Origin of the sequence: Staphylococcus sp. AtHG25, assembly GCF_003217445.1 — a bacterium.
Lineage (GTDB): Bacteria > Bacillota > Bacilli > Staphylococcales > Staphylococcaceae > Staphylococcus > Staphylococcus haemolyticus.
Window position 1 is genome coordinate 57,672 of record NZ_QJSN01000002.1, and the last position, 57,671, is coordinate 115,342.

Here is a 57,671-nt window from a genome sequence, read left to right on the forward strand (position 1 = left end):
TCATTAGTTATAACTTCATATTATCATTTTAAATAATAATACTCCACTTACAATGACGTTGTATATTATATTTTCATAAAAATGTAAAAAACCTTTACATGAAATCAAGCTTATTTCACATAAAGGTTATCATCCTTATTTAAGAGATTATCTAGTTATACCTAGTTTTTGTTTTCTAGCTTTTTGTGATCGTTTTTCATCAATTTTTATTTGTTTTGCGACTAACAATAGCAGACCCATTGCGATGCTTAAACTCAACATAGATGAACCACCAAAACTTATAAATGGTAGAGGTACACCAGTTAATGGAATCGTTGCTGAAATACCACCTAAATTGACAAAAGTCTGACTTCCAATATAACTAGCAACGCCTACACAAATTAATTTATAGAAATATGATGGTGTTTTAGTAGCTAATACGAAAGCACGATAAACTATGAAGAATAATAAGCAAATGACGAATAATCCACCTACTAAACCAAGTTCTTCACAAATGACTGCAAATATAAAGTCAGTATGTGCTTCTGGTAAATAACCAAGTTTCATAATTCCATTGCCTAAACCACGACCAAATAATCCACCATTTCCAATTGCCATCAATGAGTTAGTTAAATGATAACCTGTACCGGCTTCTGAACTAAATGGGTTCATTAATGTACTAAAACGCGCTTTCAAATAATGTGGCATCATTCCACTTACAATAAAGAGCAATGCAATCGCGATGAAACTTCCAGCAATAAGCAAAACCGGTCCTCTTACTAATTTTTGAACACCGATACCTGCAAAAATAAACATTGAAACAATAATAATCATGATTAACAACGTTTGCCCAATATCACCTTGCAACAATACTAAAAATAAGCATACGCCTATTAAAAAAAGTGGTGCAGCAATTACTTTAATTTTCTCTCTTACTTGCGGTAATTTTCTACTTATTACATATGAAATATATAATATGAATGCAATTTTCAATAATTCCGATGCTTGCAAGTTCATAAACCCAAGATTTATCCAACTTTTAGATCCGTTAATATTTTTACCTATAATAAGTGTTAAAAATAGTAATACGAAGATTATAATCATAATCCATTTTTGAATATTGGGTTGTTGTAATATTTTAATATTCAACATAAAAGCGATAAAAAATACGACAATAAAACTCATAATAACGTAAATGAGTTGTCTATTATAAAAATACGTGCCAGATACTTCAAGTCCACCTGTTAACGTCCCTTTAGTTGCAGCAACCATACTTGCACTATAAACCATGATTAAACCGAAAAGACATAAAACAACGTATGTAATTAATAATGGATAATCGATGAACTTAGCAGTTCTACCTATGTATCTAAATATATTTTTTAAATTACTCATAAAAATGATCATCCAATTCTAGAATTTTAAAATTATAATGGTAAATAAAATGACGTTTTAAACCAAATTTACTGTCTAAACTATTATATACTTTGTGCTCGTTGTTTAACAAATATAAACTAAATTTAAATCTAATTATTACTTTCAATATTTTTATATTTAATATGATAATAATGCTTAAAATATAAAATGACTGAAAATATTATAAACATAATATTTCAGTCACTATGGTGAGATAATTTGTATGTAATTAATATTACAAATAACTCAAATTTATAAACGAAAAGTAAATGAATAAACTTTACTTATATATTTAATCGATAGTTATTTTACATTTGTAAACGCTTCATGAAGTTTAGATAATTCTTTTTCTAAACGAAGCATTAAATTTTTGCCGTCTTCTTTATCAACTAAGCCAAGCTTAACTGCAAAATCAACTTCTTTTTGTAAACCAAACATTTGTGTGTCGAGAACTTCTTCATATAACGGGCATGAAGGTAAAGTTAAATTATCCATTTGAACTTTAATTAAATGTAAGATTCTATCAGCATCTTGATTTAATTGCTCATAAGCCACGTTACTCATCTTCGATTGCTTCGGCATCACATACTCCCCCTATCATTAAATATCTTCATATCAAAAGTTTATCTTACTACTTTTTAAAAAGCAAGTTTATTCAGTGAATACAAAAATTTAATTGTGATAAAATAATGACTAGAACGAAATTAGGGAGTGGGCAAAAAATGATTCAAATCAAAGGCTTAGTCAAGTTCCCTATCACTTTAGATAGTACAACTTGGATATTCGATGATAGAAAAGTAAAAATTGAAGACATTGAAAGTGGTGTGTTTGAGGGAACGAAACCAATTAGATTCGAAGATAATCGCGAATGGAATAGAGCGATTCTTGAAGGTCAAACGACTCCACCTACTTTAAACTCAGAGATAAAATATCGTAAGCGTTCTGTATTAGAAGATTCATTTGCAATCAATATGACACCTTTCTTTAAAATTGCAGAACCAAAAGACGATGCTACTGCGATAAAATTATTTAATGATGAGTCCTCAATTGAAGTTCCAATAGAATTATTACCTTACCTATTTTTCCAATTTGCGAAAGATGGAAAGCGTATGTATGATGATAATGCAGTAGACAGCTTTGTTTTCAATCCAGATGAAAAAGGATACTCACATGAATTTAAGTATGTTACGCATATAGAGGTGATCTAATTTGCGTGAAGTTCAGTGTATCATTTGTGATACAAAGGTTTTAATTGATGAAAATACGGTTGAAGCCAAACGACTTCGAAATAATCCTATAAGAACTTTTATGTGCGATGATTGTAAAAGTCGTTTAGATAGACCAAAACAACGTCTTAACAAACACCAACCGTTTAACTTCATTAAGAGTGAAGAATTGTAATTATTTTAGTAAATTTAATTAGGTTTTACTCAAAAAAGCCAGTAAATGAAATGACAAAATTTCATTTACTGGCTTTCAAATTTGATGTTTCAAACTATATTTTACGTTATAAACTTTAATTACTCATCTTGCATCATTTGTTTAACACGTTTAGCTTCTTTTTCACGTAATGATTTATTTAAGATTTTCTTTCTTAAACGAATACTTTGAGGAGTAACCTCTACTAGTTCATCATCATTAATATATTCTAAAGCTTCTTCAAGAGTAAGAATTCTTGGTCGGTTCATAGTTTGTGTTTGATCTTTAGTTGCTGAACGTACGTTTGTTTGATGTTTCGCTTTAGTAATATTAACAGTTAAATCATTTTCACGATTATGTTCACCAACAATCATACCTTCGTAGACTTCAGTACCTGGCTCCATGAAGTTAACACCACGATCTTCTAAATTGATGATAGCGTATGCAGTTGCTTGACCTTGGTCCATTGAGATAAGCGCACCATTACGTCTACCTCCAATTTGTGCTTTAACACGAGGTCTGAACTCTTCGAATGTATGGTTGATTATACCATATCCACGAGTCATAGACATAAATTCAGTTGTGTATCCAATCATACCACGTGCAGGTACCATAAAGATTAAACGCGTTAATCCGTTATCAGTAGTCGACATGTCTAACATTTCACCTTTACGTGCACCTAATGATTCAATTACTGAACCTGCATTTTCAGAAGGCACTTCACATTGAACACGTTCGAAAGGTTCACTTAGAACACCGTCAATTTCACGTAAAATAACTTGTGGCTTAGATACTTGAAGTTCAAAACCTTCACGTCTCATATTCTCAATTAAGATAGATAAATGTAACTCACCACGACCTGCAACTACCCATGTATCAGGAGAATCAGTTGGCGTAACTTTTAATGAAACGTCTGTTTCAAGTTGTTGATCTAGACGTTCTTGGATTTGACGTGCAGTGACATAATCACCCTCACGTCCTGCAAATGGTGAATTATTTACTTTGAATGTCATTTCAAGAGTTGGTTCATCAATACGTAATACAGGGAGAGCTTCTTGGTGATCTGTAGGTGTAACTGTTTCACCTACGTTAATATCTTCCATTCCTGAAACCGCAATTAAATCACCAGCTTTTGCTTCTTCGATCTCTTCACGTTTCAATCCAAAATAACCGAAAATCTTAGTCACACGGAAATTCTTAACTGTACCGTCTAATTTAATAAGGGACACGTTATCACCGACACGCATTTTACCTCTAAATACGCGTCCTACACCAATACGTCCTACATAATCATTATAGTCTAATAATGCTACTTGGAATTGTAATGGTTCATCATGATTATCTAATGGCGCTGGAACATAATCTATGATTGTTTCATATAATGATTGCATGTTTTCATCTTGTTTCTCTGAATCAAGACTAGCAGTACCATTGACAGCTGATGCATATACTACTGGGAAGTCTAATTGTTCATCATTCGCTTCTAATTCGATAAATAAATCTAAAACTTCATCTACTACCCCTTCAGGTCTAGCTGATGGTTTGTCAATTTTATTTACTACTACAACGGGTTTTAAATCTTGTTCTAATGCTTTTTTTAGTACGAAACGTGTTTGAGGCATTGTTCCCTCGTATGCATCTACTACAAGTACAACACCGTCAACCATTTTCATAATACGTTCAACTTCGCCACCAAAGTCAGCATGCCCAGGTGTATCTAAGATGTTAATTCTTGTGCCTTTATAGTCAATCGCAGTATTTTTAGCAAGAATTGTAATACCACGTTCTCTTTCTAAGTCATTAGAGTCCATTGCTCTTTCGTCAACATGTTCGTTCTCTCTGAAAATTCCAGATTGTTTTAGTAATTCATCTACTAAAGTCGTTTTACCATGGTCAACGTGCGCAATGATTGCAATATTACGTACATCTTCTCTTCTATTAGTCATTTTATTATTCCTTTCTCGAGTAAACTCCCACTTTTAATTACAACTTTTTTATTATATCATATTATTAGTAAAAGATAACAAAAAGGTGGGGTATGGGATGGAAAAACCTAAGTCTAAAGGTATATTTTGGGTTCTATCTATTATAGCAGTAATATTTTTAGTGCTTTTTAGTTTCAGCGTTGGAGCTGGTAGTATTCCAATGATGATTTTAACATTTATACTTTTCATTGCAACTTTTGGCGCTGGATTCACGCTTAAAAAGAAATATCGTGAAAATAACTGGCTTTAATATAGAAAAATGTCTCGGTAGTAAAATTTGGAAGAAATTCACCTTTCAAAGTTGACTGACCGAGACATTTTTTATTTTCTAAAACGTTGATGTAACTCTGTTAATACTTCATTATGAGGATTTAAATAATTTTCTAGAATCTCATTATGCGTTGCTTTATTTCCAACTAAAATAGAATTAGCACTTTCAATAGTGAGCGGTTCACCCATTAAATTACTTCCAATTCCACCAACTTCATTTAAAATAATCAAACCACCTGCAAAATCCCATGGTTGCAATCTTGGCGTGATATATGCAGCCAATTGTCCTTTAGCTACACTTATAATTTCTAATGCCGCACTTCCAAAAGCTCTACAACTTCTTGCTTGGTTTACAATTCCTGAAAAAATGGGTCCCATTTTTGGCTTAGTAACCCAGTTTGGATTAATTCCTATTAAACTTTGGTTAAGTTGCGTGTTATCAATGGTTTTTAATTCATGATTGTTTTCAAAAGCACCTTCGCCAACTTTAGCATGGTATAGTACATCCTTCATTACATCATAAACTAAACCTGCATATGGCTTGCCATCTCGATAAATACCAATGGAAATCGCAAATCCCTCTTGTTGATGAACAAAATTTAAAGTTCCATCAATTGGATCAACAACCCATACCACACCATTGACGTCTTCCATATGATGTCCATGTCCTTCCTCACCAATGACGCGATGATTAGGATAGCTTCTTAGAATTGCATCGTATATATAGTTTTCAGTTGCTTTATCAACATTTGTTACTAAGTCGTTTGGGTTCGATTTCGTTTCAATACTTAAATCTTTTTTCATCATTTTTCTAACTTTGTTGCCCGCTTCTAGTATTAAACCTTGTGCAAATTCATATAGTGACATATCATCATCTCCTGTTGTCTTCTATTATACAGAATTTCTGGCAATATAATCTATACATCATTGTATACCTTATAATTGTGAGTTTAAACGCTTGAAACCTTAATTCTGCTTTTGGAATGATTGAGTCATTCTATGCTACAATAACTTTAAATTAATTATTCTGAAAAGGAGCAATGCTAATGACACAATATACATTTAAACCTAAAGATTTCAAAGCGTTTGAAGTTGAAGGCTTAGATGCTCGAATGGAAGCATTAAATGAATATGTAAGACCTCAACTTAATCAATTAGGAGATTATTTTAGTGAATATTTCACTTCTCAAACTGGAGAAACTTTTTATGCACATGTTGCAAAACATGCTCGTAGAAGTGTAAATCCCCCTGTAGATACATGGGTAGCTTTTGCTCCAAATAAACGTGGATATAAGATGCTACCTCATTTCCAAATTGGTTTATTTAAAGACCATTTATTTTTAATGTTCGGTGTTATGCATGAAGGAAAAGATAAAGCTGAACGTGTAAAAGTGTTTGATAAGCACTTTGATGTGCTTAAACAATTGCCTGAGGACTATCAAGTGAGTTTAGATCACATGAAACCTGAAAAATCCTTCATTAAAGATTTAAGTGACGATGAGTTACATAAAGCGATTGATCGTGTTAAGAATGTTAAGAAAGGAGAGTTTTTCGTTGCACGCTCCCTCTCTCCTAAAGATGTTGAATTAAAATCTGATAAAGCCTTCCTATCTTTTGTAAAAGAAACATTTGATGAATTTTTAAAATTCTATGAATAAATAAAACATTTAATTCAATATGAGTTGTAAACTATGTTTACCTTAGTAAAAGCCTGGGCCATAATTCAATGACTCAGGCTACAAATATATATTGGCAATAGTTGACTGATTTAAAAATGCACTTGTAATAAGCTTTTTTAATTCTAGTCATCCTTGCCTGGTGGGCGGGCCCCAACAAAGAGAATTTCTCAAAGAAATTCTACAAGCTAAGCTAGTTGGGGTTCGGGGTCCTAACAAAGAGAATTTCTCAAAGAAATTCTACAAGCTAAGCAAGTTGGGGTTCGGGGCCCTAACAAAGAGAATTTCTCAAAGAAATTCTACAAGCTAAGCAAGTTGGGGTAACAACGAAATAAATTTTGGAAAATATTATTTCTGTCCCCTCTTTTTTTACGCCCAATTTTATTAGGTTGACCTAAAAATAAAGTTAGGTTATTATAAAATATATTAGTTTAAGGAGTTTTTTTATGGGTGTAATAGACAACAAAGAACAACGTAGTTTAGATGAAATTAATAGCACAATCGAATTTAATGGCTCGCAACGTACTAGTCAGAAATTTTTGGCTTTTCTAGGCCCAGGTTTACTTGTAGCTGTTGGTTATATGGATCCAGGAAATTGGATTACATCAATGCAAGGTGGCGCACAATTTGGTTATACTTTAATATTTGTAATTTTAATATCTAGCTTATCAGCAATGTTGTTACAAAGTATGACTGTTCGTTTAGGTATCGCTACTGATAAAGATTTAGCCCAAATGACTCGTCACTATTTAAACAAACCAACTGCAATTATATTTTGGGTGATTGCTGAACTTGCAATCATTGCCACTGATATTGCTGAAGTAATCGGAAGCGCGATTGCTTTGGATTTACTTTTTAATATTCCTTTAATCATAGGTGCTTTAATAACAGTTTTTGATGTATTTTTATTACTTTTTATAATGAAATTTGGTTTTAGAAAGATTGAAGCAATCGTTGGTACTTTAATCTTTACTGTACTGATGATTTTTGTATTTGAAGTTTACATTTCATCTCCAAATTTAATTGAAATACTTAACGGATTTGTTCCACATTATCAAATTATTGCTAATCATAGTATCTTGTATATTGCATTAGGTATTATTGGCGCTACAATTATGCCTCATAATTTATATTTGCACTCATCAATCGTGCAATCACGTAAGTATAATCGCCATAGCTTTACTGAAAAAGCCCAAGCGATTAAATTCGCAACAATTGATTCTAATATTCAATTAAGTATCGCATTTATTGTAAATTGCTTACTACTTGTTCTAGGGGCTGCTTTGTTTTATGGAGTCAATTCAAATAGCATAGGTGGTTTCTATGATTTATATCAAGCTTTAAGAACACAACCCGTATTAGGTGTTGTAATGGGAAGTATAATGAGTACACTATTCGCAATAGCATTATTAGCATCCGGTCAGAATTCAACAATCACTGGTACACTCGCAGGTCAAATAGTTATGGAAGGGTTCTTAAAACTTTCTATACCAAATTGGATGAGACGCTTAATCACAAGAAGTTTGGCTGTCATACCTGTTTTAATATGTCTTGTTATTTTCCGGGGCAATGAGTCTAAAATGGAACAATTGCTAGTATTTTCACAAGTGTTCTTAAGTATTGCACTACCTTTCTCATTAATACCACTGCAATTAGCCACAAGTAATGAAAAATTAATGGGTCCGTTTAAAAATAAAAAGTGGGTTAATATATGTGCTTGGAGTTTAATCATCATATTGAGCTTCCTCAATATTTATCTAATAATAGAAACCTTTAAAGAATTATAAAAAAATCTAACGATTTAGCATTATAAATACTAAGTCGTTAGATTTTAGTTTTATATTTTAATAAATATATGGATCATCTTTCTTACGTTCATTATATGATTTTTCAGTTTGCCATTCATCCATTTTTAATTTTTTTGATTTAGGTTTTTGTTTAGGTAGATTAGGATCCTTTTTAACAAATAGCATGATTGCTACAACAATCCACAATATTCCTGCAATTAAACTCATATTAAATATACCTACTAATGCTGCGACAATTAAAAGACAACCTGCTAAAATAGGACGACCTTTAATGATTAACATACCAATAATGCCTAACAACGTTGAAAAGATTAATGTTCCCATAGAAAAAGCCATAGCAAAGTTGACCATTTCAGGTGTAACTTTAACATCTTGATTTCCAAATTGTTTTAGCATTTGTTGATATTGTTCAGTATTATTGTTATTCCTAACCATAAAGTAAGATAGTGATGACATAATTAAATAAAAAATACTTAAACCACAAGCAATCCATCCAAGAATTAACTCTACTTTTCTACTCACTTTCTTAGCCTCCATTATTAAAGTATTTAATTAAATCATACTAAAATTGTAATCTGTTTGCGACTAACTTCATGAATTAAATTGTGGATATTGACACAAAAACGGTTAAGCCATATATGACTTAACCGTTTTAAGTGTATATTAGTTTTTATTATCTTCTTCTTGGTTGTTGACGTCTTTCTCTGATTCGATGTCATCTTTATTCAAGATTTGTTTACGTTCTTCATAGTTCATACGACGTTGACTAGCAGCACTTGGTTGATTTTTACGACGCTCTTTCATACGTTGATTATAAGCTTTGCGCTTTTCTTTTTTCTTAGCTTTAATTTCAGCTTTTTCTCTCTTACGTTGTGCTTTTTCTTCTCTTTTATCAACTTTTGGCTCAGTATCTACTATATTTTCAGCAAAATCGTAAGACTCTTCATCACTAGTGTTATCAAATTGTGATTTTTTATTCGCCTTTTTGTTGTATTTAGCCTGTCTAGAGAGTACTCCCGTTGCTTCAACATCATCAGCATCCGATTGATACTCTCCAGTAATTGCACGTTTTGGATATTGATTATATTTATCTTCCTCAGTATCAGTTGCTAAATCTTGCTCTTCATCATTACGAATCGTTGTTTCATCGTAGTTGTTATCTCGATAATTACTATCGATATCATCATTGTAATAAGGTTTTTTACGACGTGCACGACGTTCAGATTTTTTGGTTTTACGTGGTGATTCAACATAGTCTTCATCATAATCATTATATTGATTATGATCGTCGTAATCATAGTCATCATTAATATTTCTATTAGATCCATAATAACGATCATCATATTCATCTCTAGGATAATATTGATTTTCGTAGCCGTGTGATGGACCATACATAGGCACTGTCTCGACCTTGCTCTTCCTTGCAAACATCATGATTGCAATAATAAAGAAGAAAATAGGAATAATTAATGTTACGAATAATAATACTAATGGCAATGTAATAATTGAGGCAATTAAAAATAAGAATCCAGAAAGTATTCTCATATTCATAGATATAAGTGCTAAAAATGAAATAAGCAAACACACTATGAAATAAACGATAATTGCCCACACACCATTTTGTAACCAAATTACAAATTGTGTTGTATTTAAACTATTATTTGTTAAAATTTGCTGAATTAGTTCATTACTATTCATTGAGTTTTCAAGATTTTGAATTGATGTATCATTACTAAATGACACGAGTGCAATAAACATTGTAATAACCGTCAATATAAGTAAGAAAATCCAACTAAACCAACCTAAAAGTTTTTCAGTCAGACGACTCACAGGCCGTTTGATTTGCGTGTAACGTTCTCCTGACATGTATTACAACTCCTTATTTTACTTATCAAATAATTATATCTAATTCATTATAAAATAACTACTATTTATAGTCTATTTTAAAGACATTTTAAAGTTTAAGAAACTTTCGTTATATTCTCCTAAAGTTTTAGGACCTAAATCTTTGTAGACTTCTAATCGTGATTGCTCTTTTTGAGTAGGATAGAAACGATGATCATCTCTAACTTCTTTAGGTAACAACTGACGAGCCACTTTATTTGGTGTAGCATATCCGACCCATTCTGTATTTTGTTTATTATTTTTAGCATCAAGAAGGAAATTCATAAATTTATAAGCCCCTTCTTTATTCTGAGTGGTTTTAGGAATAACCATATTATCAAACCATAGGTTAGATCCTTCTTTTGGAATAACATAATTATATTTGTCACTATCTTGCACTAAAGGAGCTGCAACACCACTCCATACTACTGCAATATTCCCCTCATTTTGTTCAAGCATCATTGTGACTTCGTCTCCAACAACGCCACGAACTTGTGGTGTAAGGTGATTTAAATCTTTCTCTGCTTCTTTTAAATGACTTGGATTTGTATCATTTAAACTATATCCTAATTTGTTCAAAGCTAATCCCATAATTTCTCGCGCACCATCAACTAATAAAATATCGTTTTTATATTTAGGTTGATATAATGCTTGCCAACTACTAAAGTCTCCATTTGGGTAAACCTCTTTATTATATAAGATGCCTACAGTACCAAAGAAATAAGGTAGTGAATACTTATTATGTCTATCATATGACATGTTCATGTAATCAGAATCTAAATTTTTTATATTTGGAATTTTACTATGATCTAGTGGTTCCAATAAATTTTCATGCTCCAATTTCTGAACGGTATATTCACTAGGAAAAGCCACATCATAATGGGTTCCACCATTTCTAATTTTAGCTTCCATGGCCTCATTAGAATCAAACGTTTCATATATAACTTGAATACCTGTTTCTTTCTCAAATTGTTTAATTAAAGCGGGGTCTATATACTCTCCCCAATTATACACGTATATCTTTTCACCAGTACTAGTATTATCCTGCGATTTAAACCAGTGACTTATACCTAAGCATATTAATCCAACGACAATTGCACCTAATATTAACTGTAAAAATCGCTTCACTGATTTACACCTCGCTTAGTTAATTGTCGTCTCTTAACTGTATGTTGTATTGCATAATAACCGATAATTCCTAATACAATAGCTGCAAATAAAATAGTTGAAATTGCATTTATTTCCATACTAATACCTTTACGTGCCATAGCGTAAACTTCTACAGATAATACACTAAAGCCATTACCGGTTACAAAGAAACTTACTGTAAAATCATCTAATGAGTATGTTAGCGCCATAAAGAATCCACCTATAATTGAAGGCATTAAATTAGGTATTAATACATGTCCAAGTATTTGTGATTCCGTAGCACCTAAATCACGTGCAGCATTTAGAATATTATTATTCATTTCATATAACTGTGGTAACACTACGATAACTACGATAGGAATGCAAAATGCAATATGCGACGCTAACACTGTTCCAAAACCTAGTCCTAAACCAGTTAAATGCCCTATTGCTGTAAACATAATTAAAAATGAGGCACCAATAACTACATCAGACGAAACCATTAGCACATTATTAAGCGTTAATAATGTTACTTTAAATTTTTTATTTCTTAAATAATATAATGAAATGGCACCAAATGTTCCTATTATGGTAGAAATTGCAGCTGCTAATAACGCAACTGATATCGTATTAAAAATTACAGACATCAAACGATCATTCTGAAATAGACTTTGGTAATGTTCCAAAGTAAAATGCTCAAAATGAATCATATTTCCCGCTGAATTAAATGAATAAAACATAAGGAAAAATATCGGAATATATAATATAGCTAATAAAATGCCAATATATAATTTTCCATACCACTTCATTTAATTCACCTTCTTTCGTCCGTGGATTTCGATTTAGTAATGATTAAGATAAATGCCATAAATACAATCAAGAATATGGCGATTGTAGAACCCATACCGTAATTCTGAATAACTAGAAATTGTTCTTCAATCGATGTACCAATATTGATGACTTTATTACCTGCAATTAATCTTGTAATCATGAATAGCGATAATGCTGGAATAAATGTTACTTGAATGCCTGTCATGACACCTTCTTTAGTTAAAGGTACGATAACTTTTCTAAATGTAGTAAATGGACTAGCCCCTAAGTCACTAGAAGCTTGTAACAAATTATTCGGGATAGCTTTCATACTATTAAATATAGGTAGAATCATAAATGGTATATAAATATAGCTTGCTACTAATAAAAATGCCCCCGGTGTAAATAATAGATTAGCCGAAGGTAAATGAATAAAATTTAGAAATCTATTTATTAAACCCTCATGGCTTAGTAAACCAATAAAAGCATATGTTTTAAGTAATAGATTTATCCACGTCGGAATAATTAAAATGAGCAACCACATATTTTGATTTTTTGACGAACGAATAAAATAAGCAGCAGGGTAGCTAATTAATAGAGTGATTATAGTAATTAATGCTGCATAAAAAATCGAATCCCACATCATTTTTAAATATTTCATTGATAATATTTGTTCATAGTTTGTAAAACTAAAATGACCATTTAAATCAGTGAATGAGAAATATACAAGTAAAATAACCGGCACTATTATGAATAACACCATCCATAATAAATATGGAATGATTAGCACTTTATTTATATTACGCATTGTCAAACTCCTCATAACTTTCAATACGTTTATCAAATTCCTCTTCTGTTTCACCTGGAACCATGATGTGTATTGCCTCAGGGTCAAAATAGAGTCCTACTTCGCTTCCAACTTCTGCTTTTTTAGTTGTCTGTATGACCCATTCATATCCTTTTCTATCAATGCAACAAAATTCATAATGAACGCCTCTAAATAGCATTGAATAAACAGTAGCTTTAAATAGCCCTTTGTCTGCTTCTATTAATGAAATATCTTCAGGTCTAATGACGACTTCGACATTTTTGCCTGAAGGTATACCAGCATCTACACATTCAAAATCTTGACCATATATATTTACTACGAAATCCTCAACCATTTTACCCTCAACAATATTGGATTCGCCTATAAAATCAGCTACAAAGCGATTGACCGGTTCATCATAAATATCTGTAGGTGTACCAAATTGTTGAATTTTACCGTCTTTCATAACAAATATGTAATCGCTGAGTGCTAATGCTTCTTCTTGATCGTGAGTAACAAAGATGAAAGTAATTCCTAAACGTTTTTGTAATTCACGCAATTCATACTGCATTTCAGTTCTTAATTTTAAATCCAAAGCAGATAGAGATTCATCTAACAATAAAATTTCCGGCTCATTAACTATTGCTCTTGCGATAGCAACGCGTTGCTTTTGACCGCCACTCATTTCATTAATATTTCGTTGTTCATACCCTGATAATTTCACTAGTTTTAAAGCATTTATTACTTTTTCATCAATATCTTTTTTGGAATGCTTTTTCAACTTTAAACCAAAAGCAATATTGTCATAAACATTCAAATGCGGAAATAAAGCATAATCTTGGAAAACAGTGTTTACCTTTCTTTTATTTGCAGGCAAATCACCTATTGATTTATTTAAATATATAATATCTCCATCATCTGGTTGTTCGAATCCAGCTATAAGTTTTAAGATTGTGGTTTTACCACAACCTGAAGGACCTAGTAATGTATAAAAATGTCCTGACTCAATCTCTAAATCCATTTTGTTTAATATCATTACATCATCAAAACCTTTTGTCACACCTTTAAAAGATAACAATGGCTCCATTACTATACTCCTCCTTTATAAATATGATGCTGTCGCAACAATTAAAATTTCAATTTCATCGGTTGTTTCATTATGTAATTGATGTATTTCATTAGCCCTAAAATATAAAACATCTTGTTCATTTGCCTGATATCGTGAATTTCCTAATGTAAGTGTTACACAACCTTTTAAGCAATAAATGAATGTATCTGACTCAGATGGATCAAAGTGTTTATAAGACGCACCTGGTTTTAATGATAATATGAGCGGTTCCATTTCAAATTCATTAGATTTCATTACCAACCAATTAAGGACATAACCTCTATCATATTCATCGTAAATAGTTCGTTCATTTTTAGTGTATAGCACTTTTTCTTTTGATTTCTCTTTAAAAAAATCACTAGGAGAAGTACCTAACACTTCTAGAATATTTAAAAATGTTTCCATACTAGGAGAAGCATGTTGACTCTCAATTTGAGATATGTACCCTTTTGATAAATCTGTTCGTTCTGCCAGCTCTTCTTGCGTTAAATTCTTTTGACGTCTTAAATTACGTAATTTATTTCCAATTTGCATCGCTAATCACCTTAAAAAAGCTATACTTTGTTTAGTAATATTAAACATTTTGTTTAATGCTTAATAAAAGTAACAAAATATAGCTTTAACTTCAATACTTTTTTGAAATTAATTAAAATTAATGATGCAGATATTATGATTTTTAATAATTAACGTTAAATCGTTATAAGTTATTTTGCACTGAATGATGTTAATTCGGGATTGTTCTTTACTTCTTGTACAACTTTATAACTATTATAATTACTTTTTTCTTCAAATTCTTTAAATAGTTGCTTTTCTTCTGCTTTGCCGGGAACAATTTCTTTGAATCGTTTATAATGATTCATTAAGTCTTGACCGTTAACCGAGTTTTCATAATAATTTTCAATTTTATTAAAGAAAGCAATTACATCAACCATTTCTTCATTAGACCAATCTAAGTCTAGTGGATATTGGTATTCCATTTTATTCCTCCATTCATTGTGTTAGCCATTAGTAATCTATTACCCTTTTTTGGTTAAATAATTATAAAAAAGGGGTGAAACCAAGTTCAAACATGAACTTGAGTTGCACCCCTCTTGGATGTCAAATAACCTCAATCAAATCTAATTAAAGTTATTCGATCTATATAGTTAGTCAGTTTGACTAAAAATTACATTGTGTGGATTGGCATTCCAATTGCTTTTTCAGCAGCTTCCATAGACATTTCACCTAATGTTGGGTGAGCATGTACTGTTAATGCGATATCTTCAGCATTCATACCAGCTTCGATAGCTAGACCTAATTCAGAAATGATATCTGAAGCGCCATTACCAGCAATTTGTGCACCGATAACAGTATCGTCTTCTTTAAGTGTGATAAGTTTAACGAAACCAGTTGTATCATCTAATGATAAAGCACGGCCGTTACCAGCATAAGGGAACTTAGAAGCTTTGTAGTCTAAACCTTCTTCTTTAGCTTGTGCTTCTGTGTAACCTACTTGAGCTAATTCTGGTTCAGTGAAACATACAGCTGGCATACCGATGTAGTCTACTTCTGATGCTTGACCAGAGATAGCTTCAGCAGCTACTTTAGCTTCATAACTTGCTTTATGAGCAAGTGGTAAACCAGGAACGATATCACCAATTGCATAAATATTGTCGATAGAAGTACGGCTTTGTTTATCTACTTCTAATAATCCACGATCTGCGAATTTAAGTCCTAATTCTTCTAAACCTAATTCGTCTGTGTTTGGACGACGACCAACAGTTACTAATACATAATCAGCTTCGATAGTTTTTTCTTCACCTTTAGCTTCATAAGTAACTTTAACGCCATTTTCAGTTTCTTCAGCATTTTTAGCCATTGCTTCAGTAATGATTTCAACGCCTTTTTCTTTCATGCCTTTTTTAACTGGTTGAACCATTTGTTTTTCGAATCCGCCAAGAATTTCTTTAGCGCCTTCTAAAATTGTAACATCTGACCCAAAGTTAGCAAATGCAGTACCAAGTTCTGAACCAATGTAACCGCCACCTACAACGACTAATTTACCTGGAACTTCTTGTAAGTTTAATGCACCTGTTGAATCGATAACACGTTTACCAAATTCAAAGTTAGGAATTTCAATTGGTCTAGAACCTGTTGCGATAATAGCGTGTTTGAAATTGTAAGTTTGTGCACTTTTTTCATCCATAACACGTAAGCTGTTATTATCAACGAAATAAGCTTCACCTTTTACAATCTCAACTTTATTACCTTTTAATAAGCCTTCAACACCACCAGTTAATTTGTTTACAACTGATTTTTTGAATTCTTGAACTTTGTCGAATTTAAGTGATACGCTTTCAGCGATAACACCTAAGTTTTCAGAGTGTTGAGCTTCTACAAAGCGATGTGAAGCGTGTAATAATGCTTTTGATGGAATACAACCAACGTTTAAGCATACACCACCTAAGTTACCTTTCTCAACGATAGTAACTTTTTGTCCTAATTGTGCTGCGCGAATTGCTGCTACGTATCCACCAGGACCTGCTCCGATTACAATAGTATCTGTTTCAATTGGGAAATCTCCAACTACCATGTTTTACCCCTCCATTAATAATAATTCTGGATTATTTAATAAGCGTTTGATGTGATTCATAGCATTTTGTCCAGTTGCACCATCAATTTGTCTGTGGTCAAAGCTTAATGATAAAGCTAATACTGGAGCTGCCACGATTTCACCATCTTTAACGATAGGTTTTTGAGCAATACGGCCAATACCTAAGATAGCTACTTCTGGGTGGTTGATAACTGGAGTGAACCATTGTCCACCAGCTGAACCGATATTACTGATTGTGCATGTTGCACCTTTCATTTCATCAGATGTTAATTTACCATCACGAGCTTTAACTGCTAATTCGTTGATTTCATCTGAAATTTGGAAGATTGATTTACGGTCTGCATTTTTAACTACAGGAACTAATAAGCCTCTGTCAGTATCAGCAGCGATACCAATATTCCAATAATGTTTGTGTACAATTTCGCCAGCTTCTTCATTGAATGAAGTGTTAAGTGCTGGGTATTTTTTAAGTGCAGAAACTAATGCTTTAACAACATAAGGTAAGAAAGTTAATTTAGTACCTTGTTCAGCTGCAACTTCTTTGAATTTTTTACGGTGATCCCATAAATCTTGAACATCAATTTCATCCATTAATGTTACGTGAGGAGCAGTGTGTTTTGAGTTAACCATTGCTTTTGCAATTGCTCTACGCATTGCTGGGATTTTTTCAGTAGTTTCAGGGAAGTCTCCTTCAGGTACTGATTGAGTTTGAACTGCAGAAGTATCTTCTGATGTTGATGCAGCTGCACTTTCATTTGAAGCTGTTGCTGCTTGAGCACCACCACCATTTAAGTGGTTATCAATATCTTCTTTAGTAATACGACCATTTTTACCTGAACCAGCTACTGCTTTGATGTTAACGCCTTTTTCACGTGCATATTTACGAACAGATGGCATAGCTTTGATTTGTCTATTTTCATCTACTTCTTCATCTTGTGAAGCTGATGCTGCTGGTGCTTCTTCAGTTTTAGCTTCTTCTTGAGTTGGTGTTTCTTCAGATGAAGCATCGTCATCGTGACCACCTTTAAATTGCATATCTTCTGCATCAGGTGCATCGATTTTGACAATAACATCACCTACAACTGCTACAGTACCTTCGTCAACTACAACTTCTTCAACAGTACCGCTAACAGGAGATGGGATTTCAACTACAGATTTGTCATTTTGAACCTCTGCTAATACATCATCTTCTTCAATTGTATCTCCGGCTTTAACAAACCATTTTACAATTTCACCTTCGTGGATACCTTCACCAATGTCGGGTAATCTAAATTCAAATGCCACGTTCTTGTCCTCCTAGATTTCTTATTCATCATTTAATAAATTTATAACATAGAGCAAGGACAGAATAATTTGAAAGCCTAAACACAAACTATTTTGCCCTAATTCTCTAGTTTACACTTACTTATTCACACATAGAGTAAAAAGTAAACATTTTGCTTACTTCCTATAAGTCTGCTTGCTAGCTAATTGATAAGCTAAAATATTAGAATTCTAAAGTTGCTTTAGCTTTTTCAATGATGTCGTTTTTGTTTGGTAACCAAACATTTTCAGCTTGTGTAAATGGATATACTGTATCAGCAGCAGCCACACGAGCGATTGGTGCTTCTAATGAAAGAATAGCACGTTCAGCTAATTCAGCAGCTACAGTAGCACCAACACCAGCTTGACGTTGAGCTTCTTGAACTACTACAGCACGGCCAGTTTTTTCAACTGATGCAACTAAAGTATCGATATCGATAGGTTGTACAGTACGTAAGTCAATAACTTCAACTGAGTAACCTTCTTTTTCTAATTCTTCAGCAGCTTTTTCAGATTCTTGAACCATTGCACCGTAAGCGATTAATGTGATGTCGTTACCTTCTTTTTTCACATTAGCTTTACCGATGTCAATTGTATATTCTTCTTCAGGAACTTCTTCACGGAATGAACGATATAATTTCATATGTTCTAAATATACAACTGGGTCATTAGATCTGATTGATGAAAGTAATAAACCTTTAGCATCATATGGACCTGAAGGAATAACTACTTTAATACCAGGTGATTGAGCTAAAATACCTTCTAAGTTATCTGCGTGAAGTTCAGGAGTATGAACACCACCGCCGAATGGTGCACGGATTGTAACAGGTGCTACTTTTGAACCACCTGAACGGAAACGTGTACGAGCAATTTGACCTGCAACTTCGTCAAATACTTCAAATACGAAACCAAGGAATTGGATTTCCATTACAGGACGGAAACCTTCAACAGTTAAACCAAGAGCTAAACCACCGATACCTGATTCAGCTAATGGTGTATCGAATACACGGTCTTCACCGAATTCTTTTTGTAAACCTTCAGTTACACGGAATACACCGCCGTTAACACCAACGTCTTCACCGAAAACTAATACGTTTTCGTCATTTTGCAATTCAGTTTTAAGCGCATTATTAATCGCTTGAACCATTGTCATTTGTGCCATGGCTTATTTCGACTCCTTCTCTTTGTAAATTTCATATTGTTCAGCTAAGTTTTGAGGCATATCTTCGTACATGATATCCATTAAGTCAATAACTGTTTGTTTTGGAGTATTGTCAGCCTCTTTGATAGCTTTCTTGATGTCGTCTTTAGCACGTTCAATAACTTCATTTTCTTTTTCTTCGTTCCATAATCCTTTGTTTTCAAGGAATTTTCTGAAACGAACTAATGGATCTTTTTTCTCCCAATCTGCATCTTCATCTGAAGTTCTATAACGAGTTGGGTCATCTCCAGCCATTGTATGTGGACCATAACGGTAAGTCATAGTTTCAATTAATGTTGGACCTTCACCATTAATAGCACGATCACGAGCTTCTTTAGTAGCTTGATATACAGCTAATGCATCCATACCATCAACTTGGATACCTGGGATACCTACTGCAATAGCTTTTTGAGCTAATGAAGTTGCTGCTGTTTGTTTACTACGTGGTGTAGAAATAGCATAGTTATTGTTTTGGATAACAAAAATTGCTGGTGCTTTATAAGCAGAAGCAAAGTTGATACCTTCATAGAAGTCACCTTGTGAAGAACCGCCGTCACCAGTGTATGTGATAGCAACTGCTTTTTTACCACGTTTTTTAATACCGAATGCTACACCAGCGGTTTGAATATATTGAGCACCGATAATGATTTGTGGACTGAATGCATTAACACCTTCAGGGAATTGATTTCCTTTGAAGTGTCCTCTTGAGAATAAGAAAGCTTCAGTTAATGGTAAACCATGCCAAATGATTTGTGGCACATCACGGTAACCAGGTAAGATGAAGTCCTCTTTTTCTAAAGCATATTGTGAAGCTAATTGAGAAGCTTCTTGTCCAGCTGTAGGCGCATAGAAACCTAGACGTCCTTGTCTGTTTAATGAAATAGAACGTTGGTCAAGAATACGTGTCCATACCATTCTTTCCATTAATTCTACTAGTTGTTCATCAGTTAAATCAGGTACTAAGTCTTCATTTACGACATTACCATCTACATCCAAAATTTGAACCATTTCAAATTTCGACTGAGTATCATTTAATACTTTTACTGCATCGAATTGGGCTTGTAACTTAGGAGCCATTCAATTCACCATACCTTTCCCATATAATAGAAATTCATTTTATCCTCTCATAGTGTACCACAATTTATTTATACTGTTAAATATTTTAGTAAAGTTCTGTATTACTAAAAAAGATACAGTTTTTTACAACTGTATCATTCCAATCAACTAATCTGTACTAATGCTTATATTGCTACAGATTATCAACATCTTGTTTTTCTTTATTTACTGTGTTCATAGCTTTTGAATAATCTTTAAATTTATTTTGGAAATTCTTCTGAGCTTTATTCAATGCATCATTTTTTTCATCAACTTGTGTTTGAGTTACACCATCTTGTTTAATAAGTTCGAACAAGTCTTTTTCTTTTTCCAAGACATTTTTATACGCACTTGCATATTCATCATGTACTTTATATTTATTTTTTACAGCATCGTCTAATTGCTTAACTTCTTTTTTCTTATCATCACTTTTAATTTCATCAATATGTGACTCGCCTTTTTTAAACTGTTTTTCAGAATCATTTAAAGTTGATACTTCTTTATCAAATGTTTCTTGTCTCTGTTTGATATTTTCAAGAATATCATCAGCAGCTTTCTTACGAGTATCCTCATTATCACTATTAGCTTTTTTATATAAACCTTGCTTCTTTTCCTCAAGTGAGTTTAATTTTTTGCTAATGCTATTAATTGATTGCTCTTTATCAAAAGCTTTTTGAATATTTTCATTATACGCTTTAACTTCTTTTTTATCTGTTGTACAGCCTGCTAATAAAATAGTTGATGCTGCTACTACCGCAACTGTTTTACGTAGTTTCATTGAGTGTAAACCTCCTAGTAGTCATTCGACTGTAATAATATAGAATTATACTTTATAAATCAAATGAAATAAGATAATGTACTTATTATTCATTTTTCTGTTATATTTTATTGTAAGGAAGGTGTATGACATGTTAACAATGAAAGATATTATAAGAGATGGTCATCCTACGTTACGTGCTAAAGCTGAAGACGTAAGTTTGCCTCTTTCTGATGAAGATAAAAATACATTAAAAGAAATGCGTCAATTTTTAATTAATAGTCAAGATGATGACATTGCAAAAAAATATGGTTTACGTTCTGGTGTAGGTCTAGCCGCCCCACAAATTAATGTTTCAAAACGAATGATTGCTGTCTATTTACCTGATGATGGAAATGGAAAAGCTTATGACTATATGCTAGTTAATCCTAAAATTATGAGTCACAGTGTTCAACGTGCTTATTTACCTACTGGAGAAGGTTGCTTAAGTGTGGATGAAAATATCCCTGGTTTAGTTCATAGACACTTCAGAGTAACAATTAAAGCGTTAGACATTGATGGTAACGAAGTTAAATTGAGATTAAAAGGTTACCCAGCAATTATATTCCAACATGAGATTGATCATTTAAATGGTGTTATGTTCTATGACTATATTGATCAAGATAATCCATTAACTCCACTACCTGATTCTGTTGAAGTATAACTTTTATCAATTTTATTTTGCTCAAACTATTTTCAATGATGGAACTAGTTTGAGTTTTTTATTTGTATTATGGTTGTTAAATTAAATTTATTCCTTTTAATAATTTTTAAAAATATATAACGTTTATGAAGTAATGAAGAGATATAAACTGCTTTATTTATTTATATACATAATGTAAAATGAGTAGTAACTGAAATCTTAGTGTAACGCTAATTTTCAAATAATGAACGACATTAACAATTACCTTAGTGAAAGCTTGAGACTCAAATTTACAAGATATTTATATGAATGTATATCATTAGGTCGACAATCATCAAGTGACTTTAAAATCATTATTTATACAGATAAATTTATCTTTTTATTTATGATTTATGAAGCAATTCCTATTGTCGTAATCAACTAGATTTGAAGTATCAAGTTAATAAATTAGGGTTCAGATTAATATAATCAATTTAGATGTTTAAATTTAGGAGGAACTATCCAATATGGCAGTATTTAAAGTATTTTTCCAACATAATAAAGATGAAGTAATCGTTCGTGAAAACACAAATACGATTTATGTTGAAGGTGAAACAGAAGAACAAGTAAGACGTTATTTAAAAGACCGCAATTACAATATCGAATTCATTACTAAATTAGAGGGCGCACATTTAGAATATGAAAAGGAACATTCTGATCATTTTAACGTGGAGAATGCTCAATAATGAAGCAATTACATGCTAACGAAGTAGGTGTATATGCTTTAGGTGGCTTAGGTGAAGTCGGTAAAAACACTTATGCTATCGAATATAAAAATGAAATTGTTATCATTGATGCCGGAATAAAATTCCCTGATGATAATTTATTAGGGATTGATTATGTTATTCCTGATTACACTTACCTCGAACAAAATCAAGACAAAATTGTCGGTCTATTCATTACACATGGACATGAAGACCATATAGGTGGTGTGCCCTACCTATTAAAGCAAATTAATGTACCTATCTATGGCGGTCCATTAGCATTAGGATTAATTCGCAACAAGTTAGATGAACACAACTTATTACGTAATGCTTCATTAAATGAGATTACAGAAGATAGTGTTATTAAGTCTAAACACTTTGAAATATCATTTTACCTAACTACACATAGTATTCCTGAAGCTTATGGTGTAATAATTGATACACCTGAAGGTAAGATTGTTCATACAGGTGACTTTAAATTTGATTTCACTCCTGTAGGCGAACCTGCGAATATTGCTAAAATGGCAGAATTAGGTAAGGAAGACGTATTATGTCTATTATCTGACTCAACAAATGCATTAGTACCTGATTTCACATTAAGTGAACGTGAAGTAGGTCAAAATGTAGATAAAATTTTCCGTAGCTGTAAAGGACGTATCATATTTGCTACATTTGCTTCTAACATTTACCGTGTACAACAAGCGGTTGAGGCTGCTATTAAATACAATCGTAAAATAGTAACATTTGGTCGTTCCATGGAAAATAATATTAAAATTGGTATGGAATTAGGCTATATTAAAGCACCGCCAGAAACTTTTGTTGAACCAAATAAGATTAACAATATTCCAAAACATGAATTACTAATTTTATGTACAGGATCTCAAGGTGAACCGATGGCGGCTTTATCAAGAATTGCAAATGGAACTCATAAGCAAATTAAAATTATACCTGATGATACTGTTGTATTTAGTTCATCACCTATTCCAGGTAACACTAAGAGTATCAATCGCACGATTAATGCATTATACAAAGCGGGTGCTGATGTTATCCACAGTAAAATTTCAAATATCCATACATCAGGTCACGGTTCTCAAGGCGATCAACAACTTATGCTTCGCTTGATTCAACCGAAATATTTCTTACCAATACACGGTGAATATCGTATGCTTAAAGCGCATGGACAAACTGGTGTCGACTGTGGTGTTAAAGAAGAGAACGTCTTTATCTTTGATATCGGTGATGTACTCGCATTAACACATGACTCTGCTCGTAAAGCCGGGCGCATACCTTCTGGTAATGTGTTAGTAGATGGTAGTGGAATTGGTGATATAGGTAACGTTGTTATTCGTGATCGTAAATTATTATCTGAAGAAGGATTAGTCATTGTAGTGGTTAGTATTGATTTCAACACTAATAAATTACTTTCAGGTCCAGACATCATTTCTCGTGGTTTTGTGTACATGCGTGAATCAGGTCAATTAATTTATGACGCTCAACGCAAAATTAAAACCGACGTAATTTCTAAATTAAATGCTAATCCAAACATTCAATGGCATCAAATTAAATCTTCAATCATTGAGACATTACAACCTTATCTATACGATAAAACTGCTCGTCGCCCAATGATTTTACCTGTGATTATGAAAGTAAACGAAGATTAAATATAATGATGTACTTCACATAGAGAAATCCGTAAATGAATTATAATATTCATTTACGGATTTTTTATGGAATTTCACCTATGAATCTTTTTCTTGATTAAAATTTGCTGGCAACGTTTTAACAAATGTAAATAATACAATTGTTTGAATCACAACCATTATCATTAATCCAATTCGAATATATAAGTTTGAAATCATAAAAATAGAAAAACCAACTACTATATATAAACTTATAAGTATTCTTATTTTTTCTTTCATAGTATACCCTTTGTATTTTTTTAAATTTTCAACATAATTTTTATAAATTTGAATGCTTTCAAGCCATATTTTGAATTTCCGAGAACTATTAGTAAAACAAATCGCTGCTAAAATTAGAAAAGGTGTCGTAGGTAGTAATGGTAATACTGCCCCTGTAAACGCGATTACAGTAAATACTATTCCTAATGCTATTAATACATATCTCATGTAGTAGAATCATCACTCCATCATCTTATTCTCAAAAAATTGTTGCTGATTTTTAAATTCTTCTAACTGTTTATAAAAACATCACAAATATCAATGTTACTAAATATGAAATCAATAGATTTTTATTTAGTAGTCATTAAATAGTTGTGATGCAACATTTATCTTACAATTTTCTTTTCAAAACGATTTAAATCATTATCGTGTCCGATCATAATCAATATATCTCCAAATTCTATATTCATAGACGGGTCTGGTGATACAACAATTTCCTTGCCTCGTTTAATTGCTATTATATTAATTCCAAATTGCGCACGAATATCCAAATCAATAATTGATTGGCCTGTCATTTTTTCGCTTGCTTTTAATTCAACTAGTGAATGCTCATCTGCTAATTCAAGGTAATCTAAAACACTAGCACTTGCGACATTATGAGCGATTCGTCGTCCCATATCTCTTTCAGGATGGACAACTGTATCCGCACCAATTTTATTTAAAATTTTAGCATGATAATCATTTTGAGCTTTAGCTGTAACTTTCTTAACTCCTAACTCTTTGAGAATTAGCGTAGTTAATGTACTAGATTGAATATTTTCACCAATCGCTACTATAACATGATCAAAGTTACGTATCCCTAAACTTTTCATCACTGCTTCATCAGTAGTATCAGCTACTACAGCATGCGTTGCAATATCACTATATTCATTGACGCGTGCCTCATCCCTATCAATTGCCATAACATCCATATCTAATGCATTTAATTCTCTTACAATACTTCCACCAAATCGACCTAACCCAATAACAACATATTCTTTCTCCATTTAATGACTACCCCTATCTATAAAAAAATAAGGAAAAAGCTGAAACAATCGACATCATGTAGATCACTATTAACCAAGTTAATGTACATAGATGTTAATTATTTCAGCCCCCTTTTATTATTATAATTATTTTTTACCCTCAACATATTCTTTATCGAATACAAATAATCTTAATAATAATATTAACGATGGAACTAATAAAAGTAAACCTAAAATAAATACAATCACTAGTGCTAAGCCCATTGAAGCATTAACACCTGAATCACTCACTTTGATGTATGGATATAACAAGTAAGGTAATTTACTTATTCCGTATCCATAAAAAGCGAATGCCATTTGTAATATAACCATAATAAATGCTAGACCATGATATTTCTTGATGAAGTTTAAAATTCCGGCTACTACAAAACAAATGAAACTTAATGCGAACATCCACCAATAATTTTGAACTGCATTATTAAAATGATCTGCATTTTGAATTCTTAGAGATAAGAAAACAAATAGAGAAATAATAATCATTGGAGGTCCCCAGAAAATAAACCATTGTCGCATATATTTATAAGCTACTTCGTCTTTAGCTTTCGAAGCGTAATATGTTAAAAATCCAGAAGAAATATATAATACACTTATGATTGCTAGAAAGACGACTGACCATGCAAATGGACTTAGTAATAATTGGAACCAATCTAAATCAAAATGAGAACCACGTTCAGTAATATAGCCACCTTCAGATATAGTTAATACCGTTGCCAATGATGCTGGTATTAACAAACCTGTAAGTCCATACATGATAATCCATGGTAATTTAGTATCCTGACCATAATGTTCAAACGCGTAAAAGCTTCCTCTAATAGAAATTAAAATCAACGCAATTGAACCAGGAACTAATAGCACAGTACCAAAGTATAACGCTGAATCAGGGAAAAACCCTACGAATCCGACAAAGAAGAAAACAAAGAAAACATTAGTAACTTCCCAAACAGGATTTAAGTAACGCTCTACTAAGTGATTTATCTTTCTCTCTTCCCCAGTTAATTTAGTGTGTAAGGTAAAGAAACCTGCACCAAAGTCAATTGAAGCAACAATGATATATAAGAATAAGAAAGTCCAAAGTACGGTAATACCTATAGTTGTGTAATCCATTAAGCATGACCTCCTTTTTCAATGACTTTATCTACATCATTTTGAGCAGGCTTGTCTTTGAACATGCGAATTAAAACATATGCAGATGTAAAAAGTAATACTAGATAAAGTAGTCCGAATAGAATTGTTACAAGTGTTATTCCTCCTGCCTGAGTAGCAGCTTCACTTACTCGCATATAACCTCTAACAATCCATGGCTGACGACCTACCTCAGTTAAAAACCATCCAAATTCGATTGCTAACATTGCAGCTGGTCCTGTAAGAAGAACTGCATATAGCATACCTTTATGCGTAACGTATTTACGCAGTTTTTTAATCATTAAAGTTAAAATAAAGGCTCCTGAAATAACAAAACATAACACACCCATAGTTACCATTAAGTCAAAGAAATAATGAACGATTAATGGAGGTAATTCATTTTTAGGGAAGTCATTAAGACCCTCTACTTTAGTATTTACATTGTTGTCTGCCAAGAAACTAAGCATACCTGGAATCTTGATTGCACCTTCAACTTCTTGAGTCTTTTCATTTAGAACTCCGAAAAATACTAAATCAGCCTTAGATTGTGTATCAAAATGCCATTCGTAAGCTGCAAGTTTTTCTGGTTGAACTTGATGTAAGAATTTAGCAGATAAGTCTCCAGCTAACATTGACAATAATGTTGATATGAAACCAACAATCATAGTCATCTTTAAGGCCTTTTTATGATATTCTGCATCTTTGTTGTATTTATTTTTCAATAATTTAAAAGCTGCAATAGATGCAAGAATAAACGCCATTGTCATACCTGCTGTAGCTACTACATGAAACGCCCTAACTAGGAATGATGAATTGAACATTGCTTCAAGTGGTTGTACATTAACCATTTTGCCATCTTTCATTTCAAAACCTGCAGGTGTATTCATAAATGAGTTTACAGAAGTAATAAAGAACGCGGAGAATGAACCACCAATGATGACTGGTATACTAATAATGAAGTGTGTCCATTTATTTTTAAAGCGATCCCATGTGTATAAATAAATACTAAGGAAAATAGCTTCAAAGAAGAATGCAAAAGTCTCCATAAATAAAGGTAAAGCAATCACGTGCCCACCCATTTTCATAAATGTTGGCCAAATTAATGATAATTGTAAACCGATAATCGTACCAGTTACAACACCAACAGCCACAGTAATGGTATAACCTTTCGACCAACGCTTAGCTAGTGCTATATATTTAGGATCCTTGTTTTTAATTCCTAAAAATTCTGCGATTGCGAACATTAAAGGCATACCAACACCGACAGTCGCAAAGATAATATGTACTGCTAGAGTCATACCTGTTAGGAAACGACTAATTTCAACGGAATCCATAATTTTATCACCTTTTCTATATCTAATTTTTAAAAAGCAATTAATTTAAATTATATTATGTTCTAATTTCTAACTAAATCCTTTTGCTTAAATTTAAGAAAGATTTTTAATATGTAATTCACATAATTTTCACAGTTTGCAATTGGATCAAAAATTTTATATAGTAATTTTCATGATAACAACCAAATTGGGAGTGAACTAAATTGACGGAATTAGTTATTTATACACAAAATGATTGCCCGCCTTGTACATTTGTAAAAAATTATCTTACAGAACACAAGGTAGATTACATTGAAAAAAATATCTCGAATAATGAATACCGTTCTGAGATGATTGATTACGATGCATTTGCTACACCTTTTATACTTTTAGATGGTGAACCAATGTATCAAGTTGATTTGGATAAAATCAACACTAAGTGTCACATTAAATCATAAAGTCATCGCAGTAATAACCTAACACTAAAAAGGAACTATTTAGTTGTTAGGTTTTTTATTTTGTAATACAAAAACACCTCAACTTAAGTTAAGGTGTTCCGAATACATCATTATTTAGAAATGTTATTAACTAAATCTTTTACTTCTTCTTGAGTAGCACAATTAATTGCACGATTTGCTAATTCAGACATTTCATTTTTACTTAAACCATTAATTTGTCTTCTAGCTTTTAAGATAGATGTCGCACTCATTGAGAATTCATCTAATCCTAAACCTAATAATAATGGGATAGCTGTTTCGTCTCCAGCCATTTCACCACACATACCAGTCCATTTACCTTCTTTATGAGAAGCTTCAATGACTTGTTTAACCAAGCGTAAAATAGCTGGGTTATAAGGTTGGTATAAGTATGAAACGCGTTCTGACATACGGTCAGCTGCCATAGTATATTGAATTAAATCATTAGTACCGATACTGAAGAAATCCACTTCTTTAGCAAAGATATCAGCTAAAGCAGCTGTAGATGGAATCTCAACCATGATACCTAACTCAATTTCATCAGATACGTCATGACCATCATTTTTAAGATTTTCTTTTTCTTCTAAAAGAATGGCTTTAGCATCACGGAATTCATTGATTGTAGCTACCATTGGGAACATAATGTTTAATTTACCGTAAGCTGACGCGCGTAATAATGCACGTAATTGTGTTCTGAAGATATCTTGCTGATCTAAGCATAGACGAATTGCTCTGTAACCTAAGAATGGGTTCATCTCTTTAGGTAGATTTAAATAAGGTAATTCTTTATCGCCACCAATATCTAATGTACGAACTACAACTCGTTTGTCTTTCATTGTTTCTAGCACTTTTTTATAGGCTTCAAATTGCTCATCTTCAGTTGGCATTTGATCTCTACCCATATATAAGAATTCAGTTCTATATAAACCGATTCCTTCAGCACCATTTTCCATTACACCGTATAAATCATCAGGTGTACCGATATTAGCAGCTAATTCAGCATGTTCACCGTCGATTGTTACCGTTTCAGCATCACGTAATTTTTGTAATTCTTTTTTATCTTCAAAGAAACGTTCACGTTTGTTTTGATAAGCAATTAACTCATCTTCTGTAGGGTCAACAATAACGTCACCTGTGATTCCGTCAACGATAACCATATCGCCTTGTTTAACTTCTTTAGTAACTGATTTTGTACCAACAACTGCAGCAATTTCTAATGATCGACTCATAATTGCTGAATGGCTCGTACGACCACCAATATTTGTTACGAAACCTTGAACAAATTCTTTATTTAATTGTGCAGTATCTGAAGGCGTTAAGTCGTTACCAACGATAACAACACTTTCATCAATCATACTTGGGTTTGGTAATTTAACACCTAAAAGATGTGCTAGCACACGTTTAGATACGTCTCTAATATCTGCTGCACGCTCTCTCATGTATTCATTATCCATAGATTCGAAGATTGTAATAAATTGTGAAGTTACTTCATCAAGCGCTTCTGGGGCACTCACTTTTTCGTTCGCAATTTTGTCTTCGATTGGTTGAATCAACTCTGGATCATCAAGTACTAATAAATGCGCATCAAAGATTGCGGCTTTATCAGGACCTAATTGTTTTTCAGCATTATTTCTGATTTTAGTTAATTCAATTTTAGAAGCTTCTAACGCATTTCTGAATTTTTGGATTTCAGCATCAGTATCAGTGACTTTTTCATTAGTGAATGATAAATCAGGTTCTACTAATAAATAAGCTTTAGCAATTGCGACACCGTCTGATGCCGCAATACCATTAATTAATTTTGACATAATTATTCAGTTAAACCTTCTTTAGATAAGACATCACTGATAGCTTGAATTGCGTCTGCTTCATCGCTTCCATCAGCATAGATAGTGATTTCAGCATCTTTACCTACACCTAAACTCATAACGCCCATGATTGATTTTAAGTTAACTTTTTTACCGTTATATTCTAATTGAATATCTGAATCAAATTTTGATGCAGTTTGAACTAACATAGTTGCAGGACGTGCATGAATACCAGTTTCATCAATAATTACATAAGATTTTTGTTCCATAATCTATTTCTCCTTCGCAAAGTTAGAATATTCAAATTTGTCATAATCTAACATAATTTTATACCATAACACTACCAAAATATAATACTAAATTCAATTCTAATAGGATTGAAAAACTATTATAATCGGTTTTTATAGAAATAAACAAGTGTTTCAAATTGTATAAATTAGATTCTAATCTTCAATATTTTTCACTTACTTATAATATGCACAAAACACTAATTAAAATCCCTATAACAACTTCGGTTTAAATGATATTTTAAGACAAATTTGTATGATAATTATTTTAGCTTTATCACTAAGCTCACTTCAATTATACTACAACATTTTCAATTTAAATAATATCATGAAGCACTTTTTCACATTTTTCGATATGTTCACGTCCAAGTTTATTCATGAAATAATAGCTTATTGATGCTGAGACAACTTGTCCCACAACTGGGAACCATTTAGTTTGTTTTGCTGCCGCACGTTTTGCCATATCTCTAATAATCACTTTAAGTACTGCACTAGACACTTTTCTACCAATAAGTGAACTACCTTGTATAGCAGCTGCTGCAAGAATTCGTTCTTTCACATCATCGCCAAGTGTATTAACTTGTTTGTGATCTAAACCATAAATTTTATTAATATCTTCAATAATATCTCTCATTAATTTAATATCTACACCGAAATCTAATCCTGGAATTGGTACAACACTCATACCTGAAGATAAAAGTGACTTTTTCTTCACAATTGTTTCTGCTTTAGCTCTGCGCTCAGCTATTTCTTCTTTCGTTGTTGGTAAAATACTTTTTTCTTTAATTTCTTCAATGTTTAGAACTTTATTACCAACTTTGTTTGTAACTCCACTTGAAAATCTATTCATAATGCCCATTAATAGACACACCTTTCATAATTCATTCATTAAACATTTATACCCACTTTTTATCATTTAATGCTTGATATTAATGAATACAGCTTTTAAATATTTTGAGGGTTTATAGTGTGGATGTGTTTTAAAGTCCTTAGGTAAGCCCATTACTTCCTCAATTTCGTAAGTTACACCCGCTTCGTTAAGTGCTGTTTTAATAACATTTTTAAATGCTTTTAATGAGAAAGCACTTGAATTTGTACATAATAATAACGAGCCATTTGGAGCAAGTATACTTAATGCACCATTAATTAAATCATCATAATTCTTTTGTACTGAGAATGTTTTCTTCTTATTTCTTGCAAAACTTGGTGGGTCAATAACTATTGTTTCGTAAACTTTGCCATGTCGTGCAGCATAATTGTAAAAATCAAATGTATCCATAACATATATATATTGACTTTTAGGGTCAATACCATTTAAACCAAAGTTTTCTTCAGTTAAACTACGTGAACGGTTGGCTAAATCTACGCTTGTCGTTGATTTAGCATTTTGAGCAGCTACTACAGAAAACGCACCTGTATAACTAAATAAATTTAGTATATCTTTCTCTTTTGCAAAATGATCACGTAATTTCTTACGTACTTCTTTTTGATCTAAGAATATACCTGTCATCAAACCATCATCTAAGTCTACATTGTAAAATGTAAAATTCTCCTCTATAACTATTGGAAAATCAGGTGTTTCACCGAGTACATGTCCACCGGTGTATTCAGAGTCTTTAAAACGCATTTTTTCATAAATTGACTTAAATGGAAATACTTGTTGAATGGCTTCAATGACATTATAGCGAAACTTATATATCCCCTTTGAATACCATTGAATCAATAAGTGACCATCGTAATTATCGATTGTTAAACCTCCGACACCATCGCCTTCAGCGTTAAATAGTCTAAACGCATTGGTTCCTTCAATGTGATAGTAATAATCACGCTCTTGTAATGCAATTTGAAATTGTTTTTCGAAAAAAGAAGTATTAATGGCTTCGTTTTGATCATAACTCAATACCCAGCCTAAACCTTTATGTTGACGTCCTACATATGCAGTCGCAATGTACTGTTCTTGACCGTTCATAAGATAAAATAGATCGCCTTCTTTTAAATGATCATTGTTATAAATATCATCTTCATCCACAAGTGGATATTGATTTAAATACTTTGATTCCTTACCTCTATTTAAAGTTGCTATTTTCATTTGTTAACGCTCCTAATTTGAATGCTTTTGTAGTTTAAAGTTTATAAAAGTTTCTAAATATTATTCGTTATTATTTTAACAAATATGAATTTGTCATTACACAAAATAACATAAACAAAAAAGGTGGATCGCGAAGTCTATTTTGTCACCATAGATTTGACGCTTCCACCTAAGTAAAATTTGAAATAATTAAGGTCTTTCTCTCAATTGTAACGTAAATGCGATAATAACCGCCATCAACATTAAGATTAGAGTTGGAGTAATAAAAATCGATAATAATAATCCATGAATCATAATGTTTACGAATTCAGTTAACAATTTAAAGAATAGAATACTAATCATAAATAATTGTAAATAATAATGTTTACCTCTTAAGAAATGTGTAAATGTAGTTGCAATGTATGTAATGATTACAAACATTAACAATAACAATGTTACCCATTCAACAACATATTGCGTTTGAGATAGTTCCCATTCACCAGAAACAAACAATGCGTTTCTGTTATTAAATTCGATAAATGTAAATAAGAATAGAATGAAACCACAGAATATTTCTACATATGCTGGTTTAATCCATTTAGGACGTCTCATCCAATTTGGTATATCATCTTCTTCAATATTAAATACATTTTTGAATTTATTTTTAAATTTATCACGTTTTGATCTGATTTTATCTAAATCGACACTTCTTCTCGTCTTTCGTGCATATTCTGATGTTTTATCTTGAAGTTGTTTAAAATGAACTTTAGACTGATTCGAAACATTTCCCTTACTTGTTCTTGATAATTCAGGTTCTTCTTCCCCCAATTCTTCTTTAGTTAATGGTAAAGCTCTTCTTAAGAATAGGGAATTCCATATTGAAGCTTGCGCTAATAACCACATAACTAAGAAAAATGTATTTACACTTAAGATATCTATTGGTGCAATTTCATTGGCATCAATTTTACCGTATAGAGAAATTTGAGTAATTAAATAACTTATTCCGTATGAAAAGATAATCCATAGATAATGGCTTTTTCTATTAGCAACATTAAGTTCATCTTTATATACAATATAGCCTGTGTGAATTATAAAAGGAATAATAAAGATAATTGCCCAAAAACTGTACACTTGAGTCATTAAAGTAATTGAAATGAGGAAGTATAAAATCCCAATAATTAAAAAGAAAATTGAGATGTCGTAATCATATTTCGTAGTTCTAAATAATGCGTATCCAATAAGCATTACAAGAACACCAAACAGAATAATTATGACTGCACTAATAATAGGAAAGTTGCCTATGAACCTACTCATCACTCTAATTATTTCACTGAAGAATGCATTAAGAAAATCCCATAAATTATGAATTTTCAATTCAACTTTTTCTTTATCTTTTAATTGATTGATTAAAGGTAAGTTTATTAATATTATGAGACCCGTGAAGAGTGAAACGATACCGATAATATAACTAAAAATTATCTCGGTGTGTTTCTTAAGAAAAGACATACTGTTCACCTCAAATTTCATTATATAGTAAGATGTTCATCTTGTCTTTATTAAACAATAAAATACATCTCGAGACCTATATAAGTTTATCCTACTTTTATATGGGTAAACTTAAATTGTAATCATTAATCTATCAAGGAGTGTTAATTATGACAAACGAAGATGCTAAAAAAGCAAAAGAAGTTGAAGAAAAATTAAAAGAACAAAATGAAGAAAAATCAGATGATATTGAGCAAACTAAAAAAGATATTCAAGACACTTTAGATTAATTATTAAGAAATCTCAATTCGCTGAAGTTGAGAACAATAAAATATTTAAACGCTACACTGCTAAAAAGTAGTAGTTAACTAAAACTGAGAGAACGCTCTTTTCGAGCTTCTCCCAGTTTTTTTTACTACAAGGTTTAAATATTCTAGAGATTTCACATGCTAAATGTATTAAGAAACAGCGTGTTCAAAGTAAAATCAAATCTAACCCTCCTTTTTATTTGTAACTTAGCAAAATCATCTTGACATTAAATCTTAAAAGTCATACATTTAAAATAAATTAAATATAAAACGCACTAGGGGTGTGTATACTGAGATGAGGTTTAACCTCGAACCCTTTGAACCTGAACTAGTTAAAACTAGCGTAGGAAAGTTTTGCTAATATAAATAATTGTGGTAAATACATATAGCATTTTATTTAAATTCACGCACAACTTTTCTACGGATGGTTGTGCGTTTTTTTAGGAGGTAATAACATGTCAAAAGGTTTAAAGCTTTCAGAAATATTAGTAACTGTTCTGATTGCAGTAGTATTTGCAATTATTTATAATTTATGGTGGTTTGCATATAATGTGGCCCAAGTTGCCGGTGTTCACATTGAGCAATTAACTTATGGCGTTTGGTTTATGGCAGCTATCGTTGCGTATTTAATAATTCCTAAGCCTGGTATTGCACTAATTGCAGAATTTGCTGCAGGCGCTGGTGAAACAATCGTTATGGGTAAATTTGATATTCCTACAATTGTATATGCTATTCTTCAAGGTTTAGCTTGTGAAATTATTTTTGCTATTTTCAAATATAAATCTAGATCATTAATGGTTGCTATATTAGCAGGATTAGCAACTGCTTTAATATCATTCCCAGTTGATTATTATTATGGCTATTTAGCTGAAGTAGCAGGATGGAACCTCCTTTTATTCATTATCTTCCGTTCTATTAGTGGTATAGTAATCGCAGGTTTATTATCTTATCTGATTGTTAAAGCATTAGATCAGACAGGCGTAACGAAATTATTCCGCCCTGCATTTCAAAAAGACTACGACAACCTATAAGGGGAAATTAAATTGTTAAAAGCGAAAAATTTACGTCTAAAATATCCTAACGGCGAACGTAAAATCTTTGATAATTTAAATATTGAAATTAAAGATAAAGAAAAAGTGCTTTTACTAGGTCCTTCTGGATCTGGTAAGAGCACATTGCTTAATGTTTTAAGTGGTATCGTTCCAAATCTAATTGAATTACCGATGAAATATGATGAGCTTGAAATTGACCCACACTCCGGCGTTATTTTTCAAGATCCAGATACTCAATTTTGTATGCCTAAAGTGTATGAGGAACTTGCATTCGTTCTTGAAAACAAACAAGTGCCACGAAGTCAAATGGATCCACTCATTGAAGAAGCTCTTGCTTCTGTTGATTTAAATGTTACTGATAATACTTTTGTCAATCATTTAAGTGGTGGCATGAAACAAAAACTCGCTATTGTAGAAACTATTTTACAAGAAGCTAATACATTATTCTTAGATGAACCAACTGCCATGTTAGATGTAGATGCTACAGCTGATTTATGGCATAGACTTATTCAACTATGGTCTGATCAAACTGTACTTATAGTAGAACATAAAGTTGAACACATTTGGGAACACGTGGATAGAGTCATTTTAATGAATTATGATGGTCAAATCATAGCAGATGGAACACCAGATTATGTGTTGAAAAATTGCGAAAGTTTACTCACAGAATTTGGTGTATGGCATCCACAAGCTTGGGACCATGCCCCAGAATCATCTAAATTTTCACATAGTACAGATGATACGCTATTTGCCTATAAAAATGGTAATATTATTCGAGGAAAAAAACATTTGTTCCAAGTACCCGAATTAACTGTTCGTTCTGGAGAATGGATTACTATTACAGGGAAAAATGGTACAGGTAAAACAACATTATTAGAATCTATGATGCAACTAATAAAGTATGAAGGCGTTATGTCATATAAAAATACTACGTTAAAGAAAATTAAAGACGCAGCTCAACATATGTATTTAGTTTATCAAAACCCAGAATTACAATTCATAACAAATTCAGTTTATGAAGAGATATATATTCATTATAATCATCAAGAACCATCAATCGCTGAAAAAGAAACGATGAAACTATTAAAGTTATTACATTTAGAAGCTGTTAAAAATCAACATCCTTTTGAATTATCTATGGGACAAAAACGACGACTTAGTGTGGCCACTGCACTTAGTTCACGAGCAGAAATCATCTTACTTGATGAACCTACATTTGGACTGGATAGCCATAATACTTTTCAATTAATTGAACTATTCCAGGAAAGAGTTTCTAATGGACAAACCATTATTATGGTTACTCACGATCCTGAAATCATACATCGTTATCCAACACGTCGTTTAATAGCTGAAGACAACCAACTCATCGAGAAGGAAGGTGAATCAAATGTTTGAACGTTGGAAGAAACATTATTCCTTTGTAGATGACGTTAATATCATTACAAAACTTTTACTTGGTGTATCATTATTTATTTTCATTATTTTCGTTCACAATTTTGATTATATGATTTATATAACAATAATTATGTTTATTTTTTTAATGGCATTTAATGGGACTCAATTTAAAATCACCGGTGCATTTATTTTAGCCTCTGTCTTGTTTGCCTTATTATCATCATTATTTATGATTCTTTATGGTGATGGTACGCATATGTTATTTAAATGGGGGATTATTCAAATTAGTACTGAAAGCATCCTATGTGGTTTACATTTATCACTAAGAACTATAACAGTCTCTATGTTTGGTATTTTATTAGCATTGACATCCGAAATTGTAATGATTTTTTACAGTTTGATGCAACATTTAAAAGTAAAACCAAAAATTGCATATGCATTTATGGCTGCAATTAGAATGGTGCCTCTCATTTTCACTTCATTAATTCAATTAAGACGGTCATTGAAAATGCGTTATCAAATGATTGATGCTTCAAATTATAGAGGTCTAAAACGATTAAAACATTTATTGATACCTATATTAAGCCAAAATATTCGTCGAGCACATCAATTGTCTGTTGCGATGGAATCTAAGGGTTTTAAGGACGGTCCTAGAACCTATTATTATAAAGCACCATTTTCTTATAAAGATATTTTATTTATTATTTGCGTTGTGGCTATACTAATTATCGCATTTTATCTTTCACAATACTTTCCTATAACAGGCATTACTGATGCACGAGTATCAGGTTATACATCATAGATACAAGGAAGTGGGACAGTAATAATATTTTTCAAAATTTATTTCGTTGTAACCCCAGCTTGCTTAGCTTGTAGAATTTCTTAATGAAATTCTCTTTGCTAGGGCCCCAAACCCCAGCTTGCTTAGCTTGTAGAATTTCTTAATGAAATTCTCTTTGCTGGGGCCCCAAACCCCAGCTTGCTTAGCTTGTAGAATTTCTTTGAGAAAATTCTCTTTGCTGGGCCCCGCCTACCAGGCAAGGTTGATTAGAATTAAAAAAAGCTTGTTACAATGGCATTTTAAATCAGTCAACTACTGCCAATATATAATTGTAGCCTGAGTCATTGAATTATGTCTCAGGCTACAATTATATATTCACTTATTTTAATGCTTTATTTCCAATATCATTACGATAAAATAGATTATCACTCTTAATTTTTTCTACATTTTTATAAGCTGCTTTTTGCGCTTCTTCAATTGTTTCTCCTTTTCCAACAGCTAATATAACTCTGCCTCCTGAAGTAACAAATCCATCATCTTCTTTATGCAATCCACTCACAAAATAAGTATCATTTAATTCAAAGCCTGTTACTTTAGCTCCTTTTTCATAAGCACCTGGATATCCTTTAGAAGCTAGCATAACTCCTACAACAAAATCATCTTGCCATTGAAATAGAATAGGTTCTTTACGATCTAAAGCAACAATTTGAGCCATTAAATCACTTTCCAAACGACTTAATAAAACTTGAGCTTCAGGATCACCAAAGCGCGCATTAAATTCAATTACTTTCGGGCCTTCTGACGTTAAAATAGCACCAATATAAAGTAATCCAAAATAATCATAACCTTCAGCTTTCATCGCTTTTGCAATAGGCTGTGCAATATCTTTATTTGTGCGTTCTAAGACATCTTCAGTAATATGTGGCACCGGGCAATATGCACCCATTCCTCCAGTGTTTGGTCCTTCATCATTATCAAAAGCACGTTTATGGTCTTGCGCAATACAATCAAATGGAACTGCATAATCCCCGTTAATAAATGTCATTAATGAAAATTCTTCACCCTCTAAAAATTGCTCAAAGACCACTTCACCATGTTCTTCAGGATAAAGTGATTCTACTGCTTTAATTGCGTCTTCACGTGTTTCAGCAATGATTACACCTTTACCAGCAGCTAAACCATCTTTTTTAACTACAATTGGTAAATCACAATGATTTACATATGTCAGCGCATCTGTTTTGTTATTAGTTTCTTTATATTTTGCTGTTGGAATATTATATTTTTGCATAATTTTTTTAGCGAACAACTTAGATCCTTCAATTTGAGCTGCATCTTTATTAGGACCAAACACTTTAACTCCTGATTGACGTAATTTATCAGATAAACCATCAATTAATGGTTGTTCAGGACCAACAACCACCCATTCAACCTTATTTTCTTTAACAAAGTTTAAGATTGACTCATGATCAGACTCTGCAATCTCAGTATGCACTCTTGCAACATTAGCCATAGCATCATTACCTGGAATTACGTGCAATTGATCAATTAACGGTGATTGATGCAATTTATTTGCTAAAGCATGCTCTCGACCACCTGCTCCGATAACTAAAACATTCATTTATATTACCCCTTCCATTATTTTGAATGATTAATTAATGCTTAAAGTGACGCATGCCTGTAGTCACCATGGCAATACCATATTTATTCGCCATATCTATTGAGTCTTGATCTTTAATTGATCCACCCGGTTGTATGATGGCTTTGATACCATGTTTTGCAGCTAATTCAACCGTATCATCCATTGGGAAAAAGCCGTCTGATACTAAAGCAACATTGTCATTCATTTCTATAGCACGCTCTAAAGCTATTTTGGCTGAACCAACACGGTTCATTTGACCTGCACCAATGCCTACAGTTTGTTTGGTATTGCTCAATATAACAGCATTACTTTTAACAGATGGAATCACTTTCCAACCAAGTAGCATTGCATCCCATTGATCATCTGTAGGCGCTTTTTCAGTTACTACTTTCATGTCTTCTTTAGCTACCTCAAAATTATCTTTATCTTGAACTAAATACCCACCTGAAACTGAAACAAATTCTTCTTCACGATTATCAATCGTCATATCTATTTCTAATAGACGTATGTTTTTCTTTTTAGTTAAAATGTCTAAAGCTTCATCAGTAAATCTTGGAGCAATCACTACTTCTAAAAATATAGCATGTAATGTTTCAGCTAAATCAGCAGTTACTGTTCTATTTAATGCGATAATGCCACCAAAGATAGATTGATTATCTGCATCATAAGCATGTTTAAATGCAGTTTCAATATTGTCGCCAATACCAACACCACAAGGGTTCATATGTTTAATTGCAACCGCAGCAGGCTCTTTAAATTTCTTAACAAGTGAAAGTGCAGAATCAGCATCTTTAATATTGTTAAAACTTAAAGCTTTACCATGTAATTGTTTAGCACCTGCAATTGTGTGTTTGCTATTCGAAGTACGAACAAAACGCGCTGATTGCTGAGGGTTTTCACCGTATCTTAATTGTTCACTATCACCTTTGAAAAAACTTACAATGGCATGATCATATTCGTTCGTATGTGCAAAAACTTTAATCATTAATTCTTTACGGAAATCCTCATCGAGTCGGTCTTCCTTTATGCGTTCAATGACTTCATTATAATCAGCTGGATGTACAATTGTAGTCACATGTTTAAAGTTTTTAGCTGCAGCACGTAACATTGTAGGTCCGCCAATATCGATGTTTTCAATTGCTTCTGCTTCTGTTACATCCGGTTTTGCGACTGTTTTTTGGAAAGGATATAAGTTAACTACTACCATATCGATTAAATCAATATGTTGTTCTGATAACTGTTCTAAATGTTCAGGTTTATCACGATCTGCTAAAATGCCACCATGTACTGCCGGGTGTAATGTTTTAACACGTCCGTCCATAATTTCAGGAAATTGCGTTAATTCTGAAACAGATTTCACCGGTACAGAAGCATCTTCTAAAGCACCTTTAGTTCCTCCAGTTGAATATAATTCATAATCTAATTTGATTAAAGATTTAGCAAACTCCACTATTCCACTTTTGTTTGAGACACTTAAAATTGCTTTTTTCATTATTAGATTAACTCCTTATTTAATAACTTTAGCTATAACACTTGGATAAAGTTCATACTCCAAACGCTTTACACGTTCTTCCAAATTCTCTTTAGTATCGTCCTGTTTTATATCACATTGTCGTTGTTCAATAATTTCTCCCGTATCCATACCACTATCAACATAATGTACAGTTGAACCAGTTACCTTATCGCCACTATTAAACGCTTGTCCAATAGCATCTTTCCCCTTATATTTCGGTAATAGTGATGGATGGATGTTTAAAATTTTACCTTCGTAAGCGTCTAATAAATCAGGTCCAATTAATCGCATATAGCCAGCAAGTATTATCCACTCAACTTCTTCACGCTTTAACAGTTCTATTAAATGTTGTTCGTAATCTGCTTTAGTAGTGAAATCCTTAAGCTCATTTATATTAACTGCTACTTTTAATTGTTTTGCTCGTTCAACACAATATGCATCGTGATGATCAGTATATAATGAAGTAATTTCTATATTGTTGAGCTCCCCTTTATCTGCTTTTAGCACAATATTCTCAAAATTACTACCTGATCCAGATGCAAATATAGCTACTTTAGTCACTATTCTACCCCCTCAAGTAAAATGGGTGACTCTGCATTGGCAATAATTTCACCTATTTCGTAAGAAGAAATACCTTGTTGTTTTAAGATATCAAGTGTTTGTGCAACGTCTTTTTTATCTACTATGGCTGTGAAACCAATACCCATATTAAAGACATTGTACATTTCATCCGTTCCAATATTAGCTTGTTGTTGTAACCAATCAAATACTTTTGGTGTAGGAAAAGCTTGTGTATAAATTTTCGCTGCTAATCCATCAGGTAATCCACGTGGAATGTTTTCATAGAAACCACCACCAGTGATATGATTCATTCCTTTAATTTGAACAGCTTTTTTCAAAGCAAGAATTGGTTTAACATATAATTGCGTTGGGGCTAAAAATGTTTCTAAGTATGTACGACCATCAAAATCGTCATTTAAATCAATACCAGATTCTTTAATTAATTTACGTACTAAGCTATAACCATTTGAATGTATTCCATTAGAGGCTAAACCAATGATGGCTTGACCTTCTTGAATTGCTGATCCATCAATATAGTCGTCTTTCTCGACTGCTCCAACAGCAAATCCGGCAAGGTCATATTCACCTTCATGATACATTTCACCCATTTCAGCTGTTTCTCCACCAATAAGTGCAGTGTTAGTCTCTTCGCATCCATCACTTACACCTTTAACAATCTGTTCGATTACTTCCGGAATAACTTTATTCGTTGCAATATAATCTAAGAAATATAATGGCTCAGCACCAGTAGTCAAAATATCATTTACACACATTGCTACTGCATCTATTCCGATTGTATCGTGTTTATCATTATCAATAGCCAATTTCAATTTAGTACCAACACCATCTGTACCAGAAACTAGTACCGGCGCCTTCATATTTAATTGAGACAAATCAAAGGTAGCACCAAATCCACCTAAACCACCAAGTACCTCTTTACGCATTGTTCGTTTAACATGACTAGACATTCTCTCAACCGCTTCATAACCTGCATGAATATCAACACCTGATTGTTCATAAGCTTTAGACATGAATATTACCCTCTCTATCAAAGTAGTGTTTATGATTATTAATATAATCCTGTTGACGTTGACTTAAGTTCTTATAATATTTATCTTCGTAATCAAATAGTCCTGCTGGATAATCACCTGTAAAGCTCTCTACACATAAACCACTATACGGTGCGTCATAATTTAATCCAATCGATTCAATTAGACCGTCTACGCTTAAATAAGATAATGAGTCTGCACCAATATAATCACAAATTTCTTTAGGTGACTTACTTGCAGATATGAGTTCAGCAGTCGTTGAAACATCTATTCCGTAAAAGCTTGGGAACATAAATTCTGGAGAAGCGATTCTTACGTGAACTTCTTTTGCTCCGGAGTCTTTTAACATTCTGACAATACGTTTACTCGTTGTTCCACGTACAATTGAATCATCAACTAAAACAATTCGTTTACCTTCTACGATATCCTTGACTGCCGACAATTTAACGCGGACACCTTGTTCTCTTAACTCTTGAGTCGGTTGGATAAATGTACGAGCTACATATTGGTTCTTCACCAACCCCATTTCATAAGGTAGGTGGCTTTCTTCAGCATACCCACTTGCAGCTGATAATGATGAGTTGGGTACACCAATAACCATATCTGCATTTGCAGGGCTTTCTTGTGCTAATTTTTTTCCAGATGCTTTACGAACAGCATGAACATTTTTGCCAGCAATAGTAGAATCAGGACGAGCGAAATAAATATATTCCATAGCTGAGATTGCTGTATTTGTATGACTCGTATATGATTTCACTTCAATACCTTCATTATTAATAACAACATATTCTCCGGCATGGATATCTTGCACGTATTCAGCACCTAATACATCAATGGCACATGTTTCACTAGCTAAGATGTACGTGTCATCTTGCATTTTACCTACTACCAGTGGACGGATAGCATTAGGATCTACTGCTCCATATAATGCATCTTTAGTAAGTATTGCAAATGTGAATCCGCCTTTAATTTGTCGCAAGCTCTCTTTTAAGGCTTCTTCAAAAGTTGGCGCTTTACTTCTGCGTATTAAATGCATAATCACTTCAGTGTCAGATGAAGAATGGAAGATTGCACCATGTTTTTCCAAATATTGACGTAACGTCTGGGCATTAATTAAATTACCATTGTGGCAAATCGCAACGCTCATATCGTAAAAGTGATATAAAAATGGTTGTATATTTTCAATCCCTTTATTACCTGATGTGGCGTAGCGAACATGGCCTATGGCGTTGTGTCCATCTTTAAGTTGATCCATTTGATCACCTTTTATTGCTTCTGTTAACAATCCAAGACCACGTTCACCTTTTAAAACTTCTCCATCTGATACAACAATACCTGCACCTTCTTGACCACGATGTTGTAAACTGTGAAGTCCCATATAGGTTAATTGGGTGGCTTCTGAATGATTCCAAATGCCGAACACACCACATTCTTCGTTTAATCCACTGTAGTTAAACATTGTGCAATTGCTCCTTCCCAACTTTCTTTAATCTCTGAGACTTTTTCAACAATCGAACTTTGAGCATTAGTAACTTTAAATTCATCAACATCTGTTAATTGACCAATTTCTACAGCTCCCTCAATATTTAACGTCTGTCCTTCTTTAACAACAATAATATATCGACCTTGCGTTTCACTAAACAATTGTGCATCTGAAAGGTCAATGGAAGCTTCTAATCCTAAACCATAATGAGCACTGATACGTGCTAAAGTGATCAATAAACCACCTTTACCAACTGTTTGTACGTGAGAAGCCACGCCACTTCTAATCGCATTCTTGACTGCTTCTCCTTTATTAGCTTCATCGCTTAAATCAATCGCTTCAAATTCATGATTGACTTTACCGTATAATAATTTTTCAACTTGACTACCACCAAAGTCATCTCTTGTTTCACCAACTAAATATAATTTATGACCAGCTTCAGGATGGAAATCATTTAGATAATCAATGTCATCTATCAAACCTACCATTCCTACGACAGGCGTTGGGAAAATGGATGTGCCACGTGTTTCGTTATAGAGTGATACGTTACCTGAAACTACCGGTGTTTTTAATACTTCACACGCTTCTGACATACCTTTCGTTGAATCAATTAACTGCTGATAGATTTCTTTCTTTTCAGGAGAGCCATAATTTAAGCAATCCGTCATAGCAAGTGGTGTTGCACCTACTGCTATTAAATTTCGATAGGCTTCAGCTACGACCATTTTTCCACCTTCATAAGGCTGATTAAACACATAACGCGCTTCGCCATCAATTGTAGAGGCTACAGCTTTATTCGTACCTTCAACACGAACAACTGAAGATTGTAAACCTGGTTTAATGATAGTATTGGCACCAACTTGTTGATCATATTGTTCATACAAATAATGTTTTGAGGCAATCGTTGGATGTATTAGAAGTTTCTTGAATGTTTCTTCGACATTTATAGAGCTATAGTCATTTTTAGATGTGTTATACTCTTTCACTTCACCTTCTAAAACATAGACCGGCGCTTCATCTGCAAGTGATTGAACCGGTATATCCGCGAATACTTCATCTTCATATTTAAGTACGAAGCGGTCAGTATTTGTTACCTCACCGATAACTGCACTATCAAGTTCATGTTTTTCAAATAAATCTAAAAATTTTTGTTCAGTACCTTTTTCAACTACTAATAACATTCTTTCTTGTGTTTCAGAAAGCATCATTTCATAAGGTGAAATACCTGGTTCTCGTGTAGGTACTTGATCTAAATGTAATTCAAGACCACTGCCACCTTTAGCTGCCATTTCTGATGATGAAGATGTTAAACCAGCGGCCCCCATATCTTGAATACCAACTAATTCGTCGAAAGTAATCGCTTCTAATGTGGCTTCCATTAATTTTTTACCTACAAAAGGGTCACCAATTTGAACAGATGGTCTTTTACTTTCACTTTCTTCAGTTAACTCTTCAGATGCAAAAGTTGCACCATGAATACCATCACGGCCTGTTTTTAAACCTACATAAATGACTGAGTTACCATCACCTTTAGCAGTCCCTTTTTGAATCATGTCATGATCAATAACACCTACACACATGGCATTAACCAATGGATTTCCATCATAGCGATCATCAAATTCAATTTCTCCTGCCGTAGTTGGTATACCAATACAATTACCGTAACCACCAATACCACGGACAACGCCTTTTAATAAACGTTGATTTTGTTTTACTGATAATTCACCGAATCGTAGACTGTTTAACAGATTGATTGGTCTAGCTCCAATTGATACGATATCTCTAATGATGCCACCTACACCAGTTGCAGCACCTTGATAAGGTTCGATAGCTGACGGATGGTTATGTGATTCAACTTTAAATACTACTGCTTGATTATCACCAATATCCACAACACCTGCGCCTTCACCTGGTCCCATTAAGACATGCTCACCAGTAGTTGGAAATTGTTTTAAGAATGGTTTAGAGTGCTTATAAGAACAGTGCTCACTCCACATAACCGAGAAGATGCCTATCTCTGTAAAATTAGGTTCTCTTCCTAATATTTCACAAACTTTGTTATATTCTGCGTCACTTAAGCCCATATCTTGATATAATTTTTCAAACTTAATTTCTTCAATACTAGGTTCGATAAACTTAGACATTTTGTTCCCTCCAACTATTAACCATTGCTTCAAATAATTTCACGCCACTGTCAGTTCCAAGAATTTTTTCAAGCGCACGTTCAGGGTGTGGCATCATTCCGCAAACATTACCTGCTTTATTTACAATACCTGCAATATTTTCATGAGAGCCATTTGGATTATCTTCATATGTTAAGATAATTTGATTATTTTCAACTAATTCGTTATATATGTCATCTGTGCAATAATAATGACCTTCGCCATGCGCTACTGGATAAACTACAATTTCATTTTCACCATACAAATTTGTAAAAGGAGTTTGATTATTAGCAATTTTTAGATTTTCATTTCTGCTAATAAATAAATGAGAATCATTATGAAGTAATGCACCAGGTAATAAACCAATCTCAGTGAGAATTTGGAATCCGTTACATACACCTAGAACGGGTTTGCCATCATTAGCCAAGCGCTTTACTTCGTTAATTATTGGTGCTACACTCGCCATTGCACCTGAACGTAAATAGTCTCCAAATGAAAAACCACCAGGAATTAATACGCCATCATAACCTTCCAATGATGTCTCACGATAATCAACATAATCTGCTTGCGCACCTGACTTAATCGCTGCGTTGTACATATCTCTATCACAATTAGATCCTGGGAATACGAGAACTGCAAATTTCATTTTATGCATTCTCCTTTTCGTCAACGATTTTATAACTATATTCTTCAATTACAGTATTTGCGAATAACTTTTCGCTTAATGTCGTCACAATGTTATCGACCGCTTCATCAGTTGCTTCGTCAACCGTCATGTATAAAACTTTACCTACACGAATATCATTAACTTGTTTATAACCTAAGTCGTGAACAGCTCGATTTAGTGCTTGTCCTTGAGTATCTAACACCTGTGGTTGTAATGTAATGTGAAGTTCAATAGTTTTCATTATTTTAATTCCTCCAATTTATTTAAAAATGTTGTATATGTGTCAATAAGTGAACCTGTATCATTGCGATAGACGTCTTTATCAAAGTTAGAATCAGAATATTTATCCCAAATACGACATGTATCTGGAGAAATTTCATCAGCTAATAAAATTTTACCGTCAGAAGTTTTACCAAATTCAACTTTAAAATCAACTAATCTTAAATCCATCTCATCCATCAATTGAACTAATACTTTATTAATATCTTTAGCCATAGTTTTTAGTGTTTCAATTTCACTATCGTTCGCTATTTTTAAAAGTTTAACGTGATCATCCGTAATTAATGGATCATTTAAGTCATCATTTTTATAGAAAAATTCAACTAACGGTGCTTCGAATTCATAACCTTTGTTAAAACCTAAGCGTTTCGTTATAGAACCTGTTGCTATGTTACGTACTACAACTTCTAGTGGAATGATTTTAACTTCTTCAACTAATTGTTCCATTTCAGAAAGCTGCTTAATAAAATGACTCGCAATTCCATGTTGAGCTAAATATTCAAATATTATAGAGGTAATTTGATTATTTAATCGTCCTTTACCTTCCATTTTGTCTTTTTTTGCACCATTACCAGCCGTAACTTCATCTTTATACTCAACTCTCAATTGACCTACATTGTCTGTTGAGAAAATTCTTTTCGCTTTTCCTTCATATAATAGCGCCATTAACTATTCTCCCCCTTCAAACTGTTTGAGCATATCTTTCTCAGTTTCATCGACATTATTCGTTAAAATTGTCATATGCCCCATTTTACGATTAGGTTTACGTTCAGGTTTCCCATAAATATGAACATGCCATTCTGGATGATTAGCAAACTTATCTTCTAATAAATCTAAATCGCGACCCAACAAATTCATCATCACTGCAGGTTTTAAAATTTCAATTTCTTTTGGAAGATTTTGTCCAGTAACTGCTAATATATGTGTATCAAATTGTGAATAATCACAAGCTTCAATTGAATAATGTCCGGAATTGTGTGGTCGTGGTGCAATTTCATTTACATATAATTGATTTGATTTATCGATGAAGAATTCGACTGTAAACGTACCTACAAAATGTACCTCATTAATAATTTTATTTACTTCATCTCTAGCTTCTTGTTCCTTATCACTTCTCGCAGGCACAATGGTTTTAAATAATATTTGATTTCGATGTTCATTTTCTTGAAGAGGGAAATACGTAATTTGTTTTTGGTTACCAATCGTAACAGTTAAAGAAACTTCGAGTGCAATATCAAGAAATTGTTCTGCTACACACTCTTGTTGTGAAATGAGATCTTTAGCTTCTTGAATGGATTCTTCATTTTTAACTAAGACTTGTCCTTTACCGTCGTATCCACCAAAACGCGTTTTAACTATAAATGGATATCCTAATTGATTAATCACAACATTTAGGTCTTTTTCCTCTTTAATAGGTAAAAAAGGAACAATTTTAGATCCTGCTTGTTGTAATGTTTGTTTTTCAGTTAAACGATCTTGTAATAATTGAATAGCTTGATAACCTTGAGGAATATTGAATTTTTGAGTTAGACGAATAAGTTGTTCAGCTGAAATATTTTCAAACTCATAAGTGATTACATCAGATTTCTCACCGAGTTCATGCAAAGCTTCTTCATCGTCATAAGCGGCAGTTATAAATTCGTGAGCTACTGATTTACACGGACTATCAGGGTTAGGGTCTAAACAAATGACTTTAAAACCCATTTTTTGAGCAGATTGAGCCATCATTTTACCTAATTGACCGCCTCCAATAATACCAATCGTGTCACCGAACTTTAATTTACTGAAGTTCATTTTGCATTTCACCAACTTTATCTACTAGACTTTGCTCATATTCATCTAAATGTTTACGAACTGATTCATTACTAATACTTAAAATTCTCGCAGCTAATATCCCAGCATTTTTTGCACCTGCATTACCTATTGCAGTTGTAGCCACCGGAATACCTCCTGGCATTTGAACAATCGATAATAAAGAATCCAATCCTTTTAAACTTTTTGACTCAATCGGTACTCCTATAACAGGTATTGTTGTCATTGATGCAACCATTCCTGGTAGATGTGCAGCGCCACCTGCACCAGCAATAATGACATCGTATCCATGTGTTCTAGCTTGACTTGCAAATTCATACATTAATTTAGGCGTACGATGTGCCGAAACGACTTTCTTATCGTACGGTATTTCGAATTTATCTAACATCGCACAACTTTCTTGCATAACCTTCCAATCTGAAGAACTACCCATAATAACCGCTACTTTCACGTTGTACACCCTTTCAAAAGTTTGAAATTTATTTACGATTAGTTGTATATTACAGATATAGCATAACAATCATGAGATGCTTTTTCAATCAAAAATCGAACTTTAACTTAATTTTTACTTTTAATTTACGTCTTTCGGCTATCGATTGACGTGACAGAAGATTTAAAGTTAAGGTATAAGTATGATTTAAACAAACAAGGAGGAATTTTTTGTGGTTGCAAAAATTTTAGATGGGAAACAAATTTCTAAGGACTACAGACAAGGTTTACAAAATCAAGTTGAAGCTTTAAAAGAAAAAGGTTACACACCAAAATTATCCGTAATCTTAGTAGGTAATGATGGTGCGAGTCAAAGCTATGTAAACTCTAAAAAGAAAGCTGCTGAAAAAATCGGTATGATTTCTGAAATTGTTCATTTAGATGAGGATACTTCTGAAGAAGATGTATTAAAAGAATTAGACCGTTTAAACAATGATGATTCAGTAAGTGGAATATTAGTTCAAGTACCTCTTCCTAAACAAGTAAGTGAACAAAAAATCTTAGATGCGATTAATCCTGAAAAAGACGTTGATGGCTTCCACCCCTCAAATATCGGTAAGTTATATATTGATGAGCAAACTTTTGTTCCATGTACGCCACTAGGCATTATGGAAATTCTTAAACATGCTGATATTGATTTAGAAGGTAAAAATGCAGTTGTTATTGGTCGTAGCCATATTGTCGGTCAACCAGTATCAAAATTATTATTACAAGCTAACGCTACAGTAACTATTCTACATTCACGTACTAAAGACATGCATAGCCATTTGAAAGATGCTGATGTTATTGTCAGTGCAGTTGGTCAACCAGGTTTAGTAACTAAAGATGATGTAAAAGAAGGCGCTGTTATTGTTGACGTTGGTAACACTCCAGATGAGAATGGTAAATTAAAAGGTGACGTTGAATTTGAAGAAGTTAAAGAAGTTGCCGGTGCAATTACGCCAGTTCCAGGTGGCGTTGGCCCATTAACAATAACTATGGTGCTTAATAATACATTATTAGCTGAAAAAATGCGTCGTGGCATTGAATAATATAATTATTCTTACTTAAACTATATGTATGTTGAGTAAGTCGTTTAAATTTCAATTAAACAAAGCGAAATAAAAGCACAGGGATGATGTTTATTAAATATCATCCCTGTGCTTTATTCATTTATAATTTATACAAAATCTTATTAATAAATATCTATTTCAATATTAAACTGCAACACTTAATTTTGGTACAAATGTTTCATAATGAATATGACTTTGATCAACATCTAATGCTTTTAATACTTCAATAACAGATTGAATGAATTTAGCACCACCACAAACATAAATCTCTGTATTTTCACTTATATATTTTTCTAAGTATTCTTTAGTTAAATAGCCATTTTTTTCGCGATCATAAAGTTCATATTTTGCTTTGTCTGATTTTTGACTAATATTTTCTAAATATGAAGTGAATGGTGTATCATTGACATCTCCAGTTACTTGAATAAATTGAGCATTACTATCTTTAACAACCACTTCATTAAACATTGAAACTAATGGTGTAACACCGATACCCGCACCAATAAATAATTGAGGCTTTTCAGGATTTGCAACCGCAAATGGACCTACGGGTGCTGATAAATTAATTTTGTCTCCTTCTTTTAATTCATCATGCAATATAGTTGAAACTTCACCTTCATGGTCAGTTGTCACATCACGTTTAACAGCAAATGTTAAACGCTCGTTTTCTCCAGATACAATTGAATAATGTCGTTTTGCGCGATATGGCATTTTTTCACTACTTACATCCACAGTGATGTATTCACCAGGTGTAAATTGACTTAAATCATAGTCAGTAGATTTAACTGTGAAAGCTTTGATATCTGAAGATAATTGTTCGATTTTTTCGATTTCAAAAGGTTGGAAACCTTCCCAAAGCATACTAGCATAGATATCTTTTTCAACTTGAATAAACACATCTGCGATTTCTTGATAAGCTTTCTTCCAAGTTTGTATGATTGGATGATCATCTTCTAGTCCTACTACTGCCTTTATTGCTTCTATTAAATTTTCTCCAACAATGTCATAACCTGCCGGCGGAACTTCTAATGCACAATGTTTATAAGCGATTTCTTTAACTACAGGCATGATGTTGCCTAAATTATCAATATTAACAGCTGCTGCTAAAACACTTTGCGCTAATGCAGTTGATTGAAATCCTTTTTGTTGGTTCGTTTGGTTAAACATATTTTTTAATTCTGGATGTTGATTGAACATTCTATTGTAAAAATATGAGGTTATTTCAGTCCCTTTCTCTTGTAATACTGGTACCGTTTCTTTGATAATGCCTTTTTCTTTTTCATTTAACATGAAAGTCACTCCCATTTAGTTAAATATTTCAAACCTTTTCCAAATTCATTCTATTCCAATTTGCAAAATTTTTAAATCAATTGTAATTAAATTCACAAATTGTTCATTTTACATAATCTTAATATATATTTTTCTTCTTATTATTTAAATTCTTAAAATAATACGATATATTAGGACTATAGTATGATGTTTATTTTCAGAATATATTGTATAGTTTAATTAAATTACTCAATGACTTTATTTTTTTAACGGAGGTTAACTTAATGAATAAACTAATCCAGTCACTTTCAGCGCTAGGCGTCTCCGCAACTCTAGTTACCCCCAACTTAAGTGCAGAAGCAACAACTAATCACTCCCCGGAGCTTAGAGGTGTGAATGATATCGTAATCGAAAAAGGCCAAAATTATAATCTACTAAATGGAATTAGTGCTTATGATAAAGAAGATGGTGATTTAACACATAAGATCACTGTAGATGGTCATGTTGATACTTCTAAAGTAGGCAAATATAAAGTGAAATATAATGTCATTGATTCAGATGGTGCAGAAGAAACTTCAACTCGATACATAGAAGTTAAATAATATGACAAATTTTTGAGATGAGATGAATAATCTCATCTTTTTTTGTGTCAAAAACCCTTGAAAACATTGAAATTGATAACGTTTCTCAACTGCATGCGTATTTCACTTAAATTTGTCATTTTTCACAGAATAGACACATAATTTTAACAAATCTTACATTCCCCGTCATTCCTATTGTTTCTAGTTGTTTCCTATATATAATTATAATTTTTTTCGGATAAGTACTTGTAAATATTGCGTAATAAACTAAAATTAATGATAAGCCCTACATTTGTAGTATTAGGAGGTCAAAAAAGTGTCAAAATTTAAGTCTTTGCTTCTAATGTTCGGCACGCTAATTTTACTTAGTGGTTGTTCGAGTGTTGAAGTATTTAATGCAAAAGGGCCAGTAGCAAGTAGTCAGAAGTTCTTGATTATCTATTCAATCATCTTCATGCTTGTTATTGTTGCTGTTGTACTTACTATGTTCGCTATTTTTATTTTCAAGTATAGCTACAATAAAAACAGCGAAACTGGTAAGATGCACCACAATTCTTTAATTGAAACAATTTGGTTTGTGGTACCTATCATTATCGTAATTGCTTTATCTATTCCAACAGTTAAAACTTTATACGATTATGAGAAACCACCAGAAAGTAAGGAAGATCCAATGGTTGTATACGCAGTAAGTGCTGGATACAAATGGTTCTTCGCTTATCCAGAACAAAAAGTTGAAACGGTTAATACTTTAACTATTCCTAAAAATCGTCCTGTAGTATTCAAATTACAATCTATGGATACGATGACAAGTTTCTGGATTCCTCAACTAGGTGGTCAAAAATATGCCATGACTGGCATGACAATGAATTGGACTTTACAAGCCGATCAAACAGGTACTTTCAGAGGTCGTAACTCAAACTTCAATGGTGAAGGTTTCTCTCGCCAAACGTTTAAAGTACACTCTGTAGACCAAAGTGAATTCGATTCTTGGGTTAAAGATGCTAAGAGCAAGAAAACACTTAGCCAAGATGAGTTCGATAAACAACTCTTACCAAGTACACCTAATAAAGAATTGACATTCAGTGGTACTCATATGGCATTCGTTGACCCTGCAGCTGATCCAGAGTACATCTTCTACGCTTACAAACGTTACAATTATGTTCAAAAAGATCCTAACTTTGTAGCTGAGAAGGACTTATACAAAGATGTTACTGATAAACCACAAAAACCAGCTCGTAAGGTTCAAATCACTAACGCTAACTATAAGCGTCATGGTATGAAACCTATGATTCTTGGTAACAATGATCCTTATGATTATGAATTCAAGAAAGAAGAAGATCATAACTCTAAGGAAATGGAAAAAATCAGTAAAAGTGCAAAAGACGAAAATGCGTCTAAATTTGGTAGCAAAGCAGACAATGATCATGGAGGTGGACATTAATGAATTTTCCATGGGATCAATTGCTCGTTAAAGGTAACTGGATGATTACAATGGCACAAATTGGTGCGCCATTCCTAGTTATTGGTTTAATCGCAGTAATTACTTACTTCAAGTTATGGAAATATCTTTACAAAGAATGGTTCACATCCGTAGACCATAAAAAAATCGGTTTAATGTACTTAATTTGTGCCGTACTTATGTTCGTTCGTGGTGGTATTGATGCATTACTATTACGTACTCAATTAACAATTCCAGATAATACTTTCTTGGAATCAAATCACTATAACGAAATCTTCAGTACGCACGGCGTTATCATGATTATCTTTATGGCTATGCCATTCGTATTTGGTTTATGGAACGTAGTCGTTCCACTACAAATTGGGGCTCGTGATGTGGCGTTCCCAGTTATGAATAACATTAGTTTCTGGTTATTCTTCGTTGGTATGATTTTATTCAACCTTTCATTCATTATTGGTGGTTCACCAGCGGCTGGTTGGACAAACTACGCACCATTAGCTGGTGAATTTAGTCCAGGCCCAGGTGTTAACTATTACCTAGTCGCAATACAGATTTCAGGTATTGGTACTTTAATGACTGGTATTAACTTCTTCGTAACAATACTTAGATGTAAAACACCAACAATGAAATTCATGCAAATGCCTATGTTTACTGTAACAACATTTATTACGACTTTAATCGTAATTCTTGCGTTCCCAGTATTCACAGTTGTACTTGCATTAATGACTACTGACCGTGTATTTGGAACTGCATTCTTTACAGTTGCCGATGGCGGTATGCCAATGTTATGGGCAAACTTTTTCTGGGTATGGGGGCACCCTGAGGTTTATATCGTTATCTTGCCTGCATTTGGTATTTATTCAGAAATTATTCCAACATTTGCTCGTAAACGTTTATTCGGACACCAAAGTATGGTGTGGGCAACTGCTGGTATCGCATTCTTAAGTTTCTTAGTTTGGGTTCACCATTTCTTCACAATGGGTAATGGTGCTTTAATCAACTCATTCTTCTCAATTTCAACAATGTTAATCGGTGTACCAACCGGGGTTAAATTATTTAACTGGTTATTAACATTATATAAAGGACGTATTACGTTCGAGTCACCTATGCTATTCTCATTAGCCTTCATCCCTAACTTCTTATTAGGTGGGGTTACAGGTGTAATGTTAGCGATGGCATCAGCTGACTATCAATACCATAATACTTATTTCTTAGTAGCTCACTTCCACTATACATTGGTTACTGGTGTTGTATTTGCCTGCCTAGCTGGTTTAATCTTCTGGTATCCTAAGATGATGGGTTACAAATTAAACGAAAAATTAAATGCGTGGTGCTTCTGGTTATTCATGATTGGATTTAACGTATGTTTCTTACCACAATTCATTCTTGGATTAGACGGAATGCCTCGTCGTTTATACACTTATATGCCTTCTGATGGTTGGTGGTTATTAAACCTAATCTCTACTATTGGTGCATTATTAATGGCTGTTGGTTTCCTATTCTTAGTAGTAAGCATTGTATACAGTCATATCAAAGCTCCACGTGAAGCTACTGGAGATAACTGGGATGGTCTTGGACGTACTTTAGAGTGGTCTACTGCTTCTGCAATTCCACCTAAATACAACTTTGCTATCACTCCAGATTGGAATGACTATGATACATTTGTTGATATGAAAGAACATGGTCGTCATTATTTAGATAACCATAATTATAAAGACATTCATATGCCAAACAATACACATACAGGTGTAATTATGGGTATATTCATGTTATTAGGTGGTTTCTTCTTAATTTTCGAAACTGTAATCCCTGCTGCAATCTGCTTAGTAGGTATTCTTGGTTCATTAGTTTACCAAAGTTTCGTACAAGATCATGGTTATCATATCCCTGCTTCTGAAGTTGCTGAAAATGAAGCTCGTTTAAGAGAAGCTCGTATTAAAGAAAGGGAGGCTGTAGGTCATGAGTCATGATACAAATACTGTTGATTCACGTACGCACGAAGGTCAATTAAATAAACTTGGCTTCTGGATTTTCCTTACAGCCGAATTCTCATTATTCGGTACTTTGTTCGCAACGTTATTAACGTTGCAACATGGTGGTGATTATGCTGGCAAAATGACAACAGAATTATTCGAGTTACCGCTTGTATTAATTATGACGTTTGCCTTATTAATTAGTTCTTACACATGTGGTATTTCAATTTATTACATGCGTAAAGAAAAACAAAACTTAATGATGTTCTGGATGATTCTTACTGTCCTTTTAGGTCTAGTGTTCGTTGGATTCGAAATTTACGAATTTGCTCACTATGTTTCTGAAGGTGTAACACCACAAATTGGATCTTATTGGTCTAGTTTCTTCATCCTATTAGGTACACACGGTGCTCACGTATCATTAGGTATTGGTTGGATCATTTGTTTATTAATTCAAGTGGCTACACGTGGTCTTAATAAATTTAATGCTCCTAAATTATTTATTGTAAGTTTATACTGGCACTTCTTAGATGTTGTTTGGATCTTCATCTTCACTGCCGTATATATGATAGGGATGGTGTATAGCGGATGAATACAATCGTAAAACATACAGTCGGCTTTATTGCCTCAATCGTCTTGACGTTATTAGCAGTTTTCGTAACTCTATACACAAACATGACATTCCATGCTAAAACAACAATCATCTTTGGCTTTGCTTTTATTCAAGCTGCAGTTCAATTATTAATGTTCATGCACTTAACTGAAGGTAAAGATGGTCAAGTACAATCGTTCAAAGTTATCTTTGCGATTATCATCACATTAGTGACTGTTATTGGTACGTATTGGGTTATGCAAGGTGGACATTCTCACCACTTATAATTTAATATTTATCTCACACAAAGAACCTGTTATGAAACTCGTCAAAGTTTCAAACAGGTTCTTTCTATATGCTTTCATTACATACCTTATTTAAGTTATCTTTAATTTAAATCATTTATTGTGAAGGAGATGCATTTGAATAATGACTTTACCTATAATCATAGATACTGATCCAGGAATTGATGATGCTGCTGCATTGAGTGTTGCCCTATCACATCCATTCTTCAATGTAAAAATGATTTCCACAGTCAATGGAAATGTCAATATAGAAAAAACGACTGCTAATGCTCTGAAATTGAAAGCCTTCTTCAATAGTGACGTACCTGTTCACAGAGGTTCTGCAAAACCGTTAATTAATAAAGCAATAGATGCAAGCCAAGTTCATGGTGAAAGTGGTATGGATGGATACGACTTCCCATCTATATCAAATGACCAATTAGCTTCTACTAACTCAATAACTGCAATGAAGGAGATACTTTTACATTCAAACACCCCTATTACGCTTATAGCGTTAGGTCCACTTACGAATATTGCTCTATTGATAAGTACGTTTCCTGAAGTTAAAGATCATATTAAAGAAATTGTCTTAATGGGGGGAAGTTCAGGACGAGGTAATGTAACGCCACTTGCAGAGTTTAATATCTATAGTGATCCTGAAGCAGCGCATATTGTTTTTGAGAGTGACCTTCCCATCACTATGATTGGACTTGATTTAGCACGACAATCGCTGTTAACTCATGACTATTTAGCGTCATTTGAACATATGAGTAGAACAAGTTCAATGCTCTATCAAATCTTTCAACATTATAAAGAGAAAGACTTCGCTAAAGGGTTAAAATTATATGATGTCTTCACAGTATTATATTTACTTGATCCTGAAAGCTATGAAACGATACTAGCTAGTGTACGAATTGAATTACATGGCACATTGACCAAGGGAGCTACAGTTGTTGATTACGACTCCCCCTATCCAAATTGTAAAATTGTTACTTCAAGTCTAAATAAGAACTACTGCTCAATTTTTAAAGACACAATTAAATAATTCATTTTAATTAAAAAAGC

58 protein-coding genes and 1 riboswitch are annotated in these 57,671 nt (G+C 32.9%); of the genes, 20 read left to right on the forward strand and 38 right to left on the reverse strand.

Annotation, left to right across the window (positions count from 1 at the left end; genetic code table 11):
• Nucleotides 1–147: 147 nt before the first annotated feature.
• Both ftsW and BDW31_RS01865 read right to left on the reverse strand, forming a co-directional pair.
• Nucleotides 148–1,374: a cell division peptidoglycan polymerase FtsW gene (ftsW, locus tag BDW31_RS01860; protein ID WP_037536194.1), complete on the reverse strand. Its 1,227-nt coding sequence runs from the start codon at nucleotides 1,372–1,374 to the stop codon at nucleotides 148–150.
• A gap of 324 nt (nucleotides 1,375–1,698) precedes the next feature.
• Nucleotides 1,699–1,977 (reverse strand): Fpa/YlaN family protein, encoded by a 279-nt coding sequence (locus BDW31_RS01865; protein ID WP_011276116.1) that lies wholly within the window; start codon nucleotides 1,975–1,977, stop codon nucleotides 1,699–1,701.
• 140 nt (nucleotides 1,978–2,117) lie between these two features.
• On the opposite strand from BDW31_RS01865, the gene BDW31_RS01870 reads away from it, so the two are divergent.
• Together BDW31_RS01870 and BDW31_RS01875 are read left to right on the forward strand one after the other, a co-directional pair.
• The gene (locus BDW31_RS01870; protein WP_053024641.1) at nucleotides 2,118–2,603 is read left to right on the forward strand and encodes a hypothetical protein; all 486 of its coding nucleotides are present in this window, start codon (nucleotides 2,118–2,120) and stop codon (nucleotides 2,601–2,603) included.
• Between the two features lies 1 nt (nucleotide 2,604).
• Entirely contained in the window at nucleotides 2,605–2,796 is a 192-nt protein-coding gene (locus BDW31_RS01875) for a YlaI family protein (protein WP_011276118.1), read from the forward strand.
• Nucleotides 2,797–2,915: 119 nt separating this feature from the next.
• On the opposite strand, the gene typA is transcribed toward BDW31_RS01875, so the two are convergent.
• Nucleotides 2,916–4,760: a translational GTPase TypA gene (gene typA, locus BDW31_RS01880; protein ID WP_037549390.1), complete on the reverse strand. Its 1,845-nt coding sequence runs from the start codon at nucleotides 4,758–4,760 to the stop codon at nucleotides 2,916–2,918.
• A 97-nt stretch (nucleotides 4,761–4,857) separates the two neighbouring features.
• Here typA and BDW31_RS01885 point away from each other — a divergent pair, with 97 nt between their 5' ends.
• Nucleotides 4,858–5,049 carry a DUF5325 family protein gene (locus BDW31_RS01885; protein ID WP_011276120.1) on the forward strand — a complete coding sequence of 64 codons (192 nt, stop codon included), beginning with the start codon at nucleotides 4,858–4,860 and terminating at the stop codon, nucleotides 5,047–5,049.
• 71 nt (nucleotides 5,050–5,120) lie between these two features.
• On the opposite strand, the gene BDW31_RS01890 is transcribed toward BDW31_RS01885, so the two are convergent.
• Nucleotides 5,121–5,936 carry an inositol monophosphatase family protein gene (locus tag BDW31_RS01890; protein ID WP_110709017.1) on the reverse strand — a complete coding sequence of 272 codons (816 nt, stop codon included), beginning with the start codon at nucleotides 5,934–5,936 and terminating at the stop codon, nucleotides 5,121–5,123.
• Nucleotides 5,937–6,115: 179 nt separating this feature from the next.
• Between BDW31_RS01890 and BDW31_RS01895 the strand changes: the two genes are divergently transcribed.
• Together BDW31_RS01895 and BDW31_RS01905 are read left to right on the forward strand one after the other, a co-directional pair.
• Nucleotides 6,116–6,727, forward strand: coding sequence for a YktB family protein (locus tag BDW31_RS01895; RefSeq protein ID WP_037549385.1), 612 nt, complete (start codon nucleotides 6,116–6,118; stop codon nucleotides 6,725–6,727).
• Between the two features lie 464 nt (nucleotides 6,728–7,191).
• Nucleotides 7,192–8,532, forward strand: coding sequence for an Nramp family divalent metal transporter (locus BDW31_RS01905; protein WP_037549383.1), 1,341 nt, complete (start codon nucleotides 7,192–7,194; stop codon nucleotides 8,530–8,532).
• A 57-nt stretch (nucleotides 8,533–8,589) separates the two neighbouring features.
• Here BDW31_RS01905 and BDW31_RS01910 read toward each other — a convergent pair whose 3' ends face one another.
• The 13 genes from BDW31_RS01910 to BDW31_RS01970 form a co-directional block, all read right to left on the reverse strand.
• On the reverse strand, nucleotides 8,590–9,075 hold the full coding sequence (locus tag BDW31_RS01910; protein ID WP_037549375.1) for a DUF4064 domain-containing protein: 486 nt from the start codon (nucleotides 9,073–9,075) through the stop codon (nucleotides 8,590–8,592).
• 141 nt (nucleotides 9,076–9,216) lie between these two features.
• Complete coding sequence (gene auxB / locus BDW31_RS01915; protein WP_053024635.1) at nucleotides 9,217–10,419, reverse strand: lipoteichoic acid stability factor AuxB; 1,203 nt, start codon at nucleotides 10,417–10,419, stop codon at nucleotides 9,217–9,219.
• A gap of 72 nt (nucleotides 10,420–10,491) precedes the next feature.
• Nucleotides 10,492–11,565 (reverse strand): ABC transporter substrate-binding protein, encoded by a 1,074-nt coding sequence (locus BDW31_RS01920; RefSeq protein ID WP_110709019.1) that lies wholly within the window; start codon nucleotides 11,563–11,565, stop codon nucleotides 10,492–10,494.
• Nucleotides 11,562–12,374 carry an ABC transporter permease gene (locus tag BDW31_RS01925; protein ID WP_037549369.1) on the reverse strand — a complete coding sequence of 271 codons (813 nt, stop codon included), beginning with the start codon at nucleotides 12,372–12,374 and terminating at the stop codon, nucleotides 11,562–11,564. The genes BDW31_RS01920 and BDW31_RS01925 overlap by 4 nt, the downstream gene beginning before the upstream one ends.
• A gap of 5 nt (nucleotides 12,375–12,379) precedes the next feature.
• Nucleotides 12,380–13,183 (reverse strand): ABC transporter permease, encoded by an 804-nt coding sequence (locus BDW31_RS01930; RefSeq protein ID WP_053026577.1) that lies wholly within the window; start codon nucleotides 13,181–13,183, stop codon nucleotides 12,380–12,382.
• Nucleotides 13,176–14,270 (reverse strand): ABC transporter ATP-binding protein, encoded by a 1,095-nt coding sequence (locus BDW31_RS01935; protein ID WP_110709022.1) that lies wholly within the window; start codon nucleotides 14,268–14,270, stop codon nucleotides 13,176–13,178. The genes BDW31_RS01930 and BDW31_RS01935 overlap by 8 nt, the downstream gene beginning before the upstream one ends.
• Before the next feature lie 15 nt (nucleotides 14,271–14,285).
• A complete protein-coding gene (locus BDW31_RS01940; protein WP_011276130.1) occupies nucleotides 14,286–14,825 on the reverse strand; it encodes a helix-turn-helix domain-containing protein in 540 nt (179 codons plus the stop codon).
• A 170-nt stretch (nucleotides 14,826–14,995) separates the two neighbouring features.
• Complete coding sequence (locus BDW31_RS01945; RefSeq protein ID WP_037535602.1) at nucleotides 14,996–15,268, reverse strand: UPF0223 family protein; 273 nt, start codon at nucleotides 15,266–15,268, stop codon at nucleotides 14,996–14,998.
• A gap of 188 nt (nucleotides 15,269–15,456) precedes the next feature.
• Complete coding sequence (gene lpdA, locus BDW31_RS01950; RefSeq protein ID WP_011276132.1) at nucleotides 15,457–16,863, reverse strand: dihydrolipoyl dehydrogenase; 1,407 nt, start codon at nucleotides 16,861–16,863, stop codon at nucleotides 15,457–15,459.
• 3 nt (nucleotides 16,864–16,866) lie between these two features.
• A complete protein-coding gene (locus BDW31_RS01955) occupies nucleotides 16,867–18,168 on the reverse strand; it encodes a dihydrolipoamide acetyltransferase family protein (protein ID WP_037549358.1) in 1,302 nt (433 codons plus the stop codon).
• A gap of 202 nt (nucleotides 18,169–18,370) precedes the next feature.
• On the reverse strand, nucleotides 18,371–19,348 hold the full coding sequence (locus BDW31_RS01960; protein WP_011276134.1) for an alpha-ketoacid dehydrogenase subunit beta: 978 nt from the start codon (nucleotides 19,346–19,348) through the stop codon (nucleotides 18,371–18,373).
• Between the two features lie 3 nt (nucleotides 19,349–19,351).
• On the reverse strand, nucleotides 19,352–20,464 hold the full coding sequence (gene pdhA, locus BDW31_RS01965) for a pyruvate dehydrogenase (acetyl-transferring) E1 component subunit alpha (protein WP_011276135.1): 1,113 nt from the start codon (nucleotides 20,462–20,464) through the stop codon (nucleotides 19,352–19,354).
• Nucleotides 20,465–20,636: 172 nt separating this feature from the next.
• Entirely contained in the window at nucleotides 20,637–21,260 is a 624-nt protein-coding gene (locus tag BDW31_RS01970) for a YkyA family protein (RefSeq protein WP_053024632.1), read from the reverse strand.
• A gap of 130 nt (nucleotides 21,261–21,390) precedes the next feature.
• On the opposite strand from BDW31_RS01970, the gene def reads away from it, so the two are divergent.
• From def to rnjA, 3 genes are all read left to right on the forward strand, one after another.
• Entirely contained in the window at nucleotides 21,391–21,942 is a 552-nt protein-coding gene (gene def, locus BDW31_RS01975; RefSeq protein WP_011276137.1) for a peptide deformylase, read from the forward strand.
• 485 nt (nucleotides 21,943–22,427) lie between these two features.
• Nucleotides 22,428–22,646 carry a DNA-dependent RNA polymerase subunit epsilon gene (locus tag BDW31_RS01980; RefSeq protein WP_002448185.1) on the forward strand — a complete coding sequence of 73 codons (219 nt, stop codon included), beginning with the start codon at nucleotides 22,428–22,430 and terminating at the stop codon, nucleotides 22,644–22,646.
• Nucleotides 22,646–24,325 carry a ribonuclease J1 gene (rnjA, locus tag BDW31_RS01985; RefSeq protein ID WP_053024631.1) on the forward strand — a complete coding sequence of 560 codons (1,680 nt, stop codon included), beginning with the start codon at nucleotides 22,646–22,648 and terminating at the stop codon, nucleotides 24,323–24,325. Before BDW31_RS01980 ends, rnjA begins: the two co-directional genes overlap by 1 nt.
• A 78-nt stretch (nucleotides 24,326–24,403) precedes the next feature.
• Here rnjA and BDW31_RS01990 read toward each other — a convergent pair whose 3' ends face one another.
• From BDW31_RS01990 to BDW31_RS02005, 4 genes are all read right to left on the reverse strand, one after another.
• A complete protein-coding gene (locus BDW31_RS01990; protein ID WP_110709024.1) occupies nucleotides 24,404–24,790 on the reverse strand; it encodes a YbaN family protein in 387 nt (128 codons plus the stop codon).
• Nucleotides 24,791–24,948: 158 nt separating this feature from the next.
• Nucleotides 24,949–25,608: a potassium channel family protein gene (locus BDW31_RS01995; RefSeq protein ID WP_011276142.1), complete on the reverse strand. Its 660-nt coding sequence runs from the start codon at nucleotides 25,606–25,608 to the stop codon at nucleotides 24,949–24,951.
• Between the two features lie 126 nt (nucleotides 25,609–25,734).
• Nucleotides 25,735–26,751 carry a cytochrome d ubiquinol oxidase subunit II gene (locus BDW31_RS02000; protein ID WP_053024630.1) on the reverse strand — a complete coding sequence of 339 codons (1,017 nt, stop codon included), beginning with the start codon at nucleotides 26,749–26,751 and terminating at the stop codon, nucleotides 25,735–25,737.
• Nucleotides 26,751–28,103 carry a cytochrome ubiquinol oxidase subunit I gene (locus BDW31_RS02005; RefSeq protein ID WP_037549345.1) on the reverse strand — a complete coding sequence of 451 codons (1,353 nt, stop codon included), beginning with the start codon at nucleotides 28,101–28,103 and terminating at the stop codon, nucleotides 26,751–26,753. The genes BDW31_RS02000 and BDW31_RS02005 overlap by 1 nt, the downstream gene beginning before the upstream one ends.
• Nucleotides 28,104–28,306: 203 nt before the next feature.
• Between BDW31_RS02005 and BDW31_RS02010 the strand changes: the two genes are divergently transcribed.
• Nucleotides 28,307–28,540 carry a glutaredoxin family protein gene (locus BDW31_RS02010; RefSeq protein WP_011276145.1) on the forward strand — a complete coding sequence of 78 codons (234 nt, stop codon included), beginning with the start codon at nucleotides 28,307–28,309 and terminating at the stop codon, nucleotides 28,538–28,540.
• 110 nt (nucleotides 28,541–28,650) lie between these two features.
• Here the strand turns inward: BDW31_RS02010 and ptsP are convergent, their stop codons facing one another.
• The 5 genes from ptsP to auxA all read right to left on the reverse strand — a co-directional run bounded on the left by ptsP (nucleotide 28,651) and on the right by auxA (nucleotide 34,227).
• The gene (gene ptsP / locus BDW31_RS02015) at nucleotides 28,651–30,366 is read right to left on the reverse strand and encodes a phosphoenolpyruvate--protein phosphotransferase (RefSeq protein WP_053024629.1); all 1,716 of its coding nucleotides are present in this window, start codon (nucleotides 30,364–30,366) and stop codon (nucleotides 28,651–28,653) included.
• Between the two features lie 2 nt (nucleotides 30,367–30,368).
• The gene (locus BDW31_RS02020; RefSeq protein WP_011276148.1) at nucleotides 30,369–30,635 is read right to left on the reverse strand and encodes a phosphocarrier protein HPr; all 267 of its coding nucleotides are present in this window, start codon (nucleotides 30,633–30,635) and stop codon (nucleotides 30,369–30,371) included.
• Between the two features lie 334 nt (nucleotides 30,636–30,969).
• The gene (locus BDW31_RS02025) at nucleotides 30,970–31,512 is read right to left on the reverse strand and encodes a DUF697 domain-containing protein (protein ID WP_110709026.1); all 543 of its coding nucleotides are present in this window, start codon (nucleotides 31,510–31,512) and stop codon (nucleotides 30,970–30,972) included.
• Nucleotides 31,513–31,569: 57 nt separating this feature from the next.
• On the reverse strand, nucleotides 31,570–32,742 hold the full coding sequence (locus BDW31_RS02030) for a class I SAM-dependent rRNA methyltransferase (protein ID WP_110709028.1): 1,173 nt from the start codon (nucleotides 32,740–32,742) through the stop codon (nucleotides 31,570–31,572).
• A 189-nt stretch (nucleotides 32,743–32,931) separates the two neighbouring features.
• Nucleotides 32,932–34,227, reverse strand: coding sequence for a lipoteichoic acid stability factor AuxA (auxA, locus tag BDW31_RS02035; RefSeq protein WP_110709030.1), 1,296 nt, complete (start codon nucleotides 34,225–34,227; stop codon nucleotides 32,932–32,934).
• 149 nt (nucleotides 34,228–34,376) lie between these two features.
• On the opposite strand from auxA, the gene graF reads away from it, so the two are divergent.
• The 4 genes from graF (at nucleotide 34,377) to BDW31_RS02055 (ending at nucleotide 37,763) form a co-directional block, all read left to right on the forward strand.
• On the forward strand, nucleotides 34,377–34,496 hold the full coding sequence (graF, locus tag BDW31_RS12555; protein ID WP_110709032.1) for a glycopeptide resistance-associated protein GraF: 120 nt from the start codon (nucleotides 34,377–34,379) through the stop codon (nucleotides 34,494–34,496).
• Between the two features lie 285 nt (nucleotides 34,497–34,781).
• A riboswitch (TPP riboswitch) is annotated at nucleotides 34,782–34,881 on the forward strand.
• 88 nt (nucleotides 34,882–34,969) lie between these two features.
• Entirely contained in the window at nucleotides 34,970–35,545 is a 576-nt protein-coding gene (locus BDW31_RS02045; protein WP_110709034.1) for an ECF transporter S component, read from the forward strand.
• Between the two features lie 12 nt (nucleotides 35,546–35,557).
• Complete coding sequence (locus tag BDW31_RS02050) at nucleotides 35,558–36,961, forward strand: ABC transporter ATP-binding protein (protein ID WP_053024626.1); 1,404 nt, start codon at nucleotides 35,558–35,560, stop codon at nucleotides 36,959–36,961.
• Complete coding sequence (locus BDW31_RS02055) at nucleotides 36,954–37,763, forward strand: energy-coupling factor transporter transmembrane component T family protein (protein WP_110709036.1); 810 nt, start codon at nucleotides 36,954–36,956, stop codon at nucleotides 37,761–37,763. Before BDW31_RS02050 ends, BDW31_RS02055 begins: the two co-directional genes overlap by 8 nt.
• Before the next feature lie 358 nt (nucleotides 37,764–38,121).
• Here the strand turns inward: BDW31_RS02055 and purD are convergent, their stop codons facing one another.
• From purD to purE, 11 genes are read right to left on the reverse strand one after another with little or no spacing between them, the layout of a single operon-like run.
• Nucleotides 38,122–39,360 carry a phosphoribosylamine--glycine ligase gene (gene purD, locus BDW31_RS02060; RefSeq protein WP_037549317.1) on the reverse strand — a complete coding sequence of 413 codons (1,239 nt, stop codon included), beginning with the start codon at nucleotides 39,358–39,360 and terminating at the stop codon, nucleotides 38,122–38,124.
• A gap of 34 nt (nucleotides 39,361–39,394) precedes the next feature.
• Nucleotides 39,395–40,873 carry a bifunctional phosphoribosylaminoimidazolecarboxamide formyltransferase/IMP cyclohydrolase gene (gene purH, locus BDW31_RS02065; RefSeq protein WP_037549314.1) on the reverse strand — a complete coding sequence of 493 codons (1,479 nt, stop codon included), beginning with the start codon at nucleotides 40,871–40,873 and terminating at the stop codon, nucleotides 39,395–39,397.
• Nucleotides 40,874–40,888: 15 nt separating this feature from the next.
• Nucleotides 40,889–41,455, reverse strand: a complete 567-nt coding sequence (gene purN, locus BDW31_RS02070) for a phosphoribosylglycinamide formyltransferase (protein ID WP_037549307.1) — start codon at nucleotides 41,453–41,455, stop codon at nucleotides 40,889–40,891.
• Nucleotides 41,455–42,486, reverse strand: coding sequence for a phosphoribosylformylglycinamidine cyclo-ligase (gene purM / locus BDW31_RS02075; protein ID WP_037549304.1), 1,032 nt, complete (start codon nucleotides 42,484–42,486; stop codon nucleotides 41,455–41,457). Before purM ends, purN begins: the two co-directional genes overlap by 1 nt.
• Nucleotides 42,479–43,963, reverse strand: coding sequence for an amidophosphoribosyltransferase (gene purF / locus BDW31_RS02080; protein ID WP_037549320.1), 1,485 nt, complete (start codon nucleotides 43,961–43,963; stop codon nucleotides 42,479–42,481). Before purF ends, purM begins: the two co-directional genes overlap by 8 nt.
• Nucleotides 43,942–46,131, reverse strand: a complete 2,190-nt coding sequence (gene purL / locus BDW31_RS02085; RefSeq protein WP_037549300.1) for a phosphoribosylformylglycinamidine synthase subunit PurL — start codon at nucleotides 46,129–46,131, stop codon at nucleotides 43,942–43,944. Before purL ends, purF begins: the two co-directional genes overlap by 22 nt.
• Nucleotides 46,124–46,795 (reverse strand): phosphoribosylformylglycinamidine synthase I, encoded by a 672-nt coding sequence (gene purQ / locus BDW31_RS02090; RefSeq protein WP_033079948.1) that lies wholly within the window; start codon nucleotides 46,793–46,795, stop codon nucleotides 46,124–46,126. The genes purL and purQ overlap by 8 nt, the downstream gene beginning before the upstream one ends.
• A 1-nt stretch (nucleotide 46,796) precedes the next feature.
• Entirely contained in the window at nucleotides 46,797–47,057 is a 261-nt protein-coding gene (gene purS, locus BDW31_RS02095; RefSeq protein ID WP_033079949.1) for a phosphoribosylformylglycinamidine synthase subunit PurS, read from the reverse strand.
• Entirely contained in the window at nucleotides 47,057–47,761 is a 705-nt protein-coding gene (purC, locus tag BDW31_RS02100) for a phosphoribosylaminoimidazolesuccinocarboxamide synthase (protein ID WP_053024333.1), read from the reverse strand. Before purC ends, purS begins: the two co-directional genes overlap by 1 nt.
• Before the next feature lie 3 nt (nucleotides 47,762–47,764).
• Nucleotides 47,765–48,889 (reverse strand): 5-(carboxyamino)imidazole ribonucleotide synthase, encoded by a 1,125-nt coding sequence (gene purK / locus BDW31_RS02105; protein ID WP_053024332.1) that lies wholly within the window; start codon nucleotides 48,887–48,889, stop codon nucleotides 47,765–47,767.
• The gene (purE, locus tag BDW31_RS02110) at nucleotides 48,876–49,358 is read right to left on the reverse strand and encodes a 5-(carboxyamino)imidazole ribonucleotide mutase (RefSeq protein WP_037549288.1); all 483 of its coding nucleotides are present in this window, start codon (nucleotides 49,356–49,358) and stop codon (nucleotides 48,876–48,878) included. Before purE ends, purK begins: the two co-directional genes overlap by 14 nt.
• Nucleotides 49,359–49,569: 211 nt before the next feature.
• Here purE and folD point away from each other — a divergent pair, with 211 nt between their 5' ends.
• Nucleotides 49,570–50,427, forward strand: coding sequence for a bifunctional methylenetetrahydrofolate dehydrogenase/methenyltetrahydrofolate cyclohydrolase FolD (gene folD, locus BDW31_RS02115; protein ID WP_037549286.1), 858 nt, complete (start codon nucleotides 49,570–49,572; stop codon nucleotides 50,425–50,427).
• Nucleotides 50,428–50,592: 165 nt separating this feature from the next.
• Here folD and BDW31_RS02120 read toward each other — a convergent pair whose 3' ends face one another.
• Entirely contained in the window at nucleotides 50,593–51,738 is a 1,146-nt protein-coding gene (locus BDW31_RS02120; protein ID WP_037549283.1) for a globin domain-containing protein, read from the reverse strand.
• 263 nt (nucleotides 51,739–52,001) lie between these two features.
• Here BDW31_RS02120 and BDW31_RS02125 point away from each other — a divergent pair, with 263 nt between their 5' ends.
• The 6 genes from BDW31_RS02125 to rihC all read left to right on the forward strand — a co-directional run bounded on the left by BDW31_RS02125 (nucleotide 52,002) and on the right by rihC (nucleotide 57,651).
• The gene (locus BDW31_RS02125; protein ID WP_011276172.1) at nucleotides 52,002–52,319 is read left to right on the forward strand and encodes a DUF5011 domain-containing protein; all 318 of its coding nucleotides are present in this window, start codon (nucleotides 52,002–52,004) and stop codon (nucleotides 52,317–52,319) included.
• A gap of 295 nt (nucleotides 52,320–52,614) precedes the next feature.
• The gene (gene qoxA / locus BDW31_RS02130) at nucleotides 52,615–53,739 is read left to right on the forward strand and encodes a cytochrome aa3 quinol oxidase subunit II (protein ID WP_110709038.1); all 1,125 of its coding nucleotides are present in this window, start codon (nucleotides 52,615–52,617) and stop codon (nucleotides 53,737–53,739) included.
• Nucleotides 53,739–55,727, forward strand: coding sequence for a cytochrome aa3 quinol oxidase subunit I (qoxB, locus tag BDW31_RS02135; RefSeq protein ID WP_053024330.1), 1,989 nt, complete (start codon nucleotides 53,739–53,741; stop codon nucleotides 55,725–55,727). The genes qoxA and qoxB overlap by 1 nt, the downstream gene beginning before the upstream one ends.
• Complete coding sequence (gene qoxC, locus BDW31_RS02140) at nucleotides 55,717–56,322, forward strand: cytochrome aa3 quinol oxidase subunit III (protein WP_037535537.1); 606 nt, start codon at nucleotides 55,717–55,719, stop codon at nucleotides 56,320–56,322. The genes qoxB and qoxC overlap by 11 nt, the downstream gene beginning before the upstream one ends.
• Complete coding sequence (qoxD, locus tag BDW31_RS02145; RefSeq protein ID WP_011276176.1) at nucleotides 56,319–56,609, forward strand: cytochrome aa3 quinol oxidase subunit IV; 291 nt, start codon at nucleotides 56,319–56,321, stop codon at nucleotides 56,607–56,609. The genes qoxC and qoxD overlap by 4 nt, the downstream gene beginning before the upstream one ends.
• A gap of 142 nt (nucleotides 56,610–56,751) precedes the next feature.
• Nucleotides 56,752–57,651: a ribonucleoside hydrolase RihC gene (rihC, locus tag BDW31_RS02150; RefSeq protein WP_053024329.1), complete on the forward strand. Its 900-nt coding sequence runs from the start codon at nucleotides 56,752–56,754 to the stop codon at nucleotides 57,649–57,651.
• The last annotated feature ends 20 nt before the right edge of the window (nucleotides 57,652–57,671 follow it).

What these genes read in the sequence shown, in the direction of transcription:
- BDW31_RS01895 (WP_037549385.1), top strand. Translation starts at nt 6,116, where the DNA reads ATGACACAATATACATTTAAACCTAAAGATTTCAAAGCGTTTGAAGTT.
- lpdA (WP_011276132.1), bottom strand. Translation starts at nt 16,863, where the DNA reads ATGGTAGTTGGAGATTTCCCAATTGAAACAGATACTATTGTAATCGGA.
- BDW31_RS01960 (WP_011276134.1), bottom strand. Translation starts at nt 19,348, where the DNA reads ATGGCACAAATGACAATGGTTCAAGCGATTAATAATGCGCTTAAAACT.
- qoxC (WP_037535537.1), top strand. Translation starts at nt 55,717, where the DNA reads ATGAGTCATGATACAAATACTGTTGATTCACGTACGCACGAAGGTCAA.
- def (WP_011276137.1), top strand. Translation starts at nt 21,391, where the DNA reads ATGTTAACAATGAAAGATATTATAAGAGATGGTCATCCTACGTTACGT.
- BDW31_RS02045 (WP_110709034.1), top strand. Translation starts at nt 34,970, where the DNA reads ATGTCAAAAGGTTTAAAGCTTTCAGAAATATTAGTAACTGTTCTGATT.
- BDW31_RS01970 (WP_053024632.1), bottom strand. Translation starts at nt 21,260, where the DNA reads ATGAAACTACGTAAAACAGTTGCGGTAGTAGCAGCATCAACTATTTTA.
- purK (WP_053024332.1), bottom strand. Translation starts at nt 48,889, where the DNA reads ATGAACTTCAGTAAATTAAAGTTCGGTGACACGATTGGTATTATTGGA.
- ptsP (WP_053024629.1), bottom strand. Translation starts at nt 30,366, where the DNA reads ATGTCAAAATTAATTAATGGTATTGCGGCATCAGACGGTGTCGCAATT.
- BDW31_RS01930 (WP_053026577.1), bottom strand. Translation starts at nt 13,183, where the DNA reads ATGCGTAATATAAATAAAGTGCTAATCATTCCATATTTATTATGGATG.
- BDW31_RS01925 (WP_037549369.1), bottom strand. Translation starts at nt 12,374, where the DNA reads ATGAAGTGGTATGGAAAATTATATATTGGCATTTTATTAGCTATATTA.
- BDW31_RS02125 (WP_011276172.1), top strand. Translation starts at nt 52,002, where the DNA reads ATGAATAAACTAATCCAGTCACTTTCAGCGCTAGGCGTCTCCGCAACT.
- BDW31_RS01885 (WP_011276120.1), top strand. Translation starts at nt 4,858, where the DNA reads ATGGAAAAACCTAAGTCTAAAGGTATATTTTGGGTTCTATCTATTATA.
- auxA (WP_110709030.1), bottom strand. Translation starts at nt 34,227, where the DNA reads ATGTCTTTTCTTAAGAAACACACCGAGATAATTTTTAGTTATATTATC.
- BDW31_RS01905 (WP_037549383.1), top strand. Translation starts at nt 7,192, where the DNA reads ATGGGTGTAATAGACAACAAAGAACAACGTAGTTTAGATGAAATTAAT.
- ftsW (WP_037536194.1), bottom strand. Translation starts at nt 1,374, where the DNA reads ATGAGTAATTTAAAAAATATATTTAGATACATAGGTAGAACTGCTAAG.
- purC (WP_053024333.1), bottom strand. Translation starts at nt 47,761, where the DNA reads ATGGCGCTATTATATGAAGGAAAAGCGAAAAGAATTTTCTCAACAGAC.
- BDW31_RS02030 (WP_110709028.1), bottom strand. Translation starts at nt 32,742, where the DNA reads ATGAAAATAGCAACTTTAAATAGAGGTAAGGAATCAAAGTATTTAAAT.
- BDW31_RS02000 (WP_053024630.1), bottom strand. Translation starts at nt 26,751, where the DNA reads ATGGATTACACAACTATAGGTATTACCGTACTTTGGACTTTCTTATTC.
- purS (WP_033079949.1), bottom strand. Translation starts at nt 47,057, where the DNA reads ATGAAAACTATTGAACTTCACATTACATTACAACCACAGGTGTTAGAT.
- BDW31_RS01990 (WP_110709024.1), bottom strand. Translation starts at nt 24,790, where the DNA reads ATGAGATATGTATTAATAGCATTAGGAATAGTATTTACTGTAATCGCG.
- BDW31_RS01940 (WP_011276130.1), bottom strand. Translation starts at nt 14,825, where the DNA reads ATGCAAATTGGAAATAAATTACGTAATTTAAGACGTCAAAAGAATTTA.
- purF (WP_037549320.1), bottom strand. Translation starts at nt 43,963, where the DNA reads ATGTTTAACTACAGTGGATTAAACGAAGAATGTGGTGTGTTCGGCATT.
- BDW31_RS01890 (WP_110709017.1), bottom strand. Translation starts at nt 5,936, where the DNA reads ATGTCACTATATGAATTTGCACAAGGTTTAATACTAGAAGCGGGCAAC.
- rnjA (WP_053024631.1), top strand. Translation starts at nt 22,646, where the DNA reads ATGAAGCAATTACATGCTAACGAAGTAGGTGTATATGCTTTAGGTGGC.
- BDW31_RS02120 (WP_037549283.1), bottom strand. Translation starts at nt 51,738, where the DNA reads ATGTTAAATGAAAAAGAAAAAGGCATTATCAAAGAAACGGTACCAGTA.
- purL (WP_037549300.1), bottom strand. Translation starts at nt 46,131, where the DNA reads ATGTCTAAGTTTATCGAACCTAGTATTGAAGAAATTAAGTTTGAAAAA.
- BDW31_RS01980 (WP_002448185.1), top strand. Translation starts at nt 22,428, where the DNA reads ATGGCAGTATTTAAAGTATTTTTCCAACATAATAAAGATGAAGTAATC.
- typA (WP_037549390.1), bottom strand. Translation starts at nt 4,760, where the DNA reads ATGACTAATAGAAGAGAAGATGTACGTAATATTGCAATCATTGCGCAC.
- purH (WP_037549314.1), bottom strand. Translation starts at nt 40,873, where the DNA reads ATGAAAAAAGCAATTTTAAGTGTCTCAAACAAAAGTGGAATAGTGGAG.
- BDW31_RS02005 (WP_037549345.1), bottom strand. Translation starts at nt 28,103, where the DNA reads ATGGATTCCGTTGAAATTAGTCGTTTCCTAACAGGTATGACTCTAGCA.
- BDW31_RS01865 (WP_011276116.1), bottom strand. Translation starts at nt 1,977, where the DNA reads ATGCCGAAGCAATCGAAGATGAGTAACGTGGCTTATGAGCAATTAAAT.
- BDW31_RS02020 (WP_011276148.1), bottom strand. Translation starts at nt 30,635, where the DNA reads ATGGAACAAAAATCTTATGTAATTATTGATGAAACTGGTATTCATGCA.
- qoxB (WP_053024330.1), top strand. Translation starts at nt 53,739, where the DNA reads ATGAATTTTCCATGGGATCAATTGCTCGTTAAAGGTAACTGGATGATT.
- BDW31_RS02055 (WP_110709036.1), top strand. Translation starts at nt 36,954, where the DNA reads ATGTTTGAACGTTGGAAGAAACATTATTCCTTTGTAGATGACGTTAAT.
- BDW31_RS01945 (WP_037535602.1), bottom strand. Translation starts at nt 15,268, where the DNA reads ATGGAATACCAATATCCACTAGACTTAGATTGGTCTAATGAAGAAATG.
- BDW31_RS01935 (WP_110709022.1), bottom strand. Translation starts at nt 14,270, where the DNA reads ATGGAGCCATTGTTATCTTTTAAAGGTGTGACAAAAGGTTTTGATGAT.
- purM (WP_037549304.1), bottom strand. Translation starts at nt 42,486, where the DNA reads ATGTCTAAAGCTTATGAACAATCAGGTGTTGATATTCATGCAGGTTAT.
- purQ (WP_033079948.1), bottom strand. Translation starts at nt 46,795, where the DNA reads ATGAAATTTGCAGTTCTCGTATTCCCAGGATCTAATTGTGATAGAGAT.
- graF (WP_110709032.1), top strand. Translation starts at nt 34,377, where the DNA reads ATGACAAACGAAGATGCTAAAAAAGCAAAAGAAGTTGAAGAAAAATTA.
- purD (WP_037549317.1), bottom strand. Translation starts at nt 39,360, where the DNA reads ATGAATGTTTTAGTTATCGGAGCAGGTGGTCGAGAGCATGCTTTAGCA.
- BDW31_RS01870 (WP_053024641.1), top strand. Translation starts at nt 2,118, where the DNA reads ATGATTCAAATCAAAGGCTTAGTCAAGTTCCCTATCACTTTAGATAGT.
- BDW31_RS01995 (WP_011276142.1), bottom strand. Translation starts at nt 25,608, where the DNA reads ATGGAGAAAGAATATGTTGTTATTGGGTTAGGTCGATTTGGTGGAAGT.
- qoxD (WP_011276176.1), top strand. Translation starts at nt 56,319, where the DNA reads ATGAATACAATCGTAAAACATACAGTCGGCTTTATTGCCTCAATCGTC.
- BDW31_RS02025 (WP_110709026.1), bottom strand. Translation starts at nt 31,512, where the DNA reads ATGGGCATTATGAATAGATTTTCAAGTGGAGTTACAAACAAAGTTGGT.
- auxB (WP_053024635.1), bottom strand. Translation starts at nt 10,419, where the DNA reads ATGTCAGGAGAACGTTACACGCAAATCAAACGGCCTGTGAGTCGTCTG.
- rihC (WP_053024329.1), top strand. Translation starts at nt 56,752, where the DNA reads ATGACTTTACCTATAATCATAGATACTGATCCAGGAATTGATGATGCT.
- pdhA (WP_011276135.1), bottom strand. Translation starts at nt 20,464, where the DNA reads ATGGCTCCTAAGTTACAAGCCCAATTCGATGCAGTAAAAGTATTAAAT.